This is a genomic window from Rhizobium sp. IBUN, from assembly GCF_000510625.1.
GTDB classification, from domain to species: domain Bacteria; phylum Pseudomonadota; class Alphaproteobacteria; order Rhizobiales; family Rhizobiaceae; genus Rhizobium; species Rhizobium altiplani.
Genome location: NZ_AZNV01000013.1, coordinates 1 through 57,671, shown reverse-complemented (window position 1 = coordinate 57,671; position 57,671 = coordinate 1). Strand labels below are relative to the sequence as shown.

The window sequence follows — 57,671 nt, the reverse complement described above, 5'->3', positions numbered from 1 at the left end:
GGTTGGCATGTTCTCGTTAAGACGACGTGCCGCCTCCGGGCTGAGTGAGAAGGCGGTCGCGGAAGCCATCCTGAGCTTACCGGCATCGAGCAGGTCGAGCATGCCGTCCTGGATGACCTCGGTAAATGCCGTCATGTTCTCGAAAGGGCTGTCGATCAAGCCAGTCAGCACGGCATTGGCGATATTGCCGACGCCGGACTGGATTGGCAGAAGCGAAGCCTGCAAACGCCCCTTGGCAACTTCGTGACCGAAGAATTCCAGCAGGTGGCCGGCAATGGCCTTGGCGGCGTCGTCCGGCGGCGTAAAGGGCAAGTTGCGATCCGGCGCATCGGTCTCGACAATAGCGACGATCTTGTCGGGATCGCAGCGGAACGCCGTTTCGCCGATCCGGTCATCCGGCCGAACCAACGGTATCGGGACCCGGTGCGGCGGCAGTGCCGTGCCATAATAGATGTCGTGCATGCCTTCGAGCGCCGGACTCTGCCAACGATTGACCTCGAGTATGACCTTCTCTGCGCGGTCGAGCCAGGTCTTGTTGTTGCCGACCGAGGAGGACGGAATAAGCGAGCCATCGGCGCGAATGCCGGAGACTTCGACAATCGCGGTATCAAGGGGGCCGAGAAAGCCCTGCCAGGCCATCGGCGCGACCTGAGAAAGATGCATATCGAAGTATTCCATTTCGCCTCGGTTGATCTTTTCGCGGGCGTATGGATCAGAGTTGTAGGGCAGTCGAAACTCGATGCCGTTCACTCGGGCGAGCGCGCCGTCGAGTTCGGGACCGGTGGAGGCGCCGGTCCAGACACGAAGATGGAAAGGATTGCCCGCCGCATGCTCTGCTTCGATCTTGGCCGCAAGTGCAAGCGGTACTGATTTCGGATAACCCGATCCGGTAAAGCCGCTCATCCCCACCGTCGAGCCGCTGGTTATCAGCGATGCCGCGTCCTCGGCCGTCATGATCCGTGAACGCAAATTTTCATTGAACATTCGGGACATACTCGCCTCCTAGCTGTCTGCGTGAACAGGCGGTTTGACCCGCATGAAGCGTTCCGCGCCTTGTCGCGCGCGGCGTCGATCAAGCGCCGGTCTAGTCGGCTCCATCAATGGCTCATAAGTAGAGGAATAGTGGCATGGGACAGCAGGCGATAGGTGACGCGGCCGAGAAGCAGCTCGAGCAGATAACCGTGCTTGAACGCACCGATCAGAATGCAGGTGGCGTTCGTCGACGCGCCAAAGTCGAGGATGGTGTTGCCGACCGAGCGGCCCGATGACGAGGTAACGACAATCTCGGCATCCAGCCCCAGCTGATGGCAGATTTCCCTGGCCGACTTCTCGTAGTGCCTGTTCGGTTTGTCATCGACGCAGAGCACCGTGATGCGCTTGGTGGCGGCAAGCCAGGGCCTTGCGGCGACCATTGTCCGTCGTGCGTGGTCATGCGGCTTCCAGCCAACGAGGACGTGGTCCAGCAGGTGCCCCCGATAGCCACTGGCTGGGGGGACCAGCACCAGCTTGCCTTCATGAAAGAGGACATCGTGAAAGGCATCACGAGCGTCGAGATTGCCTCTGTAGGGCGTTACGACAAGCGATGCATTCCGGCAGACAGTGCTGACACAGCGGCGCAGATCGCCCTGGCAATCGCCGAGCATCAAGTCTTGCCGGTGAGGCGCATGCAATTTCCACTCCTCGAACAGCTGCCTGACGTGTTCGTACCGCTCGTGCGTCGAACCTTCCTCCAGGTCGCGCATCATTTGCAGTTCGATTTCCTCGGCGGATACGAGCATCGACAGCGGATCGGCACCGATGTGCACGGCGGCAATGTTGTCCTGCACGGCATCGGCCGCGTCGTCGGCCAGATCGAGGCAGGTTTGTGCCGAGGCTGGATCGGGCAGCAGCACGACAATATCGGCATGGCTGGTGAGATCACGAACGTTGCGTGGAGCCGCACCTGCGTGAGATGCGCTGAAGCCTTGTGACCAGTTGCGGTCGTCGGTGGTTGTCGTGATCAATCTGGCCCTCCTTCATGGATCGGCCCGCACGGTTGCACTGGAATAATACGCTAATATGACCGGCGTTGAAATCGCCTTGGCAGAGGAAGGCGACCTATTTTAAGCACCGAAGCCGGTGGCTGCCGAATCCCGGTGCCGATTCCGCCGGTCTTGCGCCTTAATCGCGACCTGCTAGAATCTCCGGTGCCAAGCTTTTGTGTCGGCTGCATTTTTTGGTTCCCTCTAGCTATATGCGGGGCGCGATGGAGACGGCAGTTACCTCTAAGCTGACCTATGGCGCGGAGCCGGGATTACGCTTCGCCTTGCTCTTGGACGGGTGTGGCGGCTGCACGCAGTTGGACATTGCCCGGGCGCAAATGTGGAAGCCGGAAGATGGGATCATCTGGCTGCACCTCGAGCGCGACCATGCGGCGGCGGCCAATTGGGTCAACCGGGAAAGCGGTCTCGATAGCTTCGTGACCGAAGCTCTTCTCGAAGAGGAAACACGGCCTCGCGTCGAGCCAGTCAACGATGGCCTGCTGATCATCCTTCGCGGCGTCTGTGCGACTGCGCCGGACGAAGCGTCGGAAAAGCAGACCGACATCGATCTCGTGCCGCTCCATATGTGGGTAGATGCGAACAAGGTGATTTCGCTGCGGGACAGCGGTCACTACATTACCGCCCTTCGCGACATTCGCCAGGCGCTCCAGAAAGGCAAGGGCCCGCTACGCACTGGTGACCTGCTGGCGTTGATCGGCGACAAGCTTGTGCGCGACCTGGAGCCAGTGCTCGACTCCATGGACGAGGAGGTGGACGAGCTTGACGAGATGATCTTTCACGGCGAGGCAGGCCAAGTGCGCGAACGCCTCAAGCTGCTGCGTCGGCGTTCCGTCCAGCTTCGCCGCTATCTGGCGCCGCAGCGCGATGCGTTGAACCGCATCGAGCATGATGATGCGCCATGGCTGCTGGAGCGCGACAAGCTGCGGATGCGCGAGGTGATCGACAAGCTGATGCGCTTCATCGAGTACCTCGATGCCATCCGCGACCGTACGGGTATTCTGCACGACGACCTTTCGACGGTGATCAGCGAGCGCATCGCGCGCAATTCCAACCGGCTGGCGGCGCTGGCGGCGTTGCTACTGCCTCCGAGTGTCGTGGCCGGCTTGTTCGGAATGAATGTCGGAGGCATCCCGGGGGTCAACGACACCTGGGCTTTCATCATCATTGTCGTATTCGTGACGATCACATCCGTTGCGACGCTCTGGGTGCTTCGGCGTATCGGCTGGCTTTAGAGCACGGCATCGTCCCAGACTACGAGCCTTGAATGCGCTGTCCTCTATGCGATCAATTCGCTGCGAAGCAGTAGAACAGGCCGTCGCCACCAGTCCCATTGAAGGCTTTGACGGTGCAGCCGCCGCGTGTCGGGTGCGAGGAGTTCCACGACTTCGCTTGGGCGGAGTCATCAAGGCCTGTTCGGTCGCTGTGGCCGACGATCGCGACACCTTTAGCGCCGCCCATCGTCCAGTTGCCGCATGTCTCCGGCGCCGCAGTGCCATCGGCTTTCGAACCGGTGAGCATGTCGTGCCGGTTCGGCGTGTCGCCTCGGCCGTTGATGATTTCGCCCTTCTCATTGAGCGCGGTCTGCTTGGTCAGGTTGTTCTTGTCGCTGTGCAGAGAGGCCACGTCGTCGGCGATCTTTTCGCCTTTGGCGTTATACCAGGGCCCAGAGCCAATGCGGTCCTTTGCATTTTCGGCGTCGGTGGAAAGATAGGCTTTCCAGGTCTTGCCCGTCGAGCCAGCGGCCGTGGCAAGCGTGTTGCAATAGGCGTCCGCACCGGCGAGACCACCCAGATCGCCACCCTTGCCTGGATTTACACTGGTCACGAAGAAACTCATGGCGGTGTCCTGAGCATGGACCCCGACCGCTGAAAAGGCCAAAGCGGCCGCGATATAGGCAAACCTGCGTCTCATGGCGACTCTCCCCGGTTGAAATTTCTAGCGGGGCGAAGCGTATTGCAGGTACGTCTCGGCGTAAAATCGAAATCACGTGATGGGACCTCGGGAGGAGTCTGAAGGGTGCGGCCCCCGCGGCCCGGCTTTTGGCTCATTTCGCAGTACACATCGTACGGTGGTCGTACACGCGCCTGTCGAGGCTTTAGTCAAGTTGCCGTGATTTCAACCACGCGTTCTTGACAATGAGTTTTAGCGGTAAATATCTGTGCTCTCCGGCTTCCGACGCAAGGCCTCAGCTCAGCATGATCGACACGCGCTTTTCGACCGCTTTACAGATTGTCATTAGCGTTGCCGTCAATGAAGAGGCCAATCTCCGCACCACGAGCCAATCACTTGCACAAGGGCTCGATACAAGTGCAAGCTTTGTCCGCAAGCTGTTGCTTCCGCTCAATGAGAACGGAATTCTTGCTACCTCCCAGGGCGGCAAGGGGGGCATTCGTTTGGCACGACCACGTGACCAGATTTTGCTCAGCCAGATCTATGCCGCCGTGACCGGTGACAAGAAGATCTGGGCGACTCGGCACGATATTCCGCATGAGGGACTCGTGGGTGAGAATATCGGCGACCTTTCGGAGTTTCTGTGTGATCGAGCGGAGCAGGCTGTCGTCGACATGCTTGGTTCGGTGACCATCGAGGACAGTGTGGCGGAGCTGCGTCGGCTCGAGGCCGAGAAATCTGCCGGACATCAGCACTCGGCGGATGCTAGCCTCGTGCGCGATCGCCACCCCGCCGAATAATTTCATCCTCAAACTGGAAAGGGGCGGCCGGGCAGGGAACCCGTGCCACCCCTCCTAACTGATCGGAGGTCAATCTGATCAGAAACTCTTAAAGCGCCGCGCCGCCTTTCCCTGTGACTTTAGCAACGGAGAGAGGCGGAAACGCGGCGCCGCTTTTTCAGTTAGAATGCGCGCTGGAGGCGGAAGAAGCCCGTCGTGACGTCGTCAGCCTTGTCCGAGTCGAAGTAATTGACGGTTGCCTTGGCGTAGAGGTTGTCGACGATCTGATAATCAACCGTGACACCGACCTTCCAGGCGTCGTTGTTGTCGTCGAAGTCGCCCGCGACGATGCCGTAGTTGCCGTAGTACTGAGCGGCCGGCGTGATCTTCAGCTTGTCGGTCGCCTTGATGGCGTACTCAGCCGCGACAACCCATTCGGCGCTCTGATAGTAGGAGTTCGGGCCGCTGGAGTAGATCGCTGCGAGGCCGAGGGTGCCCGGGCCGACGGCAACGGTACCCATGGCGCGAACGGCACCTTCTTCGTTATCGGTGTCGTAGCCGGCCGTGATCTGGTAGCTGAAGATGCCAGCCTTGCCGCCGATACCGACTGCTACGCCGACGTTATTGGGGTTTTCACCGGCGCTGAAGTAGCCGTCTTCCAGCTCGTCAACGCTGATGCCAGCGTAGAAGTTTTCAGCTTCGTACTGATAACGGATGGAGTTGTGCAGCGTGACCTTGCTGCCGATGTCGTCCGTTTCGCCCGAGAGACCATCGTCCCACCAGCTGTAGAACAGACCGGCGCGGAAGCCAGCGATGTCGATGTAAGCGGAGTCAAGCAAAGATGCCTGCGACTTAGAGTTGTCGGCATTCGTCTGCAGGACGATAACACCGGTGAGCGGGCCGTATTCGGTGTCGCTCTTGGCGGTGAACTGGACCTGACCACGGGTGTAGGCGTCCCAGTCAGAGTCATTCGCAACATAGGTACCGTTGCCAGTGGTTGCGCTGGCATTCGGGCCGGCGTTAACCTGGAAACGGATGTAACCGCTGATCTTCAGGCAGGTTTCGGTGCCCGGGATGTAGAAGTAGCCGCTGCCGTAAGCGTCGCAAACGCGGACGTATTCAACTGGTTCCGGCTCAGCAGCAACGATGGCGTCAGCAGCCTGGGCGCTCGTAAAGGCAGCCAGGGCCGCCGCCGAGCTCATAAGGATCATCTTAATGTTCATTCTCAGTCCAATCTTTTGTCGATTGGGCACAGGTCATCACTGCCGAAACCGGCTCTACCTACCCCAAATTGTTTCGTACAAGCCCTTGCGGGAAACGCGGTACGTCCGCAGCGCCAAATTACATTTCCCATTAAATGTATCAATAATAGATACAGTCAAAAATTGGGTTTTGCTGCAAAGCAAAATCGGCGTGTTGCGCAATCGCAACTGTCGCTTTCTGCGCAAGAAGAGGGTTGCCAATTCAACCTGTAACAGTTTGGTATTTAAAGGGTTTTTGATATGGATGCCATCGGATAATATTGTTGCATTGCAGCATTTGTATCGCCCTGCGGCTCATCCTTTTGTCAACGCTGGGCCTGAATCACGATGACGCGCGCGTCGTTTTGGCCACTTCTTTCAGCAGCGCGGCAGCGGTGGGATCGGATGGATCGAGCCTAAGAACACCATCCGTGTCGATCAGGTGTTCCAGCAGGTTTCTCACACCCTCACTGAAATGCCGGCTCGCTTCGGCAGCCTCGTGGCTCGCAAGTGTCGTGGAGCCGATGATCCGCACGCCGAAGACGTTGATGACTTCGTCGGCTCGCGTCAGGGCGCAATTTCCGCCGTTTTCTGCGGCAAGGTCGACAATGACCGTTCCTGGACTCAGCCGCGAAAGCATGTCTTCGTCGAGGAGGAGAGGGGCAGTTTGACCGGGTATCACGGCGTTTGTGGTGATCAATTGCATCTTCGAGAGGGGATCCGAAAGCTCTCGGCGAAGCCGTGCCAGTTGTTGCTCCGGCAATGCGCGGGGGAAGGGCATCGGAGCTAGGGTCGTGCCGAGAAATCTGGCCCCGAGCCGTTCGATCTTGTCCTGCGAATCCTTGGCAAGGCCAAAGCCATGAGTCAGTGCGCCGAGGCGACGGGCGGTCGCCAATGCCTGCAGGCTTGCAGCATCGCCGCCCAAGGCAGCCATTCTCACCGGCCGCACGAAGCTGCCGTCCACCATCAACATTGGGTGCGAAATGCCGAACTGCCTGGCGGCCTCTAGGACGGCGGCGTGGCCGGTGATTGCCGCTTGTCTCGATGAGATGTCTGCGCCCTTGACCCCCTGCACACAGGAGAGGCGGGCGATGTCGAGGTGGAGCGGTCGCGGTCCGCTGGGAAGACGGGTGGCCAGGGGTGCGTGCGAACCAAGGAAAACGAGGGTCGCGGTCGCTGGAAATACCCGCGTGGTTGCCGGCTGCCGCACGCTCACGAAAATGTCCGAGGAGGGCACCATATCAGCGAACTCGGCCGGTTCGCCGCCGGCGACGACATAGGCCTCATCAACGTGGCCCGCGCCGACACCGCAACCGCGCTCGAAACGAACCGACACACGCTTGGAAAGCCGCCGCACGTCCTCCGGCGTCAACGCAACGCGACGCTCACCGGGATGCGTTTCCCGAAGCAGCCCGGCGCGGACGCGGATAAAGTTGGACATTGATCGCTCTGGAAGAGGGTAAATCGAAGTGTGCGCGCGAGCGATATAGGCTGTCTCTTCCATAGTTTTATGACAGTTTGGTAATTTTATTCTGGGCAGTGATGTTGATTTTCACATTGTCACAACTGTCGATAAGTCATTCATTTTAAACGATACTATTTACCGCTTGCATGAGCGATGTCGAATAAGATTGCCGGGTGGGCGAGATCAGGTTTTGCCCGGAGGCATTTGGATGTAATGGTCAGTCATAAGGCGCGTGACTGCTGGAGGCATTGGTGAATTTCTATTCGGTTTACGATCAAGGTTTTGTCCGTGTCGCGGCCTGCACCCCGAATTGCGAGATCGGCGATCCCGATTTCAACGCGCAGGCAACGTTGGAACTGGCGCGGCAGGGACACGCCGAAGGTGTTGGCCTCATGGTGTTCCCCGAACTCGGGATTTCCAGCTACGCGATCGACGACCTTTTGGGGCAGGATGCGCTTCTCAGGGGTGTGGATGCTGCAATCGGCGATATCGTCCGGGCAAGTCGCGACCTGACGCCGGTACTTCTTGTCGGCGCGCCGCTGCAGAGTGGCGGTCGGCTCTATAACTGCGCGGTCGCCATTCACGCTGGTCGTATTCTCGGCGTCGTTCCGAAGATGCATCTCCCGAACTATCGCGAATTCTACGAGAAGCGCTGGTTCGCGTCGGGACGAGACGTACGAGGCGAGAGCATTCGTGCCGCCGGCGAGGTGGTGCCATTCGGCACGGATCTCGTCTTCGCCGCCGAGGACATGGACGATTTCATCTTCCATATCGAGATCTGCGAAGACCTCTGGGCTCCGGCGCCGCCGAGCGATTTCGGCGCGTTGGCCGGCGCATTGATTCTGGCAAATCTCTCGGCCAGCAACATAACGGTCGGAAAGGCTGAGACCCGCAAGCTTTTGTGCTCGGCACAATCGGCGCGCAGCTTGTCGGCTTATGTCTATTCGGCGGCCGGCCCCGGCGAATCGACGACGGACCTCGCCTGGGACGGCCAGGCCTGCATCTATGAGCTCGGCAGCCTGCTCGCCGAAACCGACCGCTTCCCAATTTCGTCGCAGATGTGCGTTGCGGATATCGATGTCGAGAGACTGCGGCTGGAGCGGCTGCGAACGGGCACGTTCAATGATGCGGCGACGCTCACTCTTACCGCCGGTCGCGAATTCCGGCGAGTAGGGTTCCAGTTCAAGAAGCCGAAGGGCGACATTGGCCTCAAACGCCATGTTGCGCGCTTCCCCTTCGTGCCGGCTGACGAAAGCCGCCTCGATCTGGATTGCTACGAGACGTTCAACATCCAGGTGCAGGGACTGATGAAGCGGCTGCGCTCGACCGGCATCAAGCGGCTTTGCATTGGCATTTCGGGCGGGCTCGATTCCACCCATGCGCTACTCGTCGCGGCGCGTGCTTTCGACCAGCTCGGCTGGCCGCGCTCGGATATTCTTTGCTTCACCATGCCGGGATTTGCGACGGGCGAGGCCACCAGGTCGAACGCCTGGGCCTTGATGCGCAGCATGGGCGTCACGGCGGAGGAGGTCGATATCAGGCCGTTGGCGCTACAGTTGCTAAAGGATCTGAAGCATCCCTTCGCAGGCGGCGAGCCGGTCTACGATACGACCTTCGAAAACGTCCAGGCCGGCCTGCGCACGGACTTCCTGTTCCGCGTGGCAAACCAGCGAAACGCGCTGGTGCTGGGAACCGGAGACCTGTCGGAAATCGGCCTCGGCTGGTCGACCTACGGCGTTGGCGACCAGATGAGCCACTACAACGTCAATGCATCGGTGCCCAAGACCTTGATCCAGCACCTGATCCGCTGGGTGATCCGCTCAGGGGATTTCAACGAGGAAGCCAATGCGACATTGGAAAGCGTTCTTGGCACGCTGATTTCGCCGGAACTGGTGCCTGCCGATGAAAATGGCGTCATGCAGAGCACGGAGGACAAGATCGGCCCATACGATCTGCACGACTTCGCACTCTACTACACGACTCGTTTCGGGCTTCGCCCATCGAAAATCGCCTTCCTTGCCTACAATGCCTGGCGGGACGCCGAGGTCGGCGTCTGGCCGCCGCATTTCCCCGCCGACAAGCGCCGCAGTTTCGATCTGCCTGTCATCAAGCACTGGATGGAGGTCTTCCTCTTTCGGTTCTTCACGATCAGCCAGTTCAAGCGGTCGGCATCGCCGAACGGCCCGAAGGTGACGTCGGGTGGTTCCCTGTCTCCCCGCGGAGATTGGCGCGCGCCGTCGGACGGCAACGCCCGGATATGGCTCAAGGAATTGAAAGCGAACGTTCCGGATGTAAAGGCGTAGGCAGAGATGCCTTGCAAAAGCCATGCATCGCGCCAGATGTGGCCCAGGAGCACTCTGAGGTAGCGGTAAGAACGTGACAGATGAAGCTTGTCCATCCGAGGATCTTCCCCGTTACGAAATCCGTCAGGAGCCGCGTGGCAGGTGGACGATCGTCGATACCTTGACGTCCTTGCCGGCGGCAACGGACGGAAGGGATTTCGTCGGCCTTAGCAAGAGGGACGCGGAGGACATCGCCCGCGAACTGAACCTCGCCGCTGCCGAAGGACGGGATCCTCTGATCTGATCTCTTGGAACTTGGCGAACGCCGCCGGCGTTTCGTTGCCAGAGGTGCAATGATGACCGCCAATGACAACAGGCCGGACAATCACTCCAGCGATCGGCAAACTGCTTACGAAGCGCAGGAAACGGCGCTGTCCCGAGAAGGGCGCAGCCTGTCCGCCGTGATTGCCGCGGTCCTCTTGGCGTTCAGCGTTTGGACGGGCGGCGGCAGCAGCCCTGCACCGAGAGCACCGGCAGGGGCAAGCAGCCCCAGCACCGCACCGCCGCCGACGCAGAACACGAACTGACCAAGGCCCTCACGTCATCCATTTCCGGTGCTCCGCGAAGCGCTCCGCGAGGAGGTCGATGAACAGGCGAACTTTCGTCGGCAAGTGGTTGCGGTTCGGATAGATGGCATTGATGCTGAACTCGACGGCGCGATAGTCGCGCATGACCCGGACAAATCGTCCGGAGGCGATGTCATCAAACACAACGAAACTTGGTGCCAGGAATATGCCCTGGCCCGTCGTCGTGAGGTGCCGCAGGGTCTCGGCACTGTTGGATACGACGTTGCCGCCAATCTTCACACTCATCTGGGCGCCATCTGCATCTTCGAAGCGCCATTCGTCTCCGTAGGGGTAATACGTATATTGGAGGCAGTTGTGATTTGCCAAATCCGCCGGGACCTGTGGCGCCGGATGGTTCTCAAGGTAGTTCGGCGAGCAGACCAGGATATGGCGCCATGGCGTCAACTTCCTGACAACAAGGCTCGAATCCGGTGGCGGCACGGTGCGGATCACGAGGTCGTAACCTTCCTCGACCATATCGATCATCCTCTCCCCAACACTCAGGTCGAGCGCGATCGAGGGATATAGCTCAAGATACTCGCTGACGACGGGCAGCAGGAAGCGGACGATGGCCGCGCTGGTATAGACCTTGAGCGTGCCGCGCGGTGTCGAGCTCATTGCACCGGCCGTGCTGTCGGCTTCCTCGAGATCGGCAAGTATCTGAGCCGAGCGTTCGTAGTAGTACTTGCCGGTTTCCGTGAGGCTGACCTTGCGCGTGGTGCGGTTGAGCAACCTGACGCCCAGCCTGTCCTCGAGGGACTGCACGTGGTTGCCGACCATCGTCACCGACATGTTGAGACGGCGCGCGGCCGCTGAAAAGCCGCCGCACTCCACCACGCGACCAAAGACTGTGAGGCTCGTCAGCCGATCCATTGCACCCCCTAGATTATCCGCTCTGAGTTGATGATCCTTCCCGATTTAAGCAGATTATCAGATCGCGCGTAACGACGCATTGTCTGTCTCATCGAATTTAGCCTCGCCTGACGAGGCAAACCAGTGGAGAAGGACAATGGTCGAATTACCCCGCAAGGAAGCCTTCGAGGCGGCCGGCGAGCCCGAGGTTGCAAGGGTCACCGAAGCCCCGGCTGCACCGGCAGCGGACGTTGCCTCTGCCGTCGAAGCCAAAGGCAAGAAGGGTCGCAAGCTCGTTAAGCGGACGATCTTGGCTGCCGCGTTTCTTGCCGGCGTCGCCTTTGTGGCGGACTACGGCCATCACTATTGGACGGTTGGCCGTTTCATCGAATCCACTGATGATGCCTATGTGAAGGCCGACTATACGACCGTTGCACCGAAGGTCTCGGGCTATGTCGCCGCAGTCCTTGTCGGTGATAACGATGCAGTCAAGGCTGGGCAGGTGCTCGCCAAGATCGACGATCGCGACCATCAGGCCGCATTGTCCCAGGTCAAGGCCGACGTCAAGGCCGCAACTGCAGCCATCACAAATCTCGATGCGCAGATCGAACTGCAGCAGTCGATCATCGGCCAGGCCAGGGCGACGATCGATGCATCACTGGCGACGCTGGATTTTGCTCGCTCCGATGCGGCCCGTTCGCAACGGCTGATCACCAATGGTGCCGGCACGCAGTCGCGGGCGGAACAGAGCCAATCACTTCGCGATCAGGCGCAGGCGGCACTTGAACGGGATCGGGCCGCGCTGGTCGCCGCGGAAAAGAAGGTGCCCGTTCTTCAGACACAGCGCGAGCAGGCTGTCGCGCAGCGTGAGCGCGCCGCCGCCGCCCAGCATCAGGCTGAACTCAACCTTTCCTATACACAGATCGTCGCTCCGGTCGACGGCACCGTCGGCGCCCGCACCATTCGAGTTGGACAGTTCGTAACCTCGGGGACGCAGTTGATGGCGGTCGTGCCGCTGCATTCCGTCTATGTCGTTGCCAACTTCAAGGAAACACAGCTCACTCATGTGCGCGCTGGGCAGCCTGTCGAGGTCAAGGTGGACAGTTTCCCCGATGTGGAAATCAAGGGCCATGTCGACAGCATTTCACCGGCGAGCGGGCTGGAGTTCTCACTGCTACCCCCTGACAATGCGACCGGCAACTTCACCAAGATCGTCCAGCGCATCCCGGTAAAGATCGTCATCGACGACGAGAAAGTGAGCGGTTTGCTTCGCGCCGGAATGTCCGTCGAGCCTGAGATCGATACCAAAGCGGCCGTCAGGTAGGTGGTACCGGGAAGGATTATCCAGCCTGACTGGATGATCCTTCCCTCCTTTCCCGAATTATCAGCCGAACCTCGTCATGAGATTGTTTCCGCATAGCCGGAAGGAGAGACGTCATGGCTACACTTCAGATCGTCGCAAACAATTCCAGCCCGCGTCTGGTGGACGCTGCGGCTCCGAAGCCCGCAGCTGCGATGAGCGCCTTTCGCATGTGGAGCGCCGTCGTCGGTTCGACGCTCGGCGCGTTCATGGCCGTCCTCAATATCCAGATCGTCAACGCTTCGCTCGCGGATATCCAGGGTGCGATCGGCGCGGGCAAGGACGACGGTGGCTGGATTTCGACCTCCTACCTGATTGCGGAGATCGTGGTCATCCCTCTCAGCGGTTGGCTTGCTCAGGTCTTTTCCGTCCGCAAGTATCTCCTGACCAACGCCATTTTGTTCCTGCTATTTTCCGTCGCCTGTGCTTTCGCTGCGAACCTCCAGCAGATGATCGTTCTGCGCGCCGTTCAGGGCTTTGCGGGCGGCGTGCTGATCCCCATGGCGTTCACCATCATCATCACGCTTCTGCCAAAGCCCAAGCAGCCGATCGGTCTGGCCCTCTTTGCCCTCTCGGCGACCTTTGCTCCTGCCATCGGGCCTACCATCGGCGGATATCTGACCGAGAACTACGGCTGGGAGTTCATCTTCTACGTCAATCTGGTTCCCGGGTTGCTCATGGTGGGAATGCTCTGGGCGTCGCTCGATCGCGCTCCGATGAAACTCGGTCTGCTCGCCAAGGGCGATTGGCCGGGCATCATCACCATGGCAATCGGCCTTGCCGCCCTGCAGACGGTGTTGGAAGAGGGGAACAAGGAGGACTGGTTCGGGTCTGATTTCATCGTCCGCCTGTCGATCATCGCTGTCGTGTCGTTGACGCTGTTCCTCATTATCGAGCTGAAGACCGCCCATCCGCTGCTAAACCTCAGGCTCCTCGTCCGTCGCAACTTCGGCTTCGGGATTGTGGCGAACGTCCTGCTTGGGATCGCCCTTTATGGCTCTGCCTTCGTTCTTCCAATCTATCTGTCTCGCATCCAGGGCTACAATTCCGAGCAGATCGGCATGGTCCTCGCCTGGACGGGCATTCCGCAGCTGCTGTTGATCCCGCTGGTGCCCCGCCTGATGAAGCGTTTTGACGTTCGCTTACTGATCGCCTTCGGTTTTGCGCTGTTTGCCGCTTCGAATTTCATGAATGTCTACATGACCGCCGACTATGCGAGTGACCAGCTCTTCTGGCCAAACGTCATCCGCGCCGTCGGGCAGGCGCTTGTCTTCGCGCCGCTCTCGGCCGTCGCAACAGCGGGCATCGAACAGGAAAATGCAGGTTCCGCATCCGCGCTCTTCAACATGATGCGTAACCTCGGAGGCGCCGTCGGCATCGCAAGCCTGCAGACCTTTCTGAGCAAGCGCGAGCAATTCCATTCGAATATCCTGACGAATTCGATCTCGGTCTTCGAAGAAGCCACTCGGGATCGTGTCGCGAAACTGACCGCCTACTTCATGAGTCACGGTGTCAGCGATCAGGCTGTTGCCACCAACAAGGCCGTCGTCGCCATCGCGCTCAAGCTGCGCAAGCAGGCCAACATCATGGCCTTCAGCGACACATTCTTCGTGCTCGGTGCCGCATTGCTCGTCGCACTGCTCGCAACGCTGCTGCTGAAGAAGCCGGGTCATCTGTCCGGGGGCGGCGCTCACTAGCGCCTCACTCCGCCACCAGGGAGAAACGCCATGAACCGCATCCTCCAAATCGAAACCGAGACCCGCCCCTCAAAGACAGATCGCGTAGCAGGCAATACAAACTCACTGCTGTCGTTGATCGAGTGGCTCTCCGGCGATGAATGCCATGCGCTCGATGAGCCCGGCCTGATCTCCACCCTCGGCCGCCGCCTACTGGCACTCGGACTGCCTATCGATCGCATGACGCTTCATCTCATGACGCTTCATCCGGAACTGATTGGCCGTACGCTTGCCTGGGCTCCGGGCGATCCGGTCGAGATCCACGATCGCGAACACAGCGCGCGCCAGACCTTTGCCAGCAGTCCTTTGCGCAAGGTCATGGACAGCCGCGAGCCGCTGGTTGTCGGGCTGGGTGACAGCATGCACGGCCGCTGGCAGGATATCGATATCTTTGCAGGCCGTGGCCTCGTGCAATTGATGATCGCGCCTCTTTGCAATGCCGACGGGCCGGTGAGCGCGGCTGCCTTCGGGACCCGGCGGCCCGGCGGCTTTACACCTGCCGAAATCCAGGCTCTCGAGCGGATCCTCCCGGCGTTGCGCAACACCTGCGAATTGCGGGTGATGCGTCAAGTCGAACTCAGCCTGCTCGACACCTATATCGGTCCGCTCACAGCGCAGCGCATCCTCGCCGGGCGAGTCCGGCAGGGCGAGATCGAGTCCATTGAGGCGGCTCTTCTGCTTTGCGATCTGCGCGGGTTCACGGAGATATCCAACAGGCTGCCAAGCAACAGCGTGCTCGAGTTGCTCAACGCCTATTTCGACAAGGTCATTCCCGCCATCACGCGCGAAGGCGGCGAAGTTCTGAAATTTATGGGCGATGCCGTCCTTGCGTTCTTTCCTGGCTATGATCCGGCCCGCAGTAGCGCTTCGGCATTGATCGCCGCCAAGGACATTCTGCGTGAGATCGATAAATTCGAGTTCGGCGATATCGCTCTCAACGTCGGCATCGCCCTGCACCATGGCGAAGTCAGCTACGGCAATATCGGATCCGGTCGCCGCCTCGATTTCACGTTGATCGGTCCCGACGTGAATCTGGTCAGCCGCATCCAAACGGCATGCGGAGATCTTCGCGTCCCGCTCCTGATGTCCGATGCACTCCGGTGCGAGGCTCAGGCCGAGGCCGTCTCGGTGGGCTGGCACGCGCTCAAGGGCTTCTCGGAGAAGGTCGAGCTCTTTCGCCTTCCGGAGTCGTTCCCGGGGCGAGCAGAAGGCGAATATAAACTATATAAATAATAGCTATTTGTTGTGTGTTCACGGTTTTGGCGTTATTTGCTGAATAATGGGGATGGAGAGTACGGGGGCGTAAGGCAACAAGAAATGCTGACGAAAAAGGGAAAGTATGGGCTGAAGGCGCTGGTTGACTTGGCGCGGCTTGCGCCGGGGGAAACCGCCTTCATCAATGACGTTGCTTCGCGCAACAACATTCCGAAGAAATTCCTGGATACGATTCTTCTCGAATTGCGAAATGTCGGCATTCTTCGGTCGAAAAAGGGCCCCGGTGGCGGGTACTCGCTGTCGCGTCCGGCGTCTGAAATTCGCATTGGCCACGTCATCCGCACGCTTGACGGGCCTTTGGCGCCTATTCGCTGTGCGAGCCGTACAGCTTACGAAGCCTGCGACGACTGTTCCGATCCCGAAAACTGTCAGGTGCGGCGCTCCATGACCGAGGTCCGCGATGCGATCGCAGACATTCTTGACAATATGACGCTTGAGCAGTTCGTCGCGTCGGGCAGCAAGCTGGACGATGCGGACGAGGAAGTCGCTATCTCGGTTGCCAACTAAGCAGCATCAGCTACCGCCAAAATAATGCTCTGCTGCCGCCCGGTAAAGATCGTCGTCGGCCGCATCATTCGCGCGAATTCGCCCATTTCTCCAATGTCGATCGAGATTCCGGCCGATGCTTGTCGCGCCGGAGCCCGACAGCTCGAACAGTGCGTTGGCGACTTCCAGGGCCGTCCTGCTTGCCATGATCTTGGCAGCTGAAGCGGAGAAGAACGCGAGTTCGACCGCGCCGGTCGATGGGCCGACCTGGGAAAAATCGAGTTTGTTGCCGGCGCTTTCCAGGAGCGCTGCAGTCGCCTGCACGGAAAGGGCAAGCTTGCCGATGCTGGCTGAGAGCGGCGCCTCCCGGAGGTTGGCGAGCGCGGCCCGGGCAATGCCGAGGTCCGTGCCTGCATGGAGTAGGGCGGCCAGCGCCGAACTGGTCGAGTGGCGTTGCCGTTGATTGTCCGTCTCTTCGGCGTTCCCGGTGACACCTTGGGCGACAGCGGTTCCGGCGCCATTCGTCCGTTGCCCGAAACCATCCCAGTCATCGATGATCTGCAGGCCCGCGGCTTCGCGGGGAAGGTAGAAGCGAACCGATTGCCCTTGCGTGTCAGTCGCTTCGACAGCGATCCAATCGGCAAAGAGGATGCCGGGCGCACGCAAGCTCCGGCCGCTTAATTGATAATGGAGGCCGGAGGGAACAGCCGCACCGGCTTCGGGAAAAGCTGCTGCGACGAAATGATCGCCGGCAAGGACGTGAGCGAAGAAGAGTGCCTTTCGCTCTTCATTCTGTTCACTCCGGAGTTCCTCGAGCACCGTGAAATGGCGTTCGAGGCACTCCCCGATGGAAGAATCGCCTTCAGCGATTATGGCAACGATCTCGCCGAGAAGCGCATTGCCGACGTCCAGCCCCTCGTTCTCAGGCGGCACGGTCACGGCCGTCAGTCCCGACTGGAAAAGGGCGTCGAGCTCCGCGCGAGGAAACACCCGGTTGATGTCACGCTCGCTCGCCTGCAGCGCAAAGTCCGCGGCAAGGCGGCGCGCGGTGGCTATCGCCTCTTCCTCGCTTTCGATACGGTGCGCGGCTGGTCTTGTCCGGTCTTGAAACCGCGATACGGTTCCCATCGCTTCTCCTATCAGTTGCGCCTCTAGGATTGCTGGATCGCGGGTGCAATGATAAGGCGCGTTTTTCTACGAATGCACGAGCGATTGAATTTTATTGTCGCTTGATTGCACTAATGCGAAGCGTGCGACGCTTCGCTGTCCGCAATGAGAGGTTCAACATGCCTTCAACAGTCCATGAGCGGCTGAAACTGGATCCCGGCGACATTCCGATCTACGCCATCGGTGACATTCATGGCAGGTACGACCTGCTGCTGAAGGCGGAGCAGGCCATCATTGACGACGCTGCCGTGATCCCGGGGCGCAAGCTTATCATCACGCTCGGTGACTACATTGATCGCGGCCCCTCATCGGCACAGGTGATCTCGCACCTGATGATGCCTCCAGCGGCGAATTTCGACCGCATCTGCCTGACCGGGAACCACGAGACCACGATGCTCGACTATCTCGACGGTCTGGTTTCCTTCTCGGATTGGATGCGGATGGGGTCGGATGCGCTGCTACGCTCCTACGGGCTCGATCCGGAACAACTGCCGCTGGTTTTTCCGAACGCCGCCAAGCTCGTGGGCTACATCAAGCAGTCAATACCGAAGCCGCACATAGATTTCCTGCGATCCCTGCCGATCTTCGTCGACACGCCGAATGTTCTGTTCGTTCATGCCGGCATCGATCCGATGCTGCCGATCGATGCGCAAAGCGACGAGGATCTCGTTTTCATCCGCCATCGCTTTTTCGAGAGCAGCCGGCCGCTGCCGAAAGTGATCGTTCATGGCCATACGCCGAACGATGAGCCCGAGGTCCTGCCGATGAGGCTCAACCTTGATACAGGCGCCTTCCACAGCGGCAGACTTACGGTTGCTAGACTGTGGAGAGGGCGCGTGCATCTCTTCCAGACGTGATCAGGCGCCGGCTTCTGCGGGCTCCCGCTTCCTTGACGTCTCTTCGGTGTAGTAGCTCACATATTTGTGGCGGTAGCGTTCAGTGCCGCCGAAGTTGGTGAACTTGCCGAGTTCCGTCATGTCGGTCTTGTTGAGGATCACACCCAGAATCTTCGACTTGATCTGCGGCTCGGAATTCAGAAGGTCGCGCACGACTGATGTCGGTGTCGAGCCCCATTCGGTCACAAACAGGAAGCCGTCTACCTGCGGAGCAAACGCCTTGGCGTCGATAACAGGGCCGAGCGGTGCAAGGTCGACCACGATGTAGTCGAACATCTTGCGGGCATTTTCCATCAGATTGAACATGCCCTGCGAAGCAAGCAGTTCGCTCGTGTGCATAAGGTGATCGTTCGGCAGAACCGGCAGGATCGCGAGCTTCGTTATCGGATCGATCTTGACGGCACTCGCCCACGGAACCTCACCGAGGACTGCTTCGACAAGACCCTGTTGCGGTGGGTTCCGCAGCATACGGGTCAGGCCCGGATTGCGCAGGTCGGCGTCAATCAGCAGCGTGCGCTTGCCGCTGGAGGCGAGAAGTGCTGCGAAATTGGCCGCCGTGGTCGACTTGCCTTCTCCCGGCATCGCCGAGACGACTCCGATGACGCGGTCCGACTTGCCCAGGAACATGACGTCGCTTGCAAGCTTCGCGTTGCGCAGCGTTTCGGCGAAGACCGAGCGTGGCGCCTCGAGGACGACGCGCATGATGCGTTCGAAGGTTGCATCCGACTCTGCTTCGGCGGCTTCGACCGGCGGATTGGTGCGCGGCCGGAAGATCTTACCCTCCCGCGGCGCCTTGCCGATGAGCGGCAGGTAGCCGAGGAACTTGAGGCCAAGGATCGTCCTGACATCGCCTTCGACACGGAAGAACCGTTCACGGAATTCCTGGAACGCCGTAAGTCCACCCCCGGCCATCAGGCCGAGAACGATGGCGAGGCCAAGCGTCATGGTCTTTTTCGGGCTGGACGGCGATGCCGGCACGCCGGCTTCAGAGATGACGCGAGCCTTGGCGATCGGGAAGGACTGTTGCTGCGAGGCTTCCTCGTATTTGCCGAGGTAGGATTCATAAAGGGTCTTCAGGGCGGTCGCGCGCTGCTCGAGATCGTTGAGTTGGACGAGCGACCTGTCGGCCTCCGAATTCTTGCCAGTCAGGTGTTCGATGTTCTGGCGGAGCGAGGCCTCGCGTACGCGCGCGACTTCGGATTCGTTGTGGTAGCTAGCCGTCAGTTGCTGCAGTTCCTGATAGATCTGGCGGGTCAGGTCCTGCTTTTCGGCACGCAAAGCGACGGCCTGCGGATGGTCTTCCCCGAAGTTGGTTGTAACCTCCTGCTCGCGCTTGTTCACCGCGGCGTAACGCGTGCGCAAATCCTTGATCACGGTATTATCCGCTTGGCCTGACGAGATCGCGGCGTTGTTCACAGCGCTCTCCGGACCAAGGTCGATGATCGATTTGAACTGGCTGTAGCGGGCCGACGCGCTGGCACTGTCTGCCTGGGCGACGATCAGTTGCTTGTTCAGGTCGGCAAGCTGCTGTTCCGACATCAGTTCGCCATTGGCCGACGTGAGGCCGTTGTCGGACTTGAACTTCGCGACATCGAGGGCAGCCTGCTGCGACCGCTCGCGAAGATCCGCAAGGCGCTGCTGCAGCCACACCGAGGCGCTTTCCGTGGCGTCGAAGTTGGCGTTCAGCTGATCGTTCAGGTAGGCGGTGGCGTACGCCTTGGTGATCCGTTGTGCCAGAAGCTTGTCGGTCGAACGGAAGGAAACCGCGAGAACGGAGCTGCGATTGACCCGCGATACCGCCACGGCCTCCTGCAGCAGGGCGGCCGCCTTCTGGCGGCGGCCGTTGCGCGCATCGTCTTCCGTTACCGGCGGACCGCCGGGCGCCAAGGCGCTGACGATCAGCTTCACGCCGGACTTGACTAGCTCAACTGGCGACTTCGAAGGGTCAAGGATTGTCGAATTGTCCTGAAGTTTCTCGGCATCGACGACGCGAAGCGCAAGTTCGTTCGACTTGAGAATTTCGACGGCGCTGGCGATCTGCATATCGACCTGCTGCGAGCTGGCGGCCGGCGTCGGATCCTGCGCGTATTTCGCGATGTCGTCATCGAGCAGGATCTGCGTCATCGACGTATATTGCGGGGTCGCAAGGAGCAGAAAGATGACGGCGAGCGTCACGGTTGCGGCAACGCAGAGCGCGATTGATCCGGCGCGCCGGATCAGGATGGCAATCAGGCGATCGATGTCGATGAAGGAATCGGAATCGTCGGCCGCTTTGGGCAGAGTGCTGTGCAAGGTCAGGTTCCGTTGGTTCATGGCTCTATCCTTTGCGGGAGCGGGTCACGCCATCGATGGCTGTAAGGTCGGTCCGAGGGCTTACCAAGTGGCGAAGCGGCGCGAGTGCGCGATTGATCCGAATGGCGATTGGCATCCTGAGATGGGCCAACGCCGCCGGATTGCTCCAGGCCGTCTTGATCGCTCCGGAGATCGACCGGTCTTTGATGTTCTGTACGAGGATGAGGAATGCGCGGCCCCGGCGGAGGCTTTGTTCGCGAAACTCCTGTGCGGCCGCCGCCTCCGCATCCAGCGTGTGATCTCGAAGGAAGGCCTTATCACCCTCGATCATGGCATCGATGTGATGAAGGGCAAGAACGCGTGAAATCGATCCCTCACGGATCTGATAGTCGTAGCCAGGGATCGGCTCGATCACGCAGCGCCCACCAAGCGCCATGGCCGAGGCGAGAAACAGATAGTCCTCACCGACCTTGAGGGCTTCATTGAAGCGAAGTCCTTGCTGTTCGATGAAGTCGCGCTGAAAGATCGGCTTGAGATAACCAAAGTTATGCGATGTCTGAAACAGGGCATTCGATCGTATGAATACCGGAAGCGTCAGCTCAGGCGTCTCGGCCAACGATTGCTGAGTAAACATCGTCTCCGGTGGCGTGCCGTCGGCGCGAATGACACGGAGATTGTCGACGGCAATCTGGGCACCGGCATTCTCTGCGCGCTTGATCATGCGCTGCAAACGCTGCGGCTCGACCGTGTCGTCGGAGTCGAGCACTGCAAGCCACCGGCCGGTTGCAGCCGACAACGCGGCATTGCGCGCTGCCGCCGGCCCACCATTGCGCCTAAGCGCCAGGAGCTTCACGCCCCTGTTCGCGTAACTTTCCGCAATGGTTCTCGTCTCGTCCGTTGAGCAGTCATCGGCGACGATCACCTCAACCGACACGCCCTCTTGTGCAAGAGCGCTGTCGATCGCCTTGGCGATCGTCTCCTCTGCATTGTAGGCAGCGACGATGAAGCTGACGTCGGGCTGGGTTTGCGTCATGCAGCCTCCGCTGTTCCATACTGACGAATCTCACGAACGCCGAGAAGGCCACTCACCACGCCGGTATGCATGAGGCCGCGAAGGGCGTAGCGATACCGCGGAACCGGAGAAAAGACGCAGGCAAGCGCCGCGCCGTAGCAGAAGGCCGCCTTGGCTGCAGCCAGGCCGATCTGCTTTAGCCGCTGCAGGCCAGCGTTCTTTTCCTGGAGCAGCCGCCCATGCGTCTGGCCGAAGCGGAAGCGGCGCTTGGCAAGCCAGGACACGCCAGCGCGGCTTTCGGTCACCGGTTCATAAACATAGGCCTCGGGTGCAAAGGCAATCCCGCCGCCATCGGCATGCATATGGCTGAAGAACTCCGTGTCCTCGCCGCCGGTGCGCCCAAGTGCAAGGTTGAAGCGGCGCCCGACCACATGGGGCGAATCGAGGCGAAGAAGGACATTGCAGGTGTAACCGGTGCGGATTTCACCGCCGACCCATACGGGCAGCGTCGAGTGGAAGTCGCCCTCGCGCATCCAGTTCGGCGCCGTGGATAAGTAGACGCTGCGGACGGGGCCAAGCACCGCATCCGCCTTGGTCTTCTTGGCAACGGCAAGCAATTCCACCAGCCATTCCTCACTGGCATCCTCATCATCGTCGATGAAGGCAAGGAAATCGCCCGTCGCATTTTCCAGGCATGCATTGCGGGCAATCGAAATGTTCGATGCCGGGCAGTGCACATAGGCAATTTCATGCGGAATGGTCGGACGAAGCGCATCGACCCGTTCCTTGGCGCTCGGAACCTTGTCGTTGTCGGCGACGATGATCCGCAGCGTTGCTCCATCGGGCACGGCGAGGACCGCAAGCGAAAGCAGCGCTTCGTCAAGCGAAGCTCTGCGGTAAGTGCAAATGCCGATATCGATCTGCAGGGGGGGCATGTCGTTCATGAAGAGACCTTTCTGCCGCGGAAGCTCAGAAGCTCCATCCAGAAACCGGCAGACCAGGCGAAGTGCATCACCATTGCCGAAACAGCGGCAAGCGGGCCGTATGGATTCTTGTGGCCGATGGCCATCCAGAAGCCGTAGCCGACGCATGCGACGGCCCAGAGGCTGAATGGGATAACGGCCGCCCAGTTCAGAACGGCAAGAAATGCGCCGATAAAGACCGGAACGACGAGAAGCGGGAGCATCTGCCGAAGATTAGGCATGCTGCCGTGCTTCAGGATGTTCTTCGCGCGACCTCTGCCATAGCCAAGATATTGGCGGAACAACGTCGAAATGGTCGAGCGCGGATAGTAGGTCATTCGCGTCTTGTCGGTCATCCAGATGCCGAAGCCCGCCTGCTTCAGGCGATAGTCGAGCTCCGCATCCTCGTTGTGGCTGAAGGTTTCATCGTAGCCGCCGACCGCGTCGAAGGCCGCGATGCGCATCAGCGCGTGATGGCCGTGATTGGTCCAATGCCCCTTGGCGCCCTCGCGATGCTTGGAACCGCCATTCCCGAGTTTGGAATTCTGAGCAAAGGCAGTTGCCTTCTGGAAGACGCCGAAGCCGACCGTTTCCATGGCGACCACGACGGAGTCCGCCTGGGTGAGCACGGCCTCCTGAACGAGGCGTCGGCAGTAATCGGCGGGGTAATCGCCGTGTGCGTCGATCCGGATCAGGTAGTCGTAGTCACGGCCAAAGGTCTGAACCGCGAGATTGACCGCCGCACTCTGGATCCGTCGGGGATTGTGCAAGAGCACGATCCGCGGATCGGCAGCGCTGATGCGGGCGACGATGTCGCGTGTCGCATCCGTGCTGCCGCCGTCGGCGACGACGATCCGGGCATCCATGTGATCGATTTCGAGGCTCAATTTGGCGAGCAACGCCTCGATATGCTTCTCTTCGTTCAGGCAGGGAATTATGATCAGACTGGAGACGCTGGCACCGACATCAGGCTTCATGGTTGTCCACCCTTCTGGAGACACGCTTGTTGGAATGATTGCGCCGGCACCGCCCCTCTCTGCGTTTGCCGGGACAAGGCGGGAAAGGCTTGTGACGAGGGCCGCGCAATCGCTGCGGTCGGCAAGCCAGGTCTTGCGATCCTTGGCGGCGACGGCCTCGCTCAATGCGCGGTGCCGCTCGCCTGTCATGGTTTCGAACAACTCTGCGAGCTGCGAAACGTTGGCTTCGGAAAGCTCAAGGCCGATGTCGCGGGACTGGAGGAAGCGTGCGGTCTCCGTGCCTTCGAGGGCGATCGGCACGGCGCCATACAGGCATCCCTCATAGAGCCGGTTCGGCAGGAGCCAGCTCGAATTGAGGCCTTCCTCGAAGAAATCGATCGCCCAGGAGAAATGGACGTCGTCGTAGATCGCCCGCAAATCCTCGGGATTGCGATAGGGGCCTTCGAAACGAAGATAGGGCTCGTCGCGCACGAAGGCATCGAAATCCTCGAACTCCGAGTAGGCGGGGCGACCACGCAGAACGATCTCGAGCTTGCCTTCCATGCGGCGCGAGAATTCGGCAAGAAGGCCGAGCGACTTGCGGCAGCGAAGCGCACCGAACCAGCCGATCTTCCACGGCTCGCCCGGTTGCTTCAGGGGACGGCCAAATGCCGGCTCGATAGCGGCTTCGTCAAGGGCGATGACCTTGTTCTCGATCAGAAGCATCTCGGCTTTGACGCCGGAGCGAGGATTGAAATAGTTCTCGATGAAAGCCGGAGAGCTGGTCAGAATGAGCTTGGCATTCCTGCCGAAATGCGCCTCTGCGCGGCGGATCGCCTTGCCGACCACGTCGTCGCGCAGCAGAAGGCGATGGATATCCAGGCATTCGTAGACAACGGGAACGCTGCCACCGAAAAGCGTGTTGGCTTTGTGCGCGACGGCCAGTGCCTCCAGATTGCGGCCGATGATGAGATCGGGCTTCTCTACGTTCTTCAACAGAGCCTTGAGGCCGGTCATCGCCTTTGCGACGGCGCTCATGCGCTGCGCAAATTTGGCATCGGCCGTGCGTCCAAGCTCGATCGGCGTGACGCCATGCACTTCCGCAAGCCGGTTCTCGCCGCGGCGGAAACCGGCAAGCACGACCTCGGCGCCGCCCTCGCGCAGCATCAGCACCCGCCGTCTGACGGCCGGATCTGCCAGGTCGTGCACGAGGTAGAGCACTTTGAGCATCGACGTTCCTTTTGCTGTATGGGCTTGGCCCGCGCTGGTCAGTTGAGCGTGCATGCGATCGATTCAGGGAACTGGCACTTGTCGCCGAGCGCGGTGAAGGCCACGCGGTCAACGCTGAGAGTGGTTGGCTTCGTGTAGTTGAAGCGCCCCATCCAGTTCGAAAGTGTGTCGGAACCCCATAGGCTGAAGAAGATCTTCTGCGGGTTGGACGGTATCTTCGACGGATCAGTAACGTCCTGAACAAGCTTGCCGTTCAGGTAGTAACGCAGTCGATCCTTTTCCCAGATAAAGGCATAGTCATTGAAGCCCTCATCGGCTTTGTTGCCAACCGGAACGAGTTTCTCGTTGCCACCCTTGGCCTGCACATACTGGTTCACCTGCACCTCGCCGGTGTTCTTGCCCAGCACTTCGAAGTCGATCTCATCGTGCTTCTGCTTGTCGGCTGGACCGATATAGGTGAAGAAAGCGGAGTTCAGCCCCGAGCCTGTTCCAGCCTTGATGCGGGCTTCGTAGGTGCCGTAGCTGTAACGCTTGGTCGTCTGGATCTCACCACACAAGTAGTTGCGGTCGTTCGATTTTCCGTCGGCGAACGAAAGCTGAAGGGCGCCGTCCTCGGCCTTCGCGTTGTTCTTCGACCAGGTGCAATTCTGGTGGGCGCCGTTGTTCCAGCCGTCAGAAACGTACCAGAAGCCATGGTTGATCTTGTCGAAATCGTCGATGAAGGACTTTCCGGATGCCTGCTGTGCTGAAGCCGGCAGCGCTGAAGCGCAGGCTGCCGTAATGGCGATCAGGCCGAGGCAAAGTTTTCGCGCATGGGCGATTTGGGTCGTCATGTGTCACCTTTGCTGTGTAGCAAGTTCGGGGGAGACGTCGTGCGGCGACGTCGGTTTTGCGGACCGTTTGGTTCTGCCACCCGTCAGGATTGCGTAGAGCCGCGGAAAATTCTTCCGGCAGAGCCCGTTCGAGAACGTGAGAAACGGAAACAGCAGCGCGAAAGACAGAACGAAGAAGAGCGGGTAGAAGCTCAGGTCCGACTTGCCCCATAGGATCCAGAAAAAGACGAGTAGCGGATAGTGGGCGCAGAAGATCCAGAAGCTCAGGCTTCCCGTTTTCGCGAGCCGTTGGCCGAGTTGCGTCTTGATCAGCGGCGCCGATAGCAGCCAGAAGCCAAGAGCGCCGACGATCGCTAGCGCGTTGCGAAACAATTGCACCCAGTCCGGCAAGGACGGGCCCGTGAAGAAGATCGCCGTTGCGAGGAGCGCCGAGGCAGCGAGCAAGAGAAAGACGCCAACCGGCGCAAAGCGATCGAGAGCCTTCAAGTCGAACTGCTGCAGGGCAATGAAGATGCCGAGACTGAAGCTGAAGAGGATCGAGCGCTTGAGAACGATGTAGATCGACAGCTCCGGAATCAGCGCGATCACCAGCAAGGCGGTCAACGTCAAAATCGGCGCACGGCTGATCAGCCACGCGAGGATCGGTGACAGCAGGATGCAGACGAAGAGATCGCGGAGGAAGTAGAGCGGCACATTGTCAGGAAAATTCTCCACTGCCAGCACTTGCGTCATGAGATCGCGGCCGGACGCGTTCAGCGGATCAGGCAGATAGCCGTCACCGATGCCGACACTGGTCGCAAGAATGATCGCTGCAATGAACGCGCAGTTCCAGAGCAGGAATGGCAGGAACACCGTCTGCACTTTCGTGCGCACGGTTTTCCTGTAGCTGAAGTTTTCCTGTCCGCCGCGAAACAGCAGATAGCCCGAGATCGCGCTCAGGCAGGGAACGCCGACGCGAAAGAGCGCCTCCGTCAGGAAAACCCGAATCCAGTCAAATGCGCCGTAGGTCCCGTCGTAGGGACTGCTGGCGGCATCGAACGGTATGTGAACAAACACAATGCCCGAAATGAGCACGATGCGCATCAGATTGATCCGCGACGATACATTCGCATCAACATTCACGTTATCAGTCACCCCTTTTGGGCCGCACCTCCCCTTGCGACCGTTTTCAATCAGAGCAGACTCGAGCCCGCGCCGAGAAAGCTAGGGCGGATTCCCGGAAGAAAATATGGCACTGCAGCAAAAAGTGATCGGCGGTCCCACTTCGTAACAGTCGTTCTGTCCTGGCTCAGTATGGGAAAACGCCTACGCAGGGGTCTGCCGAATCGAGCTCAACGTCAACGTGAGCAGTGCATTTCATAACATGATGATATTCATCGATTTCTGGGTTCTTTATGCGCCGCGGGGCCTGAAAGTTTTTGTTGACTAGTGAACGATTGTTACAACGCGAGGCTGACGAATTGCTCCGATCGTGGCCGAATTGCGGCTTGGGACTGAACGGCCGTTTCGTTGCGATACAGTTTGGGACGACCCGCTCAGATCACCCGCTTTGACAAACTTCGGCCGAAATGAACGTCATCATTTTGCAGTGCAGCAGACTTGCTGCGCTTTCATTCACCCCTAGATGCGTCAGGGGCGGAAAACATCACTTCGCGTATCTCAAGGAGAGCGTATGGCGACCTTCACGATCATCATCCCCTTCTACCAGCGTCAGGACGGCATTCTCAGCCGCGCCCTGGCGTCGGTCTTCTCGCAAAGCTTCAAGGATGTTGATGTCATCGTCGTCGACGACCAGTCGCCACGCTCTCCTCATGCGGACCTAGCGTCGCTGTCGGAGGAGGATAGGGCGCGTGTCACGGTGATCGCCCAGCCGAATGCCGGACCGGGCGGTGCCCGGAACACGGGACTCGATCATGTGCCGGAGGCGACGCGATATGTTGCCTTTCTCGACTCCGACGATGTCTGGACGCCCGATCATTTGGTCAATGCAGCCAAGGCGATGGAGGCTTTCGGTGGCGACTGCTACTGGGCGTCCATCGAAGGGGGCGAGGAGTTCGACTACCATTTTGGTATCGCCGCTCTCGAGAAAGAGGAGGGGGCGCGGCGTCTCCTGAGCAAGCCGCTAATCCTCGACGTGCCTGACCTCGCGGGCGTCATGCTGAAGAACTGGGCCTTCCTGCACATGTCCTGCATGGTCATCGGCCAGCCGCTGTTCGAGAAGGTTCGTTTCGACGCGGCCCTGCGCTTGGCGGCCGAGGACGTTCTGTTCTTTTGCGATTGCATCATCGCCGCGAAACAGGTGCTGCTCTGCGGCGAGCCTGGGGCGCTGCGCGGCGAGGGCATCAACATCTTCCACGGTGTCGACAACGCCTCGCCGGAGTTTCTCAAGCAGCAGTTCATCACCTGGATGGCGCTCGACCAGCTGGAGAGCCGCTTCTCTCGCCGACCGCGGGAGGTGGAGACGATCAAGGAGCACAAGAACACCGCCCGAAAGCAGGCGATCTGGAGCCAGATCGGCCTTCTGCGTCGCCGCAAGAAGCCGGATTTCCGGCTGCTCGCACGCTGGGCGGCACGCGATCCCCGATTGCTTCAGAGCGCGCTGCAGCTGGCGGCGGCCAAGTTTTCCAGATAGTCGAACCCGGCTACTTGGCTGGGGCGCTCAGAAGATATCGCAAGCCATCGCCTTGCGCGGTGACGGAAACGCCACCCGGATTTCGCAGGCGCTCGGTCTTGTCCATCAGGATGCCCGTCGCAATGGGCGGGAAGGCGGTTGGATGCGTTGCGATATAGGCGATGGCCGCCAGCGGGCCCGATTGTGATTTGATGTCGAGGAACCGCCGCAGCTCATATTTGCCGCGCACGTGCCGCTCGTGCCGACGCACAGCCTCGGCGGCCTCAGGCGGCAATCTTGACGATGCCAGCAGCACGCGATCGGCCTCGTAGAGGCGACGAAGATCTTCGGTGCGGTGTCGACCGCTGAGCGAATTTCCGCGCACGACCGCCCCGTAGCCGCAGCTGTGGATCACCTTGTAGCGCGCGCCGAGCGCCAGCGCCCTGATGTAGAGGTCGTAATCCTCTCCAAGCCGCATCTCCTCACGGTAACGCAGGCCATGCTTGTCCAGGAAGGCGCGTCGCATGATCGGCTTAAGGAAGCCAATCTCGCCGCGCCGAACGCCACGCTTGGAAATGTTGCCGTCGACAAAGGTGGGCAGGTCGAGGAAGAGCGGGCTTGCGGCAAATTGCTGTAGGCGCTGGGGCGCCTGGCTTGCTGTATCGGCATCGACAAAGGCGATGTTGTCGGCAACGAACTCCCAGTCGTCCTCCACAAGCATCTGGCGAAAGCGGCCCTCGAAGAAGAAGTCGTCCGCATCGAGGATTGCGATCAGGGGTGCCGAAGAGATGTCGATGGCGTGGTTGCGGGCGGCAGAGGGGCCCTTGTTCTGATCGAATCTGACGACATTCAGCCTTCCGCTGGTGTCGTCCGCACGTCTCGCGGCCCCTGCCGTGCCGTCGCTGGAGCCGTCATCGACGACCACCACTTCGGTCACTTCGGGCTCCCGAAGCGCCGATCTCACGGCGGTTTCTATCGTGTCCGCCGCGTTCTTGGCTGCGATGATGACGCAAATGCTTGCCGTTTCTGCCACGCGTAGCCTCCGTTGTTTTCGCTCAACAACTAGGACGTCAAAATGTGGCGGACAACGGGCGGCCGTTCAAATGATGTTACGGGGCGAGGATGCCTTCCATGCCGGACAGGCACGGCCGCAGTACGAATTGCGATGCTTAGCGATTGAACGGCTCAGAGCCCTTGAAGGGCGACACAGGCATTTTTTCCGCTTCTTCGCGCTTTACGGCGGGGCGAATCGTGCGGCTCCTGGATTCCTTCCAGACAAGGTAAAGCACGCCGCCAAAGTAGCCGGCCTGAAGCAGGACGGCGCAAATTGCGGTCTTGATCGCGGTGCCAGCGAGGGAACCGCTCAGCCAATACGTCGCCACAGCAAATACGGCCAATGCGCCGAGCATGCTGAAGATAACGCGAGGTGCATACATCTGTTGCCTCCTCCATCGGAGCTTCTTCAACGAACAATTATCGAAGACGAAAGCGCCACCAGGATCCTTCCTAGGATAATGTTTTACAGGACTTCCTGTTTCAACTGAAGGTCTGGAGACGTTTTTTGCGCCTGCGAGATGCGTAGTACAGCGACGATCTTAAAGGTTTCTTCCGGCTATTGGTAAAAATGCCACGCGCTGTCACCCTTCGCGGGCTTTTGCGAAAGATGATTAAAGAAGATTACATCGATCTTTGGTTGCGCCTAATTTGGCAATGCACGTAAGCATTAGTGCCACAATGTCGGTCACAACGGGTGCGTTGGAGGGGTTGTGCGTTCAACTTTTATTACAAAGTTTTTAATTTTAATCGGTTTGCTAGTGCAGTGCAAAACTGATGGTGCAATGCAATAGAGAACTCTTTCGACAAATAGAATCCATTGCTTTGCGAGAAGCCGCCAGTGCAAACCACCAATTGCTCCCACCATGCCGGAACGACCTAGACTTCAGTATCTTTGGCTCCGATAGCAATGGCCCAGACTTTTATTGGTACACGCATAGATTATTTCGAGATCGCCAGAGAATTGTATGACTATTTCAGCGGATTCTTAAAAACAAAAAATCTGAACGGCGGCCGGAAAAACACGTCGTAAAGCGTCAGTCGTAAAATTGTGGCTTAAAAAAACAAAATCACCTCATACACTTCGAATTCGTCAGGGCCAGCTAAGCGGCCTGAGCCTACCCGACCAAACGGCAAACATAAGTGGAGTTACCTCTATGAAGTCTGCGACGAGATCGGACAGTTCGCCATTTTATGGCGCAGTTCATCAGAGCGTGTTTCCGCCGACTGGCGGGATCGCAAAACGGGCATTCGATGTGTCCGCCGCCTGCCTCGGGCTCATCTTTCTGAGCCCGCTTTTTTTGATGGTGATGTTGCTTGTGAAGCTCTCCGACAGGGGGCCGATCTTCTACGGACATCGCCGCATCGGCCACAATGGCCAGGAGTTCCGTTGCCTGAAGTTTCGGACAATGGTCACCAATGGTGACAAGGTTCTGCAGGAGCACCTGCGAAACAATCCGAAGGCCATGGAAGAGTGGCGTGAAACGCGCAAGCTGCAGGATGACCCCCGGGTTACTGCCGTTGGTGCCGTTCTACGCAAATTGAGCCTTGATGAGCTGCCCCAGCTCTTCAATATCATCCGCGGCGAAATGAGCGTCGTCGGTCCGCGTCCCGTTGTTCGAGACGAACTCGAAAAATACGAGAATGCGGCCGTCTATTATCTGCAAGCTCGCCCTGGCCTGACAGGCCTCTGGCAGATCAGCGGACGCAATGACGTTTCTTACGCCACCCGCGTCGCCTTCGACACGCACTATGTCGAAAACTGGTCGCTGGTTCGGGATGTCGTGATCATCGCACGCACAATCCCGGCGGTATGCGCTCAACGCGGCAGCTACTAAGCCGCATCTCAAAACCCAAAACAGTACTGCGCGGCGACGCCTTGCGGCTTGTCGTGCTGAGACACGGGGAAGGTTCATGGAAAGACGCTTTCTTGACGGCAAGGCCGGACGATTTCGTTCGCCAAGATCCGGTATTGTTGTCGCAGCCGGACTTGCTGCTTTATTGGCGTCCTCATCGCTTGCCAGTGCAGACGACTACCGTCTCGGAATGATGGACAAGCTGAGGATTCGGGTGGCCGAGTGGCAGACCGCGGATGGCAGCATCCGCGACTGGTCGGTTATCAGTGGGGACTATACGGTCGGGCCTTCAGGAAGCATTTCCCTGCCTTTCGTCGGTGACATGCCCGCATCAGGCAAGACGACGGATGCGATCGCCCAGGAGATCGGTTCGGCGCTGCAGAAGCAATTTGCTCTGAAAGACCGACCTTCTGCCTCGGTGGAACTGTCGGAATTCCGGCCGGTCTATCTCTCCGGTGACGTTGAAAAGCCCGGTGAATATCCGTTCGCGCCCAATCTCACGATCGTCAAGGCCGTGAGCCTCGCGGGTGGCCTGCGCCGCGCGGACGCCGGGCAACGCTTCGCCCGCGACTTCATCAACGCCAAGGGTGACGCGGTCGTCTACATGGCCGACCGGGCACGCCTGCTGGTGAAGCAGGCGCGGTTGCGCGCGGAGATCGCGAACCAGGATACGATCGAAATGCCGAAGGAGCTGCAAGACAAGCCGGAGGCGAAGCCCCTGCTTGACAGCGAAACGGCTCTCATGAACACGCGCAAGAAGCGGCTGACGCTGCAGCTTCAGGCTCTTGCTGACCTCAAGCAACTGCTGCAAAGCGAGGTCGAGACCCTCGCCAAAAAGAGCGAAACGCAGACTCGGCAATTGCAGCTTGCGACCGCGGACCGCGACAAGGTCGAGGATCTTGCGGAGAAGGGTCTGGCACTCAGCGCCCGCAAGATGGCCGCCGAGCAGCGCGCTGCCGATACCGAGGCGACGCTTCTCGATATCGACACCAATTCGCTGAAGGCCAAGCAGGATATCAGCAAGGCCGATCAGGACGAGATCACGCTTCGGAACGACTGGGATGCGCAGCTTGCCCAGGAACTTCAGAATGCCGAAGCTCAACTAGACGAACTCCATCTTAAGCTCGAAACCAGCAATTCGCTGATGGCGGAGGCATTGACGCAATCCACCGATGCCGCCCGTTTTGACACCAGCACCGGGGCTGCGAGCATCGCCTACTCGATCGTCCGCGATGTCGACGGCAAGGCGAAGGAGATTCCGGTTCAGGAAAATACGGCACTGCAGCCCGGCGACCTGATCAAGGTCACCGCCGGATTGGCAATGAGATAACGAGGCCGCAATGCGGATCGCAAAATCTGTGCTCATTCAGCCAGGCAGGAATGCGAATTTCGCCATCCCTGCCGTGGCGCTGTCACTTTTTTGCTTCGCCTACTCGATTAAGTTCGGGCAGGTGGCGATCCTGCTTTACTATGCGCTCTGGTTGCCGCTGATTGCCGTGGACTACAAGAAGGTGCTCGGCAGCCATGGTCGCTATCTCTGGATCTATGCCTTCGCAGCACTTGCCTTCCTGTCGGTCTTCTGGTCGGCGGTTCCGAGCATTTCGCTGCGTGCCAGCATCCAGTACCTGACTCAGGTCATCTGTGCCCTGATTGCAGTCCGCGTGGTGGACGTCAGAAGCCTGACGGTGGGCATGATCGCCGGTGTGGGGATCGTTCTCGTCTATTCGCTGCTGTTCGGCTACTACGAGTACGACCCGCTGGACGGCACCTTCAGTTTCGTTGGGGCCTTCGCCTCGAAGAACCAGCTTGGCTTCTATGCGTCGCTTGGGTTGATCGTTTCCTTCGCGGCCGTCTTTATCTTCGGTGAGAGACGCCTCTGGATGGCGGCGTCGGGAATAGTCGGGCTGCTATCGGCCTACTGCCTCATCGCCTGCCAGTCTGCGACGTCCGTTTTGACGACTGCCGTCGTGATTGCCCTCATGATGGGGCTGCGTGTCGTGCTCGCACTGACCCCCGACCACCGCAAGCTGCTGGTCGTCGGCGGTGGCGTCGCCGTCATCATTCTCGCCGTTGCTGGCGTCTATCTCGGCGCGGTCGATGCCGTTCTCGGCATCTTCGGCAAGGATTCCACGCTGACCGGGCGTACCTATCTCTGGCAGCAGGGGATCGAGGCGGCAAAGCAGAATCCGGTCTTCGGCATCGGCTACCAGGCCTATTGGGTTCAGGGCTTCTCGGAGCCGGAGCGCCTGTGGGAAGAGTTCTTCATCGGATCGCGGAGCGGCTTCCACTTCCACAACACCTACATCGAAACGGCCGTCGAGCTGGGCCTCGCGGGCGTGGTCGTTCTTGCAGGAATGCTGTTGCGAATTTTGTGGGGGCACTTGCGCCGCGTCATCGAGGATTTCAGGAACGACGAATCCTATCTGCTGTTCTCGATAGCCGTGCTGCTGACGATCCGCTCCTTCGTCGAGATCGATATTCTGACACCGTACAACGTCGGGACGTTTCTTTTCTATTTCGCCGCCGGAAAGCTGGCGACAGCGCGCCGCCAGCCAGCGGTGAGCTCATGGCAACACCACGCGTCGCCTGAGCCTGTCACTCAATAACGTCATTGCATTTTCGACCGGGCTTGGACCGGTTCTCCGAGGAAACGGATGAAGACACTTTACGGCATCCAATATCTGCGCGCCTTCGCGGCACTTGCCGTCGTGGTCTTCCACGCGGCCGAAAGAACCGGTGAGCATTTCGCCATTGGTGCCGCCGGCGTCGATGTTTTCTTCGTCATCAGCGGTTTCATCATGTGGGTCATCAGCGACCGCCGCCCAATGACGCCACAGGGGTTCCTGCTTGATCGCATTCGCCGCATTGCGCCTTCCTACTGGCTGGTCACGAGCGTGATGATCGCCGGCGCCCTCGTCGGTCTGTTTCCAAACCTGAAGCTGACCGGCGCCCATATCTTGTCCTCGCTTTTCTTCATTCCTGCCCACTCGCCGAGCACTGGCGAGATCTGGCCGGTCCTCGTCCAAGGCTGGACGCTGAATTTCGAGATGTTCTTCTACATACTGTTTGCCGGCGCGCTCTTCCTGCCGCGTCGCTGGAGACTGGTCTATCTGACGGCCATTTTCGGGAGCTTCTTCCTGATCGGCCTGGTGTTCAAGCCTGCATCGCCCGTGCTGAACACCTATACCCGGTCGATCATCCTCGAATTCCTCGGGGGAGTGCTGCTCGCCGAATTGTGGATCCGGCGCTGGATTGCAGGCACCAGTCTCGGCCTTGCATTCGTTGGCGCATCACTCGTCGGCTTCGCCATGATCTTTCTGATCGGAGCCGATTTCAATGAAACGATCTGTGGGCCGCTGGCCATCGCTTTGGTCTACGGCATGGTGTCGCTCGAGGCGGACGGCAGCATTGGCCGCGTACCGCTTCTCACCTATCTCGGCGATGCATCCTATTCGATATACCTCTGGCACACGCTGGCAATCTCCGTGATCGTCAAGGCTGCCGGCGCGGCCGGGCTGTCGGCAACGCCGACGATCGTAATTGCCGTCATTGGCGGCACGATCCTCGGAACGGCAGCCTACGAGTTTGTCGAGAAGCCGCTCCGGAAGATCTTTTCGTCAGACCTGTTCAAACCGAGCGCGGTCGAGCGGCGCCCTTCATGAAGAAGTCTCAGTGGCAGCCTCCTCGGAGGGCGGGGCGGGCTCGGCCTGCGCAACAGGCTTTCGCCGGCGCCCGCGCAACACGACGTAAAAGACGGGCGTCAGGAACAGGCCGAAAATCGTTACGCCGAGCATCCCTGAGAAAACGGCCGTTCCGAGCGATTGGCGCATTTCGGCGCCGGGGCCGGTGGCGATCATTAGCGGCACGACACCGAAGATGAACGCGAAGGCCGTCATCAGAATCGGCCGCAGCCGCAGGTGACTGGCCTCGATGGCGGCCTCGGTTGCCGACTTGCCTTCGTCCTGTGCCTGTCTCGCGAATTCCACGATCAGGATGGCGTTCTTGGCCGCCAGCCCGATCAGAACGATCAAGCCGATCTGCGTCAGGATGTTGTTGTCCATTCCGCGCAGATGGACCCCAAGCAAGGCTCCCAGGATCGCAAGGGGGACGATGAGGATGATGGCTAGCGGCAGAACCCAGCTTTCATATTGCGCCGACAGGGCCAGGAACACGAAGACCACCGACAGGGCGAAGATGTAGATTGCGGTATTGCCGGTGTTCCTCTCCTGGAAGGCGATTTCCGTCCACTCGAAGGTCGTTCCTGCCGGCAGGATCTGCTTGGCGAGGCCTTCCATCTTGTCGAGTGCGGTGCCCGTCGAAACGCCAGGGGCGGCATTACCCTGCACGGGGACGGACACATACATATTGTAATGCTGGACGAGGGATGGGCCGCTGGTATCACGGATGTCGACCAGCGTGCCAAGCGGGACGAGTGCACCCGTCGCAGATCTTACCTTGAGGGCGAGGATGTCGTCACGCTCGACGCGATACTGCTGGTCGGCTTGCGCGCGCACTTGGTAGACACGCCCGAAGGCATTGAAATCGTTGACATAGGATGTGCCGAGATTGATCGACAGCGTGTCGAATATGTTGGTGATCGGCACGTTCAGCGTGCGCGCCTTGTCGCGGTCGATTTCGAGGAAATATTGTGGACTGTTGGCGGAAAACGTCGTGAAGACACCCGTCAGACCCTCGGTCTGGTTCGCCATGCCCATCAGCTGATAGGCAACGCCGAGGACGCGGCGCATATCGGAGCTCTCGCGATCCATCAGCTGGATCTTGAAGCCGCCGGCATTGCCGATGCCCGAGATCGGCGGCGGCGGAATGGCGATGATGAAGGCTTCCTGGATCGCCTGCAGGCTCCCATAGAGCTGGCCGATGATCTTCGTGGCCGTCTCGCCATGCTCCAAACGGTTTTCGAAGGTGTCGAAGGCGGCAAAGACCACGCCGGCGTTGGAAGCGTTGGTAAACGTTGCGCCGCTGAAGCCCGAGAAGGCAACAGCATTCTTGACGCCAGGCGTGTTGCGGATGATCTCCGAAGCGCGCTCGACGACCGCGTCGGTGCGTGAAAGCGCTGCACCGTCAGGGAGTTGCACGACGACGATGGCGTACCCCTGGTCCATGACCGGGACGAAGCCGCCGGGAACGATCCTGCTCATATAATATGTGGCGCCGAGCAGGCCGATAAAGATCAGCAGTGCGACGCAGAGTGCTGCGACTGTCTGCACCGTATGACGGACGATCCATGAATAGCCGGCACTGAGCCTGTCGAACCCATTGTTGAATCCATTCGCAAGCGCGCTTCCGAAACGCGCGATCGGATTGCGCCGCTTCTCGTGCTCCTCGTGTGGCTTGAGCACCAGTGCGGCGAGCGCTGGCGAGAGGGTCAGGGAATTCAATGCCGAGATCGCGGTTGCGACCGCGATCGTCACGGCGAACTGACGATAAAACTGGCCTGATATGCCGGGGATAAAGGCCGTTGGGACAAACACGGCAATCAGCACGAGAGAGATGGCGACGACTGCCGTTCCGACCTCGTTCATCGTCACATGCGCCGCCTCTCGCGGCGTCATTCCCTTTGCCAGGTTGCGCTCGACATTTTCGACCACGACGATGGCGTCGTCGACGACGATGCCGATCGCCAGTACGAGGCCAAACAGCGTCAACATGTTGAGCGAAAACCCGAAGGCAAGCAGAAACGCGAAGGTGCCGATCAGCGAGACCGGGATGGCAACGATGGGGATGATTGCCGTTCGCCACGACTGTAGGAAGATGAGAACCACGATGGCGACGAGGAGGGCGGCTTCAGCGATCGTCTTGTAGACCTCGTTGATCGACTCCGCGATGAATTCGGTCGGGTTGTAGACGATGTCGTAGCTAAGGCCCTGCGGGAAATCCTGGGCGACTGTGTCCATCGTCTTCTTGATTTCGGCCGCGGCTGCAAGCGCGTTGGTGCCGGGACGCGCGAAAATGCCGAGCGCGACCGCCGGCTTGCCGTTCAGATAGCTATTGGTGACATAGTCCTTGGCGCCGAGTTCGATGCGGGCGATATCCTGCAACTGGACGAGACGCCCCTCGGAGGTCGCTTTGACGATGACGTATCGGAACTGTCGGGCATCCGAAAAACGTCCTTGCGTCGTCACCGTATATTGGAAGGCGTTGGTGCCGGCGGCCGGCGGCCCGCCGATCGAGCCGCCGGAGACCTGCACGTTTTGTTCGCGCAGCGCGTCGACGACATCGCTGGCGGTCATGCCATAAGCCGACAGTTTCTGCGGGTCGAGCCAGATGCGCAGCGAATACTCGCGTTCACCGAACAGGATGACGTCGCCAACGCCGTCAAGACGAACCAGCGTGTCGCGGATACGGGTGCGTGCGTAGTTGGAGACATAAAGCTGGTCGTATCGGGAATTCGGCGACAGCAGATGCACCACCATCATCAGGTCGGGCGAGCTTTTTGCCGTCGTGATGCCAATGCGCCGCACTTCTTCGGGAAGGCGTGGCTCGGCGATGGCAACGCGATTCTGGACAAGCACTTGCGCCTTGTCGAGGTCCGTGCCGAGCTTGAAAGTCACGGTCAGCGCCATGGAGCCATCGGCCGTCGAGTAGGAAGACATGTAGAGCATGTCCTCGACGCCGTTGACCTCTTGCTCGATCGGCGTCGCCACGGTGTTGGCGATCGTCTCGGCGTCAGCGCCGGGATAGGAGGTGCGGATGACGATGGTCGGCGGTGCAATCTCCGGGTATTGCGCCACGGGCAACTGGAAATAGGCAATGCCGCCGACAATCAGCAGCACAATAGAGAGCACCGACGCGAAGATCGGGCGGTCGACGAAGAAGTGTGCAAATCTCATCGGCTGAGCTCCAGGCCGGCGGCTTCTGGCGCAATCTCCTCGCGGCTTTGCGGTAGCTCGACGACCTGCGGCGTGACCTTGGAGCCGGGGCGGGCTCGCAGCAGGCCATTGATGACGATCGTCTCGTTGCCGTCCATGCCCTCGCGGATGACGCGATAGCCGTAGAGGCGCGGGCCCGGGCGGACGGGCTTTGCAGTGACCGTCCCATCCTCTCCAACGACATAGACGACGCGCTGGTTCTGGTCGGACCCGATTGCTTCGTCGGGGACAAGGATCGCCTTGTAAACATTTGATGCCTCGACAGAAACGCGACCGAACAGCCCCGGCTGGAGCACGTAGTTCGGATTGTCGAAGCGCGCGCGTATGCGCTTCGTGCCGGTCTCGCTGTCGATCCTGTTTTCAGCGAAGTCCAGCTTGCCCTTGAATGGCTTCTCGGTCGAATCCGTGATCCTGACCTCGACCTCCACGCCGCCACCGCCTTGCTGCAGATCGACCCCGCGGTCGCGGGCAGTCTGCGCGAAGTTGAGAAGGCGGCGTTCATCGACGTCGAAATAGAAGTCGATGGGATCCACCGAGACAATGGTCGTCAGAATCGATTGGTCAGCCTGAACAAGGTTGCCGACGGAGATCAGCCGGCGGTCGATGCGGCCGCTGATCGGCGCTGTGATCTTAGTATATTCGAGGTCGAGTGCCGCGCGATCGGCCGTTGCTTGCGCTCCACGGACGTTTGCCTGTGCCGAAACCCATTCGCGCCGGCGGTCGTCAAGGATCGATATCGACTGGCTACCACTCGTCGCAAGGCTCTCGGCCCGCTTGAATTGCGCTTCGGCATAGACGAGCGTCGACTTGGCCACCTCCAGTGCCGCATTCGCCTCGTTCAGGGCAGTGACGAATGGCCTCTGGTCGATGACGAAGAGCAGGTCACCCTGCTTGACGAGCGCGCCGTCGGTGAAGTGAACCTCCTGAAGGTAGCCGCCAATGCGCGAGCGCACCGATACCTGATCGACCGGCTCGAAGCGTCCAATGAACTCATCGTTGTCGACGACATCGCGCACGACAGGTTTGGCGACAGAGACGGGAGGGGGAGAGCCTGGCTGCTGCGCCACCGCCGAAGCGAACGGCAGGAAAGTCAGGGTGCCAATAGTCAGCAGTCGTCGAAGGGAGGAAGGCATGGCGGTTTCCTTATCCGGACGGCCGCAAACGCTGCCGTCGCTTATGCTGATGTGATGCGATTCATGTCTTGATGTCTCTGAACAAAGGCTCTGCCCTCATTCACCTATGCCATTGTAAATTCACGATCACGGCGTTCGGCCGCGTTCCGGCCCTACCATCGAGAAAAATGGGTCGGCCGCCGGTAACCCTCTGGATTTCTACTTTAAACGGCTGCCGCTCGAAATTGCAAATGCCACACGGTTGCAATTTGCGAAAGCCCTCAGAAATCTCTGCGCGTATTCTCATGCGGCATTTTGGCCGCAGATGCGGAATCTGGAGAAGCGCCTATTGTGCTATGCACACGCTTAATATATCTGAGCGTATTATAAGTGTGCTTATGAATTATCGGCACTGGTTCCCATGAACAGCAATCCTACCCTCGGCTTCCTATTGCACGACGTCGCACGGTTGCTTCGCAAGCGGTTTGAGCAGCGTGCGCGCTGCCTTGGGCTGACGCGGTCGCAGTGGCAGACCATAGCTTATCTGCGCAGCAATGAGGGGATCCACCGGAGCGGATTAGCCGAGATCCTGGAAATCGAGCCAATCACGCTTGTCCGCATTCTCGACAAACTCGCCGATCGCGGTCTCATCGAGCGCCGGCAGCATCCGACCGATCGCCGTATCTGGCTTCTCTATGTGCGCGAGGAAGCCCATCCGCTTCTGGCCGAGATGCGCGAGCTTGGTGATCTGACACGCGGCGAGGCATTCGCCGGCATCCCTTCCGAGCAGCGCGATCAGCTGTTCGACATTCTAACCGAAATGAAGACGAACCTGGTGCAGGCCTGCCGATCCCCGGTAGCCGAGAATGAGACAAAACATGGCTGAGAAGTCCTCCCTGCGCGTCGTTACAGACGCAAATGCCAAGAACCCAGTTGAAGAAAACGATGTTTCTCCTCGTGAGGAAACGGTAGCCGAGGCGCCTTCATCCAATTCAGCGCCCGCTACTGCTGTGGCTGCGCCTGGCGGCACTCAGGTCCGCCGCCGGCGCAGTCTCACGCGCCCCGTTCTGTTCACGCTGCTGCCCGTCGCGCTCGTCGTTGGCGGCTACTACTACGTCAATGGCGGACAGATCATGTCGACCGACAATGCCTATGTCCAGGCTGACATGGTGGGGCTGACGACAGACGTTTCCGGTATCGTCGACCAGATTAACGTGCATGAGAACGAAGCCGTGAAGAAGGGCCAGGTGCTCTTCAGCCTGCGGCAGGATTCCTTCAAGATTGCTCTCGACGGTGCGGAGGCGCAGCTCGGCGCCGTCCGAAACCAGATCCTCAATCTGAAGGCCAGCTATCAGCAGTCGCTTGCCGAGATCACGCAGGCCGAAGCTGATATTCCGTACTATCAGACCGAGTTCGACCGTCAGCAGAACCTGCTGAACAGCTCGGCCGCGACGCGCACTGCTTATGATCAGGCCAAGCACAATCTCGATGCGGGCCATCAGAAGGTCGCCGTCGCAAAGGCCGAAGCGGCAGCAACATTGGCCCAGCTCGGCGGCAATGCCGATCAGCCGGTTGAGCAGAACCCGCTCTATCTCGAAGCCAAGGCGAAGGTGGACGACGCACAGCGCGAACTCGACCACAGCGTCGTCAAGGCGCCGTTCGATGGTATCGTGACGAACGTCAACTCGCTGCAGCCGGGCTCCTACCTGCAGGCGTCCACGCAGGCCTTCTCGCTGGTTTCGGACAATAACCTCTGGATTTCCGCGAGCCCGAAGGAAACGGAACTGACCTATGTGAAGCCGGGCCAGCCGGTGACGATCTATGTCGACACCTATCCGGGCGTGGAGTGGAAGGGCAAGGTCGAGAGCATCAGCCCGGCCTCCGGCTCCAGCTTCTCGCTGCTGCCGGCGCAGAACACGACGGGCAACTGGGTCAAGGTCGTGCAGCGCATTCCGATGCGCGTCAGCATCGATCACGCGGCAGGCAAGCCGCCGCTTCGCGTCGGCATGAGCACCGTCGTCGATGTCGATACGGGCCGCGCCCGTGGCCTTCCGGATTTCGTTTCCAAGCTTTTGGGCCGCTCTGGCGGCAAGGACCATGAGTAACGCTGCATCATCACCGGCCACCCTGGTTGCCAACAGGGGCGCGATCACGGCTTGCGTCATCCTGGCAGTGATCATGCAGGCGCTGGACACGACGATCGCCAACGTCGCGCTGCCCTATATCCAGGGCAGCGTCTCGGCGAGCGCCGACCAGATCAACTGGGTCCTGACCTCCTACATCGTGGCGGCCGCGATCATGACGCCGCCATCAGGCTTTCTGGCCGCCAAGTTCGGTCGCAAGCGGGTGCTTTTGGCGGCAATCGCCGGCTTCGTCGCGGCTTCCGTTCTTTGCGGCCTTGCGCAATCGCTGAACCAGATTGTTGCCTTCCGCCTGTTGCAGGGCCTGTTCGGCGCGTCTCTGGTTCCCCTCTCTCAGGGCATCCTCCTCGACATCTACACTGCCGAGGAGCGAGGCTCGGCCATGGCCTTATTTGGCGTCTCGGTCATGGTCGGGCCGGTCCTGGGACCCGTCATCGGCGGCTGGCTGACCGATAATATCAGCTGGCGTTGGGTGTTCTACATCAACGTGCCGATCGGCGCGCTGGCGTTTGCCGGCATCGTGATCTACGTCACGGAGACGAAGCTCGATGCGCTGGCGAAGCTCGACTTGTTCGGGTTCGGGATGATGAGTCTCGGCATCGCGTCGCTGCAGCTCTTTCTCGATCGCGGCGAACAGCTGAACTGGTTCGCATCCGGCGAGATCATGATCGAGGCGATCGTCTGTGCCGCTGCCTTCTATCTGTTGATCGTGCATACGCTGACGGCCGAAAAGTCGTTCGTGAATCCGAAGCTGTTCCTCGATCGGAACTTCTCGGTGAGCATGCTCTTCATCTTCGTTATCGGCATCACCTACCTCGCCTCGCTGGCGCTGATGACGCCCTATCTGCAGACGCTGATGGGATATCCCGTCATCACCGCGGGCATCGTCATGGGGCCGCGTGGGCTCGGCACGATGCTTTGCATGTTTATCGTCGGCAAGCTGATCGGGAAAGTTGACTCGCGGCTGCTCTTGGTGACCGGACTCGGGCTGACGGCCTGGGCGATGTATGACATGACCGGTTGGACGCCCGATGTCTCGCAGTGGACGATCGTGTCCGTCGGCTTCATTCAGGGCGCCGGGCTCGGCTTCCTGTTCGTGCCGCTGACGACGATCGCCTTTTCGACGCTGCCCGCCCACATGCGCGGCGACGGCACCGGCCTCTACAACCTGTCGCGCAACATCGGCTCGAGCGTCGGCATTTCGATCGTTTCGGCGCTTCTCGTCGAGAACGCCCAGGTGAACCACGAGAGCATCGCTGCCTATGTGACGCCGTTCAACCGGGCCTTCGAGGCGACGGCGGCACAGGGGCTGAATCCGCTGACTGCGGCCGGTCGTGCGGCTCTCAACGAAGTGATCACCCTGCAGTCGACGATCATCGCCTATATAGACGACTTCAAGCTGCTGATGCTCATGTCGCTGGCGGTCATTCCGCTCGCGCTGCTGCTGCGCAAGCCGAAAGTGGCACCTGCCATGGATCACAGCGCCGTCATGGAATGAGCCTCAGCGGAACGGTTTGCTGAGATAGCGAGATCCTGAGATGCCGAAGCGCCATGGCGCTTCGGCATTTTTCGTTATGCCGATCCGCTGGCCGGCGACAATTTCGACGGGAGCCGAAGGAGCGATCGAGAAGGGCGACCGGTCGAGCAACCTGTCGTTCAGGGAGAGATCGACGCCGAGCGCTTGGCAGAGCTTGCCGGGGCCGCTGCAGAGCTGCGTCAGCGCATGGTTGCTGCGGCGTTCGATCATCGTCGCGATGCCGGCTTCCGGCTCGATTGCGCGGATCAGCACGGCCGAGCCGGGGGTGCACACGAAATTCAGGCACCAGTGTATCCCGTAGATGCGATAAATGTAGACATTGCCAGGTCGACCGAACATGGCGCGGTTGCGCGGCGTGGGGCCGCGGAAGGCGTGCGAGGCTTCGTCGTCAGGGAAGTAGGCTTCAGTCTCGGTTATGCGGCCGCCGACATCGCCGACGCGCAGATGGGAGCCCAGCAGATCCCGGGCGACGGCAATCGCATCGCGCTCGAAAAAGCGCGTGAGATCAGGGCCGGCGAGGGGAGTGGCGCCGATCGCACCGACGCCATGTGTCATCTGTTTCAGGCTTCCGGTCCATGAGGCACTAATGACCGACCTTTGGGTCATGAGCAGAAATGGAGGATCCGGTCACCGAGACGGGATCGCTTGCCGGAAAGGTATCCTCGAGGCCTTCTTCCAGTTCTTCTTCGAGAAGCGCGGCATCCTTGCCGCGTGTGCCATCGGCTTGCGAACTCTGCAGTGTTGTTGCGAGCAATGCCCTCGCGCGGGTAATCGCATTATCGCTCGTTAGCCCGGGAGAGGCGGCGGCATAGAGCGTGACCGATATGTTGTTGCCGGACTGATCCGTGAAGATGACGACAAAACAGCCGTCCTTCGGATGCACGGTGACGTCTGTGATGGTCATGAAAATTCTCCAGCTCTGACAGTCACTGTAAGTGAAACGCTTTTCGCTAGGATTGTCGAGCAAAGACCTTCACCAGCCAGTCGATGAAAACGCGAACGCGGGGCGAGAGCTGCCGGTTGCGCGGATAGAGCAGGGAGACCGGTGTTTCGGTCAGCGGGAAATCCGGCAGGACTTGAATGAGCGTGCCGGCCGCGAGATCCGCTTCGGCGTGATAACGTGGCACCTGTATCAAGCCGATGCCGAGCCTGGCAGCCGACATGAAGCTCTCGGCGGCGTTCACCGTCACCGTCGCGGGTAGGGTGACATTACGGATGCTGCCGCCGACGATGAATTCCAGTGGTAGCACGCCGCCCGTCGCCGTCGAGCGGAAACCGACCATGCGGTGGCCATCGAGCCTGTCCGGATGTTCGGGGAGGCCATGTTTCTCGACATAGGCGGGAGCTGCAAGGGTAACTTCCTCCAACATGGCGACGCGTCTTGCTACCATGTCGCTGTCCTGGGGCGTGCCGACGCGTAACACGCAATCGATGCCCTCGCGAACGAGGTCGACCAGCCGGTCGCCTTCGCTCATGTAGAACTCGATATCAGGATAAGTTTCGAGGAAATGCGGAAGGCTCGGCAGCACAAAATGCCGGGCAAGCGTGCCATGCACATCCACACGCAGCATGCCTTTCGGCATGGCGTCGGCAAAGGCGCCTTCCGCGTCTTCGATGTCGGCGAGGATCGAAAGACAGCGTTGGTAATAGGCTTCGCCGTCCAGCGTCGGGCTGACATGGCGCGTGGTTCGCTGCAGCAGCCGCACGCCGAGGCGTGCTTCGAGTTGTTTGACGGCATCCGTCACCGTGGAGCGCGGCAGGCCGGTGTCCTCTGCGGCAAGTGTGAAGCTCCGGCGCTCCACGACGCGGGAGAAGACCCGCATAGCATCGAATCTGTCCATCTTATTTGTTCGCGTTATTCGGATAGTGATGCCAGATAATCATTGATTATCCGCAAACTGAAAAGCGGCATCTTCTCCCCATCAGAAACGTGCTGAGCACAACGAAAGAAGGAGAGAGGCAATGGGCAATGAGAACAAGGTTGCGCTGGTTACTGGTGCATCGAGAGGCATCGGCGCCGCAATCGCGGAGCGTCTGGCCAGAGACGGTTTACCGTCATCGTCAACTACTCAGGAAACGTCGCACTCGCCGAGGAGCTTGTGCAGAAGATCGAGCGCGACGGCGGCAAGGCTCTGACGGCGCAGGCCGACGTCAGCAATGCCGAGGCTGTCAGCCGGATGTTCGATGCGGCAGAAGCAGCCTTCGGCGGCATCGATGTGCTCGTCAACAATGCCGGTATCATGCAGCTTTCGTCGATTGCCGATGCTGACGATGCCCATTTCGATCGCCATGTCAGCGTGAACCTGAAGGGCACGTTCAATACATTGCGCGAAGCCGCAAAGCGCCTCCGCAACGGTGGTCGCATCATCAATCTGTCAACGAGTATCATCGGCCTGAAGCTGGAAACTTACGGCGTCTACGCCGCGACCAAGGCCGCCGTCGAAGCCCTGACGGCGATCATGTCGAAGGAAATGCGCGGCCGTAACATCACCGTCAACGCCGTGGCTCCCGGGCCGACAGCAACCGACCTTTTCCTTGATGGGAAATCGGAGGAACTGATCGCCCGCATGGCCAAGATGAACCCGCTGGAGCGCCTGGGCACGCCCGAAGATATCGCCGCCTCCGTCTCGTTCCTTGCAGGTCCCGACGGCGCCTGGATCAACGGCCAGGTGTTGCGTGCCAACGGTGGCATCATCTGACCTCCGGCTCCCCGCGGCGGGTTTGGCCCGCCGCCGCCGATGCCGATGCGGGCACGGNTGCGATGGCAATGCCAAGGCTATCCTCATGCCGTTCGGCACGCGTCCGTTCCGCACGCATATCGATCCGTCAGAGGACGGTGCCGAGATCGTCGTTGGCGTCGCTGATCGGGTTGGCGCCGAAATGTTCCGGCGGATCGGCTTGGAGGATCTTCTCAAACCGGCCGTTCACTAAACCGTGATACCGGCCATTGTTCCGGTTTTGCGAACCTGCTGTGCATAAATCAGTACTTAACAAACGGCAAAAAGCAGGCTTATATTTTGCGTAAAGGCGACTGGGAAGACCTCCAACTCGGGCGCCACCTCAGATACCGGCCGAGCCATTTCCCTGGTGACGCGGCAGGGTCTGAAAGGAATTCGATGATCGACTGTTGCGGCCCGTCGAAGGGACACCTTCCGGGCCGCAATTGCGTCAGGCATCATTCAGCTTGGCATCCGAGAGCAATTTCACCAGCCAGTCGACGAAGACACGGACCTTGTTGCTGAGGTGGCGGTTCGGCGGATAGACGATATAGAGCGGCAGCGGTTCGCGGCTCCATTCCGGCAAGATCTCCACCAGGTCGCCCTTGGCCAGCGCATCGCGGATCATGAAGCGCGGCAGTTGGGCAATACCGAGCCCGTTCAGCGCCGCATTGACGAAGGTTCGGCTGTCATTGACCGACAGCAGGTAGCGCGGATTGATCTCCAGTTCCTCATTGTCCTTGCGGAATTCGAAGGGAAGTGTCCGGTTCGTCTGAGCGCGGAAGTAACTCACTGAATAATGGTCGTTTTCCAGCTCCTCGGGGCGAGTCGGAATGCCGAATTTCTCGATGTAGAGCGGTGCCGCGCAGGTGAGCATTTCGACCTCCGAGACACGTCTTGCGATCAGCGACTGGTCGGCCGGCGTGCCGGCGCGAAGCGCGCAGTCGACGTTCTCCGCGAGGTAGTCGACGGTGCGGTCGCCCACACCCAGGTCTACCCTGATGTCCGGATACTTCTGGTAAAAATCGCAAAGCGCCGGGACGACAATCCAGTCGGCGAAAGCGCCGGCCATTTCGACGCGCAAGCGGCCGGTCGGCAGGCCTTGCGAGTTCGAAAGGCTGCCGTCGAGTTCCTCGAGCTCGGAGACGATCTGCGCCGCCCGCTCGTAGTAGAGCGCGCCGTCGGTCGTCACCATGACGCGTCGTGTGGTGCGGTTGAGAAGCTTGGTATGCAGATGTGCTTCAAGCCCCTGAATGAGATTGGTCACCGTCGCCTTGGGCATGGCGAGCGTGTCGGCGGCCCGTGTGAAATTGCCCGTCTCTACGACGCGGATGAAGGCGCGCATTGCCGAGAGCTGGTCCATCGGAAAATCACCTAAGCAGATTGCACTGCGGTATTGTTCGAAATTCGGAACAGTGTAATCGCTCTATGGCTTCTTATTCCGACAATGGAATAACAATATCTTTTCTTCACAAATTGCAAGCCATCTCGGCTCGCAATACGTTATGTGGGTCAAACGCGAGCCGGAGCTATGGCGGTGCAAGTGAAAGACATAGTGTTGGAGAAGGTGGCCACCGGGCCCGTTTCCGCGCGCGTCTATCAGGGTGCCGAGTTCGGCAAGGGTTCACCCATCGTACTGTTTTTCCACGGCGGCGCATTTCTGCAGTCGGGCGTCAAGGACAGCGTGGTTGCCGAAAGCCTGGCGAAGGCTGGCGCGATTGTCGCTGTACCTGACTATAATGCGCCGCTTGGCAACGTCTTTCCTAAGCCGCTCGAAGTGGGTTACTCGATCTTTTCCTATCTCGCCAACAAGCGTGCGTCCGGTATTGGCGACCGCAATTCGCTGCTGATCGTGGCTGGCGAAGAGGCGGGCGGCAATATTGCTGCCGGCGTCGCCTTCAAGGCGCGCGACCATTATGCGGATGCGCTCAATGGCCAGGTTCTGATTTCGCCGCTGCTTGATCCTTTCATGGGCACGTCGTCGATCCGCAAGGCGGATGGCATAGGCATGCGTCAGCGCTGGGCCGAGGGCTGGAGCCATTATCTCAGCGGCGGCGGCTGTCATCCCTATGCCGCGCCGTGTCTGTGTTCCCGCATTTCGGGGGTCGCGCCGGCACTCGTTCTGACGGCGGAGGATGATCCGCTTCGCGACGAGACGCTCGGTTATGCCGATCGCCTCAAACAGGCTGGTGTGCCAGTTCGCCGGAATGTCCTTCCCGCCGGGGCAGGCTGGCCGATGCTTTATGGCGGGAAATGCGAACAGGCACCGAATTGGCAACAGACGATCACGGACCAATTCGAAAGCTTCGTTCGGGATATTAGCAGCCAATCTATTGCATTGAAGACGAACTGATTGAATTCGGCCACTGAGAGACGGCCGTAAGGAGAGTACCAATGACGTCCAGTAAGAAGCGCTGGGCCCTTGTGGGCGCCGGCTTGGGACTTGTTGCGTCCGTTTCGGCCGCAGCCATGTTTTTCGAACTGCCGATGAGCACGACTGCCACGGCGGCTTCCGCACCTGCGCAGGCTCCCGCTGTGCCGGTGACGGTGGCCGTCGTCGCCAGCCGCGACGTCACGACATGGCAGGAGTTCTCGGGACGGCTTGAAGCCGTCGACCGCGTGCAGGTCCGTTCACGTGTGGCCGGCGCTGTCCAGTCCGTGCACTTCCGCGAAGGCGCGCTGGTAAAGGCCGGCGATCTGCTCTTCACCATCGATCCGGAGCCCTACCAGGCGGCGGTTTCGCAGGCTGAAGGACAGACTGCCTCTGCCGAGGCCAAGGTCAATCTTGCTCAGATCGAGCTGGAGCGTGGCCGCAGGCTCTCCGACAACAAGACGATTTCGCAGAGCGATTTCGACCAACGGCAGAATGCCTTCACCGAGGCTCAGGCCGGTCTTCGCACCGCTCAGGCTGCTCTTCGTTCCGCACAGCTTGAGCTCGGCTACACCGAGGTCCGCGCACCGGTCGCCGGCCGCGTCGGCAAGATCGAGATTACCGTCGGTAATCTTGTTGCCGAAGGCAGTTCATCTCCCGCCCTGACGACGCTGGTGTCGGTCGATCCGATCTACGCAAGCTTCAACGCCAGCGAGGAGATGGTCACCAAGGCGCTTTCCGAGTTGCCGGCTGGCGATGGCGCCGTTCCCGCTGTCGAGCAGATCCCGGTCGAGGTTGGTACGCTCGCCGATCAGGGCACGCCGATCAAGGGCAAGCTGCAGCTGATCGACAACCAGGTCGACGCGGCCAGCGGTACGATCGGCGTTCGCGCCGTCTTCGACAATCCCGGCGGCAAGCTGATCCCAGGCCAGTTCGTTCGCGTCCGCATGGGCGAGCCGAAAGCCGAAAACAAGATCCTGGTCAGCGACCGTGCAATCGGCACCGACCAGGACAAGAAGTTCGTGTTCGTCGTCGATGCCGAAAACAAGGTCAGCTATCGGCCGGTGCAGCTCGGCCCGTCTGCGGATGGCCAGCGCATCGTCGAAAGCGGTCTTGTTGTCGGCGACAAGATCGTCGTCAACGGCCTGCAGCGTATCCGTCCCGGCGCAGTGGTTGCGCCGCAGGCGGAAGAGAAAGTGGCGACGGCTCAGTAAGCCGAAGCATGCGGAGCGTCTCGGCGCTCCGCGTTAATTCCGAAACGACCTGACCCACCGGCGGTCTCCCAACCGCCGGAGAGGGTCGTTGCATCCGATTTCATCCCGGAGAGGGCTTTGAAATGAATTTCTCCAGATTCTTTGTCGACCGTCCGGTGTTTGCCGGAGTCCTGTCGGTCCTCATCGTGGTCGCCGGTCTGCTTGGCCTGCGTGCACTGCCGATTTCCGAATATCCGGAAGTCGTTCCGCCATCGATCGTCGTGCGCGCCACCTATCCGGGCGCCAACCCTGAGGTCATCGCCCAGACGGTCGCCACTCCGCTCGAAGAGCAGATCAACGGCGTCGAGGGCATGCTCTACATGTCGAGCCAGGCGACATCGGACGGCGTCATGACGCTGACGGTCACCTTCAAGCTCGGCACCGACCCCGACAAGGCACAGCAGCTGGTTCAGAACCGCGTGTCGCAGGCCGAGCCGCGCCTGCCGGAAGAGGTGAAGACCATCGGCATCACGACGGTCAAGAGCTCTCCCGATCTGATGATGGTCGTCAACCTGATCTCGCCTGACAACCGCTACGACATCACCTATCTGCGCAACTACGGCGTCCTCAACATCAAGGACCGGCTGGCGCGCATCGACGGCGTCGGCCAGGTGCAGGTGTTTGGTTCCGGCGACTATTCCATGCGCGTCTGGATCGACCCGCAGAAGGCGGCCGAGCACGGCCTTGCCGCCAGCGACGTCACCAATGCGATCCGTGGCCAGAACGTCCAGGCCGCAGCCGGCACCATCGGCGCGTCGCCGAGCCTGTCGGGTGTAGACCTGCAGCTCAACGTCAATGCGCAGGGCCGTCTGCAGACGCCTGAGCAGTTCGGCAACATCATCGTCAAGACCGGCACGAACGGCGAGATCACCCGCCTGCGCGACGTCGCCCGCATCGAGCTCGGTGCGGCCGATTACTCGCTGCGCTCGATCCTCGATGGCAAGCCGGCAGTCGCCATCCCGGTCTTCCAGTCTCCGGGGTCCAATGCCATCACCATCTCGGACGAAGTCCAGAAGACGATGGAAGAGCTGAAGACCGCCATGCCTGACGGTGTCAGCTACGAGATCGTCTATGACACGACGAAGTTCGTCCGTTCATCGATCGAGAAGGTCGTCGACACGCTGCTCGAAGCCATCGCGCTCGTCGTCATCGTCGTCATTCTGTTCCTGCAGACATGGCGCGCCTCGATCATTCCGCTGATTGCCGTTCCGGTCTCGATCATCGGCACCTTCGCGGTGATGTATGTCTTCGGCTTCTCGATCAACGCGCTCAGCCTGTTCGGCCTTGTACTGGCGATCGGTATCGTGGTGGACGACGCGATCGTCGTTGTCGAAAACGTCGAACGAAACATCGAGAACGGTCTCAGCCCGCGGGCTGCCACCTACAAGGCGATGAAGGAAGTCTCGGGCCCGATCATCGCGATCGCGCTGGTGCTCGTCGCGGTCTTCGTGCCGCTCGCCTTCATCACCGGTCTGTCCGGACAGTTCTATCGCCAGTTCGCGCTGACGATCGCGATCTCGACTGTCATTTCGGCCTTCAACTCGCTGACGTTGTCTCCGGCCCTGGCCTCGCTCTTGCTGCAGGATCACCACGCCAAGCGTGACTGGCTGACGCGCGCCATGGATGCGGCCTTCGGCTGGTTCTTCCGTGGCTTCAACAGGGCGTTCGGTGCCGCCTCGCGGGGTTATGGCAAGGGCGTCGGCGGTCTCGTGTCGCGCAAGAGCATCGTCATGCTGGTGTATCTGGTGCTGGCCGGCGCCACCTACGGCCTCTTCAATGCGGTGCCGGGCGGTTTCGTGCCGGCGCAGGACAAGCAGTATCTGATCGGCTTTGCCCAGCTGCCGGATGCCGCGAGCCTCGACCGCACCGAAGACGTCATCAAGCGGATGAGCGACATCGCCATGGCAGAGCCTGGCGTTGCGCATGCGATCGCCTTCCCGGGCCTGTCGATCAACGGCTTCACCAATTCCTCGAACGCTGGCATCGTCTTCGTGACGCTGAAGGACTTCGAGGAACGCAAGTCGCCGGCGCTTTCGGGCGGCGCGATCGCCATGTCCCTGAACCAGAAGTTCGGGGCGATCCAGGATGCCTTCATCGCGATGTTCCCGCCGCCGCCGGTCAATGGTCTCGGCACGACGGGCGGCTTCAAGATGCAGCTCGAAGACCGCGCCGGTCTCGGCTATCAGGTGCTCGACGAAGCCAACAAGGCGATAATCGCCAAGGCCTACCAGACGCCTGAGCTGACGGGCATTTTCTCCGCCTATCAGATCAATGTTCCGCAGCTCTATGCCGATCTCGACCGTGAGAAGGCGGAACAGCTTGGCGTCCCGGTAACCGACGTGTTCGAGACGCTGCAGATCTATCTCGGTTCGCTCTATGTCAACGACTTCAACGCCTTCGGCCGTACCTACAGCGTGCGCGTCCAGGCCGATGCCAAGTTCCGGGCGCAGCCCGAGGATATTGGCAAGCTGAAGGTTCGTTCGGCATCGGGCCAGATGATCCCGCTGTCTGCGCTCCTGAAGGTGAACGCGACAACCGGGCCGGAGCGGACCAACCGTTATAACGGTTTCCTCTCCGCCGATATCAACGGCGGTCCTGCTCCGGGCTTCTCCTCCGGCCAGGCTCAGGCAGCGATCGAAAAGATCGCCGACGAGACCTTGCCGAAGGGCATCAGCTTCGAATGGACGGATCTGACCTATCAGCAGATCCTGGCGGGCAACTCCGGCGTGATCGTCTTCCCGCTGGCGCTGCTGCTCGTGTTCCTGGTGCTCGCTGCCCAGTATGAGAGCCTGGCGCTGCCGATCGCGATCATCATGATCGTGCCGATGGGCGTGCTGGCGGCGTTGACGGGCGTCTGGCTGACCGGTGGAGACAACAACATCTTCACGCAGATCGGTCTGGTCGTCCTTGTCGGCCTCTCGGCGAAGAACGCGATCCTGATCGTGGAATTCGCCCGCGAGCTGGAATTCGAAGGGCGGACTCCGGTCCAGGCTGCCATCGAGGCAAGCCGCCTGCGTCTGCGCCCGATCCTGATGACCTCGATGGCCTTCATCATGGGTGTCGTGCCGCTCGTCGTCTCGACCGGTGCCGGTGCCGAGATGCGCGCCGCCATGGGTGTGGCGGTGTTCTCAGGCATGATCGGCGTCACCTTCTTCGGCATCTTCATGACGCCCGTCTTCTACGTGCTGGTCCGCAAGCTCTCGGGCAATCGCCCGCTGATCCAGCACAAGGAGCACGAGCACGACGCGGAGGAAGCCGAAATCATCCGGCTCGCTGCCGAATAACCCCCACTCAGCGGCGAGACGTGGAAAGGCGGAGCATTGCTCCGCCTTTCCTGTTTTCATGAGCCGGCCAGACGGTTATGTCTCGAAGGGCATGCACGGGCGAGGGGAGTCGCACGCTGCAAGCTTTGATGGAGGCGGCCAATGCATATCGCGATTATCGGCGCAGCGGGAATGATCGGGCGCAAGTTGACCGCGCGGCTCGTTGCGGACGGGCGGCTGGCGGGTCAGGCCATCAATCGTCTATCGCTTGTCGACGTCATCACGCCGGCTGCCCCTGAAGGCTTTACAAGGCGTGTGGAGACGAGCGCGGTCGACGTTTCCGCTCCAGGGCAGGCCGCACGGATTGTCGCCTCGCGCCCGGATGTCGTGTTTCATCTGGCCGCGATCGTATCCGGCGAGGCTGAGCTGGATTTCGAAAAAGGCTACGGCATCAATCTCGAAGGCACGCGCGCGCTTCTTGAGGCGATCCGCGCCGCTCATCTGCAAGACGGGTACCGGCCTTGTGTCGTCTTCACCTCGTCCATTGCGGTCTTTGGAGCGCCTTTCCCCGAGGTCATTCCTGATGATTTCAATCTCACGCCCCTGACAAGCTACGGCACGCAAAAGGCGATGGGTGAATTGCTGTTGGCGGATTACACGCGCCGCGGCTTCATCGACGGCATCGGAATCCGGTTGCCGACGATCTGCATCCGTCCCGGCAAGCCGAACAAGGCTGCTTCCGGCTTCTTCTCCGGCATCGTTCGTGAGCCGTTGGCCGGGCAGGAGGCGACCCTGCCGGTGCCGGAAACTGTCCGCCATTGGCACGCGTCGCCGCGTTCGGCCGTCGGGTTTCTGGTCCATGCCGCCAGCATCGACCTGCAGCCGCTCGGCGCGCGCCGCAGCCTGACGATGCCCGGTGTCAGCGCTACCGTCGGAGAGCAGATCGAGGCGTTGCGCAAGATCGCAGGGGAGAAGGTCGTCAGCCTGATCCGACGCGAACCCGACGAGCTGGTCATGAAGATCGTATCGGGTTGGCCACAGGCATTCGAGGCCGAGCGCGCGAAGGAGCTGGGTTTTGTCGCCGATGCTTCGTTCGAGGACATTATTCGAGTGCACATCGAGGATGAATTGGGAGGACAGCTATGACTATCGGCAAATCACGCAGCATTGCGTTTCTGGGAACCGGGCTGATGGGCGCGCCGATGGCTCGCATGCTGTTGCAGTCCGGCTTTGCCGTCACGGTCTGGAACCGCAATCGCGAGAAGGCGGAAGGCCTCGTTCCGGATGGCGCGGTCCTGGCGGATACGCCCGCTGCCGCCGTCAAAGGGGCATCGGTCGTGTTCACCATGCTGACCGACGGAAAGGCAGTGGAGGACGTGCTGTTCACGCAAGGTGCTGCGGAGGCGCTTGATGCCGGCGCGGTGGTCATCGATTCCAGTTCCATTACCCCTGACGCGGCCCGGCAGCATGCGTTAAAGCTCGCCGGGCGTGGCATCCGCCATCTCGATGCGCCGGTCTCCGGCGGTGTGTTGGGGGCGGCTGCTGGTACACTTGCGATCATGGCAGGCGGCGATGGCGCTTTGGTCGAAGAACTGGCCGACGTCTTTGCACCACTTGGCCGCGTGACGCATGTTGGACCAAGCGGTTGCGGTCAGCTCGCGAAGCTCGGGAACCAGCAGATCGTCGCCATCACGATCGGCGCCGTTGCCGAAGCGATGCTGCTCTTCGAGGCGGGGGGCGGTTCACGCGAGGCGTTCCGCCGGGCGATCCGGGGAGGCTTCGCCGAAAGCCGCATTCTCGACGTTCACGGCCAGCGGATGGTCAATCGCGATTTTGGGACCGCCGGCCCTTCGAAATTGCAGCTCAAGGACCTAAACAATATCGTCGCAACGGCGGAAGGTCTCGCTTTGGCGCTGCCTCTGACGGAGGCGGTCCGTGCCGAGTTCGCCGAGTTTGTCGAACATGGTGGCGGTGAGACCGATCACAGTGGCCTGCTGCTGCAGCTTGAAGAAAAGAACCGCCGTTCGTCGAAAGGCTGAATTGCCTAGACACTCGAGTCTCTGAGAAGATCGATGACGCATTCGGCTTGCAATTGTTGATGGATTTTTAGTGCATCCTAATTAATCTCTCGCCAAAAGGTTGGTTCTGCACCCATAATGGGCTTCCTCCTTGGAGGCCTGACACCATACTGTTACTCGAAGCTGCATGAGGCTTGAACGGCGTTGGCATCGAGCAGTCCCACACGGTCCGAACGAGAGTTTCAGGACATCCTGCGGCGCCTTGAGCTTGCACTCGACGCGTCACAGATCGGTGTTTGGGAGCACAACCTCGATCGGCATGAAATCTCCTGGGACGTTCAGATGCACCGGATCTACCAGACCGGAAGAGGCAGCGGGCCGGTGGCCGCTGCAATCTGGTCGGATGCGATTCACCCCGACGACCGCGAGCGTGCCGAACTGGAGTTCGAGGACGCCATTGCCAGACGCGGGCAGTATAATTCGGAGTTTCGGATCGTCTGGCCGAACGGCGAGATACGGCACATCCGCTCGCGGGCTCATTTCTATGTCAGCGAGGAAGGGTCACCCTCTTTCATCGGCGCGGAGTGGGACGTCACTTCGGACGTGCTTCTTGCCAACGAAGCGGCGCGTCAGCGCGCCGTCGCGGAGGCACGGGCCCTCGCTTTGGAGGAGAGCAGTGCCCACATCGAGTATGCTGCGGAACACGATTATTTGACGGGCCTTCCCAACCGCCGGCTTTTCGACAAGCGCCTGGCGGAACTGGCCGAGGATGCCTCAGTCTCGACGCTCGCAGTCCTGCATCTCGACCTTGACGAGTTCAAGCAGATCAACGACAGCCATGGCCATGCGGCGGGCGACACCGTATTGCGTGCCGCAGCTTTGCGGATCGAGGCCGCCATTCCGAAAGCTACGATGGTGGCACGCATCGGTGGCGACGAATTCGTTATCCTGCTCGTCAATTTCGGAGGGCTGACGGAACTGAACCGCATGGCGCGTGAGGTGCAGCGGCGCTTGAAGAAGAAGGTCCGTTTCGGCCACGAAATGCTGCAAAGTGGAGCGTCGATTGGCATTTCCTGGTCGGCAGATCGCTCCGGCTCCAATCTGCTCGCCGAGTCCGATATCGCGGTCTATCAGGCAAAGACATCGGGCCGCGATCGTATCGAGTTCTTCTCGCAGCAGCTCAAGGACGATCTGATGGGCAAGCGGCGTCTTGCCGAAGAGCTGAAGCTTGCACTGGAGCAGGGTGATATCATTCCATTCTACCAATTGCAGCTCGATGCCCACACCCGCGACATCGTTGGCATCGAGGCCCTGGCGCGCTGGCATCACAGCGAGCGCGGCACCCTCTCGCCTGGCATATTCCTGAAGATCGCCGATGAGTTCGGCTTGTCTTCGGAGATCGATGCTTCGATCCTGCGACGCGTGCTCGCCGACCGTGTGACATGGGAGCAGCACGGCACAACCCTGCCACGGGTCTCGGTCAACATTTCGGGGCAGCGCCTTTACGATCCGCAGTTGATTGATGATCTGGAGACACTCGAGATACCGCGTGGCGCCCTGGTTTTCGAATTGGTCGAGACGATCTTTCTGGACGACTGCGACGACGAGCTTCTGCAGACGGTTGACCGCATCAAGCAGATGGGTATCGAAATCGAGATCGATGATTTCGGCTCGGGCCACGCGTCGCTGATCGGTCTCGTGCGGTTGCGCCCGGCTCGGCTGAAAATCGATCGGCAACTGGTAAGCGAGGTGGATACCTCCTCCGAGCAGCGCCGTGTCGTCAAATCGATTGTCGAGATTGGCAAGGCCCTCGGCGTCGATGTGATCGCAGAGGGCGTCGAGACGGAAAACCATGCCGTGGCGCTTGCCAAGCTCGGCTGTCATACGCTGCAAGGTTTTGCGCTCGGCCATCCGCTGCCGGCATCAGAGATCGATGATATTTTCGCTTCGAAGAAGGCGACGCAGGCGGCCCACCTCCGACGCTAGCCTAACGGTGGGGCCTCCTAAGGCTCGAGTTCGCCGCGTGCTTCCAGATACCAGTCGACGAAAGCCTTCACACCGACATCCAGTGTCGTCTCCGGCTTGTAGCCTGTCAAAGCCGCCAGCAGATCGGGGCTCGCGAAGGTGCGTGGCACATCGCCCTTCTGCATCGGCAGCATCTTGCGCTTTGCCGGCTGGCCGAGGGCCTTTTCGACCGTCTCGACGAAGGTCATCAGGTTCTCCGGCTGGCCGCCGCCGATATTGACGACGCGGAATGGCGCCTGATGCGAGAGCGTCTCTACCCGTTCGTCGGCTACGCGGTTGGCCTCCGACGGGGCGACGGACGACAGGCGGACGATCGCCTCCACGAGGTCATCGATATAGGTGAAGTCGCGGCTCATCCGGCCTTCGCCGTAGATCTCGATCGGTTGATCCTCCAGCATGTTCTTGACGAACTTGAAGAGGGCCATGTCGGGACGGCCCCAGGGGCCGTAGACGGTGAAGAAACGGAAGGCGGTTGTCGGGATCTTGTGGAGATGCGCGTAGCTGTGCGCCATCAGTTCCATTGACTTCTTCGTCGCCGCATAAAAGGTCAGCGGCTCGTCGGCCCGGTCTGTCTCACGGAAGGGAATGGACGGATTGGCGCCGTAGATCGACGATGTCGAGGCCAGCATGAGATGGTTGACGCCAACATCCTTGGCGATATCGAGGATGTTCCAGGAGCCTTCGAGGTTCGACGTGAGATAGGCTTTCGGGTTTTCCAGGCTGTAGCGGACGCCGGCCTGTGCTGCGAGATGCACCATCACATCAGGCGCCGCGCTGGCCACGGCCTCTTCCAGGGCTTTGCGATCTTCGAGCATCGCTGTCACCGGGCGGAAGGCCGGAAACTGCGCCAGCGCCGCATTGCGCATGTGCTTGAGCTTGATGTTGTAGTAGTGCGTCATGCCGTCGAAGCCGACGACTTCGTGGCCATCCTGCAGCAAGCGGCGGGCAAGATGAAAGCCGATGAAGCCAGCAGTGCCGGTGATGAAATAGCGCATCTCTACTTCTTCTCGTTCTTCTTTCCGATGGCGAAATAGCTGAAGCCATGCTTGGTGACTTCGGCGACGGGATAGATGTTGCGCAGGTCAACGATGGTCGGGGTCTTCACCAGCGACTTCATCCGCTTGAGATCAAGCGCTCGGAACTCGTCCCATTCCGTGACGATGACGATGGCATCCGCGCCTTCTGCAATCTCGTACGGGTCGCGGCCGTAGGTGATGGGGCCGATAACCTCCTTCGCCATTTCCATGCCTTCTGGATCATAGGCNTGAACGTTGGCGCCGCCATCCAGCAAGGCCTGGATGATGGTGATCGATGGCGCGTCGCGCATGTCGTCGGTGTTCGGCTTGAAGGTCAGGCCGAGGACTGCAATCTTCTTGCCGCGGACATTGCCGTCGCAGGCGGCGATGACCTTGCGGCCCATGGCGCGCTTGCGGTTGTCGTTG

Annotated in this window: 47 protein-coding genes and 2 pseudogenes (1 of these 49 running past the window's edge); 26 read left to right on the top strand and 23 right to left on the bottom strand. The window is 60.2% G+C overall.

What is annotated here, in order from left to right:
• Positions 1-993, bottom strand: partial view of an acetyl-CoA hydrolase/transferase family protein gene (locus RHIBUN_RS0114180; RefSeq protein ID WP_025660038.1) — the 5' portion only. 513 nt of this gene lie to the left of the window's left edge; the window shows 993 of its 1,506 coding nt (coding positions 1-993); its start codon is at positions 991-993; the stop codon falls past the left edge of the window.
• A 104-nt stretch (positions 994-1,097) separates the two neighbouring features.
• The gene (locus RHIBUN_RS0114175) at positions 1,098-2,003 is read right to left on the bottom strand and encodes a universal stress protein (RefSeq protein WP_025660037.1); all 906 of its coding nucleotides are present in this window, start codon (positions 2,001-2,003) and stop codon (positions 1,098-1,100) included.
• A 242-nt stretch (positions 2,004-2,245) separates the two neighbouring features.
• Here RHIBUN_RS0114175 and RHIBUN_RS0114170 point away from each other — a divergent pair, with 242 nt between their 5' ends.
• A complete protein-coding gene (locus RHIBUN_RS0114170) occupies positions 2,246-3,274 on the top strand; it encodes a CorA family divalent cation transporter (RefSeq protein ID WP_025660036.1) in 1,029 nt (342 codons plus the stop codon).
• Between the two features lie 52 nt (positions 3,275-3,326).
• On the opposite strand, the gene RHIBUN_RS0114165 is transcribed toward RHIBUN_RS0114170, so the two are convergent.
• The gene (locus tag RHIBUN_RS0114165; protein ID WP_025660035.1) at positions 3,327-3,953 is read right to left on the bottom strand and encodes a hypothetical protein; all 627 of its coding nucleotides are present in this window, start codon (positions 3,951-3,953) and stop codon (positions 3,327-3,329) included.
• 284 nt (positions 3,954-4,237) lie between these two features.
• Here RHIBUN_RS0114165 and RHIBUN_RS0114160 point away from each other — a divergent pair, with 284 nt between their 5' ends.
• Complete coding sequence (locus RHIBUN_RS0114160; protein ID WP_018117220.1) at positions 4,238-4,732, top strand: Rrf2 family transcriptional regulator; 495 nt, start codon at positions 4,238-4,240, stop codon at positions 4,730-4,732.
• Between the two features lie 161 nt (positions 4,733-4,893).
• On the opposite strand, the gene RHIBUN_RS0114155 is transcribed toward RHIBUN_RS0114160, so the two are convergent.
• Positions 4,894-5,934: a porin gene (locus RHIBUN_RS0114155; protein WP_025660034.1), complete on the bottom strand. Its 1,041-nt coding sequence runs from the start codon at positions 5,932-5,934 to the stop codon at positions 4,894-4,896.
• A gap of 361 nt (positions 5,935-6,295) precedes the next feature.
• Positions 6,296-7,393: an NAD/NADP transhydrogenase subunit alpha gene (locus RHIBUN_RS0114150; RefSeq protein WP_025660033.1), complete on the bottom strand. Its 1,098-nt coding sequence runs from the start codon at positions 7,391-7,393 to the stop codon at positions 6,296-6,298.
• Between the two features lie 275 nt (positions 7,394-7,668).
• Here RHIBUN_RS0114150 and RHIBUN_RS0114145 point away from each other — a divergent pair, with 275 nt between their 5' ends.
• The 3 genes from RHIBUN_RS0114145 to RHIBUN_RS0114135 all read left to right on the top strand — a co-directional run bounded on the left by RHIBUN_RS0114145 (position 7,669) and on the right by RHIBUN_RS0114135 (position 10,286).
• The gene (locus RHIBUN_RS0114145) at positions 7,669-9,720 is read left to right on the top strand and encodes an NAD(+) synthase (protein ID WP_025660032.1); all 2,052 of its coding nucleotides are present in this window, start codon (positions 7,669-7,671) and stop codon (positions 9,718-9,720) included.
• A 73-nt stretch (positions 9,721-9,793) separates the two neighbouring features.
• Positions 9,794-10,003: a hypothetical protein gene (locus tag RHIBUN_RS0114140; protein ID WP_018117224.1), complete on the top strand. Its 210-nt coding sequence runs from the start codon at positions 9,794-9,796 to the stop codon at positions 10,001-10,003.
• Positions 10,004-10,055: 52 nt separating this feature from the next.
• Entirely contained in the window at positions 10,056-10,286 is a 231-nt protein-coding gene (locus RHIBUN_RS0114135; RefSeq protein ID WP_245271667.1) for a hypothetical protein, read from the top strand.
• 9 nt (positions 10,287-10,295) lie between these two features.
• Here the strand turns inward: RHIBUN_RS0114135 and RHIBUN_RS0114130 are convergent, their stop codons facing one another.
• A complete protein-coding gene (locus tag RHIBUN_RS0114130) occupies positions 10,296-11,198 on the bottom strand; it encodes a LysR family transcriptional regulator (RefSeq protein WP_025660030.1) in 903 nt (300 codons plus the stop codon).
• 136 nt (positions 11,199-11,334) lie between these two features.
• Between RHIBUN_RS0114130 and RHIBUN_RS0114125 the strand changes: the two genes are divergently transcribed.
• The 4 genes from RHIBUN_RS0114125 to RHIBUN_RS0114110 all read left to right on the top strand — a co-directional run bounded on the left by RHIBUN_RS0114125 (position 11,335) and on the right by RHIBUN_RS0114110 (position 16,055).
• Entirely contained in the window at positions 11,335-12,501 is a 1,167-nt protein-coding gene (locus tag RHIBUN_RS0114125; RefSeq protein WP_025660029.1) for an HlyD family secretion protein, read from the top strand.
• Between the two features lie 113 nt (positions 12,502-12,614).
• Entirely contained in the window at positions 12,615-14,234 is a 1,620-nt protein-coding gene (locus RHIBUN_RS0114120; protein WP_018117228.1) for an MDR family MFS transporter, read from the top strand.
• Positions 14,235-14,264: 30 nt separating this feature from the next.
• Complete coding sequence (locus RHIBUN_RS0114115; RefSeq protein WP_025660028.1) at positions 14,265-15,506, top strand: adenylate/guanylate cyclase domain-containing protein; 1,242 nt, start codon at positions 14,265-14,267, stop codon at positions 15,504-15,506.
• Between the two features lie 84 nt (positions 15,507-15,590).
• Entirely contained in the window at positions 15,591-16,055 is a 465-nt protein-coding gene (locus tag RHIBUN_RS0114110; protein WP_018117230.1) for an Rrf2 family transcriptional regulator, read from the top strand.
• A gap of 6 nt (positions 16,056-16,061) precedes the next feature.
• Here the strand turns inward: RHIBUN_RS0114110 and RHIBUN_RS0114105 are convergent, their stop codons facing one another.
• Positions 16,062-17,162 (bottom strand): monooxygenase, encoded by a 1,101-nt coding sequence (locus RHIBUN_RS0114105; protein WP_025660027.1) that lies wholly within the window; start codon positions 17,160-17,162, stop codon positions 16,062-16,064.
• Positions 17,163-17,320: 158 nt separating this feature from the next.
• On the opposite strand from RHIBUN_RS0114105, the gene RHIBUN_RS0114100 reads away from it, so the two are divergent.
• Positions 17,321-18,058 (top strand): metallophosphoesterase, encoded by a 738-nt coding sequence (locus RHIBUN_RS0114100; RefSeq protein ID WP_018857328.1) that lies wholly within the window; start codon positions 17,321-17,323, stop codon positions 18,056-18,058.
• On the opposite strand, the gene RHIBUN_RS0114095 is transcribed toward RHIBUN_RS0114100, so the two are convergent.
• The 6 genes from RHIBUN_RS0114095 to RHIBUN_RS0114065 all read right to left on the bottom strand — a co-directional run bounded on the left by RHIBUN_RS0114095 (position 18,059) and on the right by RHIBUN_RS0114065 (position 26,465).
• Positions 18,059-20,410: a polysaccharide biosynthesis tyrosine autokinase gene (locus RHIBUN_RS0114095; RefSeq protein WP_018857329.1), complete on the bottom strand. Its 2,352-nt coding sequence runs from the start codon at positions 20,408-20,410 to the stop codon at positions 18,059-18,061.
• Between the two features lie 4 nt (positions 20,411-20,414).
• Complete coding sequence (locus RHIBUN_RS0114090; RefSeq protein WP_025660026.1) at positions 20,415-21,422, bottom strand: glycosyltransferase family 2 protein; 1,008 nt, start codon at positions 21,420-21,422, stop codon at positions 20,415-20,417.
• On the bottom strand, positions 21,419-22,345 hold the full coding sequence (locus RHIBUN_RS0114085) for a glycosyltransferase family 2 protein (RefSeq protein ID WP_025660025.1): 927 nt from the start codon (positions 22,343-22,345) through the stop codon (positions 21,419-21,421). The genes RHIBUN_RS0114090 and RHIBUN_RS0114085 overlap by 4 nt, the downstream gene beginning before the upstream one ends.
• On the bottom strand, positions 22,342-23,340 hold the full coding sequence (locus tag RHIBUN_RS36845; protein WP_026371804.1) for a glycosyltransferase family 2 protein: 999 nt from the start codon (positions 23,338-23,340) through the stop codon (positions 22,342-22,344). The genes RHIBUN_RS0114085 and RHIBUN_RS36845 overlap by 4 nt, the downstream gene beginning before the upstream one ends.
• 1,247 nt (positions 23,341-24,587) lie before the next feature.
• Positions 24,588-25,382, bottom strand: a complete 795-nt coding sequence (locus tag RHIBUN_RS0114070) for a glycoside hydrolase family 16 protein (RefSeq protein ID WP_025660024.1) — start codon at positions 25,380-25,382, stop codon at positions 24,588-24,590.
• Between the two features lie 3 nt (positions 25,383-25,385).
• A complete protein-coding gene (locus RHIBUN_RS0114065) occupies positions 25,386-26,465 on the bottom strand; it encodes an acyltransferase (RefSeq protein WP_210258301.1) in 1,080 nt (359 codons plus the stop codon).
• Positions 26,466-27,054: 589 nt separating this feature from the next.
• Between RHIBUN_RS0114065 and RHIBUN_RS0114060 the strand changes: the two genes are divergently transcribed.
• On the top strand, positions 27,055-28,014 hold the full coding sequence (locus RHIBUN_RS0114060) for a glycosyltransferase (RefSeq protein WP_025660023.1): 960 nt from the start codon (positions 27,055-27,057) through the stop codon (positions 28,012-28,014).
• A 10-nt stretch (positions 28,015-28,024) separates the two neighbouring features.
• On the opposite strand, the gene RHIBUN_RS0114055 is transcribed toward RHIBUN_RS0114060, so the two are convergent.
• A complete protein-coding gene (locus RHIBUN_RS0114055) occupies positions 28,025-29,026 on the bottom strand; it encodes a glycosyltransferase family 2 protein (RefSeq protein ID WP_018117240.1) in 1,002 nt (333 codons plus the stop codon).
• 136 nt (positions 29,027-29,162) lie between these two features.
• Entirely contained in the window at positions 29,163-29,429 is a 267-nt protein-coding gene (locus RHIBUN_RS0114050; protein ID WP_018117241.1) for an exopolysaccharide production repressor protein, read from the bottom strand.
• Between the two features lie 774 nt (positions 29,430-30,203).
• Here RHIBUN_RS0114050 and RHIBUN_RS0114045 point away from each other — a divergent pair.
• From RHIBUN_RS0114045 to RHIBUN_RS0114030, 4 genes are all read left to right on the top strand, one after another.
• Complete coding sequence (locus RHIBUN_RS0114045; protein ID WP_025660022.1) at positions 30,204-30,884, top strand: sugar transferase; 681 nt, start codon at positions 30,204-30,206, stop codon at positions 30,882-30,884.
• Between the two features lie 76 nt (positions 30,885-30,960).
• Positions 30,961-32,232, top strand: coding sequence for a polysaccharide biosynthesis/export family protein (locus RHIBUN_RS0114040; RefSeq protein WP_018117244.1), 1,272 nt, complete (start codon positions 30,961-30,963; stop codon positions 32,230-32,232).
• Between the two features lie 10 nt (positions 32,233-32,242).
• Positions 32,243-33,508, top strand: coding sequence for an O-antigen ligase (locus RHIBUN_RS0114035; protein ID WP_025660021.1), 1,266 nt, complete (start codon positions 32,243-32,245; stop codon positions 33,506-33,508).
• A 48-nt stretch (positions 33,509-33,556) separates the two neighbouring features.
• Positions 33,557-34,564, top strand: coding sequence for an acyltransferase (locus RHIBUN_RS0114030; protein WP_025660020.1), 1,008 nt, complete (start codon positions 33,557-33,559; stop codon positions 34,562-34,564).
• On the opposite strand, the gene RHIBUN_RS0114025 is transcribed toward RHIBUN_RS0114030, so the two are convergent.
• Both RHIBUN_RS0114025 and RHIBUN_RS0114020 read right to left on the bottom strand, forming a co-directional pair.
• Entirely contained in the window at positions 34,559-37,753 is a 3,195-nt protein-coding gene (locus RHIBUN_RS0114025) for a multidrug efflux RND transporter permease subunit (protein ID WP_025660019.1), read from the bottom strand. The genes RHIBUN_RS0114030 and RHIBUN_RS0114025 overlap by 6 nt on opposite strands.
• Complete coding sequence (locus RHIBUN_RS0114020; protein ID WP_025660018.1) at positions 37,750-38,925, bottom strand: efflux RND transporter periplasmic adaptor subunit; 1,176 nt, start codon at positions 38,923-38,925, stop codon at positions 37,750-37,752. The genes RHIBUN_RS0114025 and RHIBUN_RS0114020 overlap by 4 nt, the downstream gene beginning before the upstream one ends.
• Before the next feature lie 400 nt (positions 38,926-39,325).
• Between RHIBUN_RS0114020 and RHIBUN_RS0114015 the strand changes: the two genes are divergently transcribed.
• The 3 genes from RHIBUN_RS0114015 to RHIBUN_RS0114005 are packed head-to-tail and all read left to right on the top strand — an operon-like array spanning position 39,326 to position 42,543.
• Positions 39,326-39,790, top strand: coding sequence for a MarR family transcriptional regulator (locus RHIBUN_RS0114015; RefSeq protein WP_025660017.1), 465 nt, complete (start codon positions 39,326-39,328; stop codon positions 39,788-39,790).
• Positions 39,783-41,009 (top strand): HlyD family secretion protein, encoded by a 1,227-nt coding sequence (locus tag RHIBUN_RS0114010; RefSeq protein WP_025660016.1) that lies wholly within the window; start codon positions 39,783-39,785, stop codon positions 41,007-41,009. The genes RHIBUN_RS0114015 and RHIBUN_RS0114010 overlap by 8 nt, the downstream gene beginning before the upstream one ends.
• The gene (locus tag RHIBUN_RS0114005; RefSeq protein WP_025660015.1) at positions 41,002-42,543 is read left to right on the top strand and encodes a DHA2 family efflux MFS transporter permease subunit; all 1,542 of its coding nucleotides are present in this window, start codon (positions 41,002-41,004) and stop codon (positions 42,541-42,543) included. Before RHIBUN_RS0114010 ends, RHIBUN_RS0114005 begins: the two co-directional genes overlap by 8 nt.
• Before the next feature lie 3 nt (positions 42,544-42,546).
• On the opposite strand, the gene RHIBUN_RS0114000 is transcribed toward RHIBUN_RS0114005, so the two are convergent.
• The 3 genes from RHIBUN_RS0114000 to RHIBUN_RS0113990 are packed head-to-tail and all read right to left on the bottom strand — an operon-like array spanning position 42,547 to position 44,423.
• Positions 42,547-43,137, bottom strand: a complete 591-nt coding sequence (locus tag RHIBUN_RS0114000) for a DNA-3-methyladenine glycosylase (protein ID WP_018117252.1) — start codon at positions 43,135-43,137, stop codon at positions 42,547-42,549.
• 28 nt (positions 43,138-43,165) lie between these two features.
• Positions 43,166-43,486: a hypothetical protein gene (locus RHIBUN_RS0113995; RefSeq protein WP_025660014.1), complete on the bottom strand. Its 321-nt coding sequence runs from the start codon at positions 43,484-43,486 to the stop codon at positions 43,166-43,168.
• Positions 43,487-43,532: 46 nt separating this feature from the next.
• On the bottom strand, positions 43,533-44,423 hold the full coding sequence (locus tag RHIBUN_RS0113990; protein WP_025660013.1) for a LysR family transcriptional regulator: 891 nt from the start codon (positions 44,421-44,423) through the stop codon (positions 43,533-43,535).
• Between the two features lie 121 nt (positions 44,424-44,544).
• Here RHIBUN_RS0113990 and RHIBUN_RS33445 point away from each other — a divergent pair.
• Both RHIBUN_RS33445 and RHIBUN_RS35345 read left to right on the top strand, forming a co-directional pair.
• Positions 44,545-45,281 (top strand): annotated as a pseudogene (locus RHIBUN_RS33445) (SDR family oxidoreductase).
• A 35-nt stretch (positions 45,282-45,316) separates the two neighbouring features.
• Positions 45,317-45,513 (top strand): annotated as a pseudogene (locus tag RHIBUN_RS35345) (oxidoreductase); the annotation flags it as partial.
• 237 nt (positions 45,514-45,750) lie between these two features.
• Here the strand turns inward: RHIBUN_RS35345 and RHIBUN_RS0113975 are convergent.
• Positions 45,751-46,662, bottom strand: coding sequence for a LysR family transcriptional regulator (locus RHIBUN_RS0113975; protein WP_018117257.1), 912 nt, complete (start codon positions 46,660-46,662; stop codon positions 45,751-45,753).
• A gap of 168 nt (positions 46,663-46,830) precedes the next feature.
• On the opposite strand from RHIBUN_RS0113975, the gene RHIBUN_RS0113970 reads away from it, so the two are divergent.
• From RHIBUN_RS0113970 to RHIBUN_RS0113945, 6 genes are all read left to right on the top strand, one after another.
• Positions 46,831-47,652: an alpha/beta hydrolase gene (locus RHIBUN_RS0113970; RefSeq protein WP_025660012.1), complete on the top strand. Its 822-nt coding sequence runs from the start codon at positions 46,831-46,833 to the stop codon at positions 47,650-47,652.
• Positions 47,653-47,693: 41 nt separating this feature from the next.
• On the top strand, positions 47,694-48,884 hold the full coding sequence (locus RHIBUN_RS0113965; RefSeq protein ID WP_025660011.1) for an efflux RND transporter periplasmic adaptor subunit: 1,191 nt from the start codon (positions 47,694-47,696) through the stop codon (positions 48,882-48,884).
• 122 nt (positions 48,885-49,006) lie between these two features.
• On the top strand, positions 49,007-52,207 hold the full coding sequence (locus RHIBUN_RS0113960; RefSeq protein WP_025660010.1) for an efflux RND transporter permease subunit: 3,201 nt from the start codon (positions 49,007-49,009) through the stop codon (positions 52,205-52,207).
• A 141-nt stretch (positions 52,208-52,348) separates the two neighbouring features.
• Positions 52,349-53,332 (top strand): D-erythronate dehydrogenase, encoded by a 984-nt coding sequence (gene denD / locus RHIBUN_RS0113955; RefSeq protein ID WP_025660009.1) that lies wholly within the window; start codon positions 52,349-52,351, stop codon positions 53,330-53,332.
• The gene (locus tag RHIBUN_RS0113950; RefSeq protein WP_025660008.1) at positions 53,329-54,225 is read left to right on the top strand and encodes an NAD(P)-dependent oxidoreductase; all 897 of its coding nucleotides are present in this window, start codon (positions 53,329-53,331) and stop codon (positions 54,223-54,225) included. Before denD ends, RHIBUN_RS0113950 begins: the two co-directional genes overlap by 4 nt.
• A gap of 183 nt (positions 54,226-54,408) precedes the next feature.
• Positions 54,409-56,190 carry a GGDEF domain-containing phosphodiesterase gene (locus RHIBUN_RS0113945; protein ID WP_025660007.1) on the top strand — a complete coding sequence of 594 codons (1,782 nt, stop codon included), beginning with the start codon at positions 54,409-54,411 and terminating at the stop codon, positions 56,188-56,190.
• 17 nt (positions 56,191-56,207) lie between these two features.
• Here RHIBUN_RS0113945 and RHIBUN_RS0113940 read toward each other — a convergent pair whose 3' ends face one another.
• A complete protein-coding gene (locus RHIBUN_RS0113940; RefSeq protein ID WP_018117264.1) occupies positions 56,208-57,224 on the bottom strand; it encodes an NAD-dependent epimerase/dehydratase family protein in 1,017 nt (338 codons plus the stop codon).
• Positions 57,225-57,226: 2 nt separating this feature from the next.
• A partial coding sequence (locus RHIBUN_RS0113935) for a UDP binding domain-containing protein (RefSeq protein ID WP_025660006.1) occupies positions 57,227-57,671 on the bottom strand: 445 nt, incomplete at its 5' end.

Coding starts and splice junctions, on each gene's coding strand:
- RHIBUN_RS0114150 (WP_025660033.1), bottom strand. CDS start 7,393: ATGTCCAACTTTATCCGCGTCCGCGCCGGGCTGCTTCGGGAAACGCAT.
- RHIBUN_RS0114130 (WP_025660030.1), bottom strand. CDS start 11,198: ATGGATCGGCTGACGAGCCTCACAGTCTTTGGTCGCGTGGTGGAGTGC.
- RHIBUN_RS0114155 (WP_025660034.1), bottom strand. CDS start 5,934: ATGAACATTAAGATGATCCTTATGAGCTCGGCGGCGGCCCTGGCTGCC.
- RHIBUN_RS0114045 (WP_025660022.1), top strand. CDS start 30,204: ATGAAGTCTGCGACGAGATCGGACAGTTCGCCATTTTATGGCGCAGTT.
- RHIBUN_RS0114025 (WP_025660019.1), bottom strand. CDS start 37,753: ATGAGATTTGCACACTTCTTCGTCGACCGCCCGATCTTCGCGTCGGTG.
- RHIBUN_RS0114030 (WP_025660020.1), top strand. CDS start 33,557: ATGAAGACACTTTACGGCATCCAATATCTGCGCGCCTTCGCGGCACTT.
- RHIBUN_RS0114105 (WP_025660027.1), bottom strand. CDS start 17,162: ATGGGAACCGTATCGCGGTTTCAAGACCGGACAAGACCAGCCGCGCAC.
- RHIBUN_RS0114165 (WP_025660035.1), bottom strand. CDS start 3,953: ATGAGACGCAGGTTTGCCTATATCGCGGCCGCTTTGGCCTTTTCAGCG.
- RHIBUN_RS0113965 (WP_025660011.1), top strand. CDS start 47,694: ATGACGTCCAGTAAGAAGCGCTGGGCCCTTGTGGGCGCCGGCTTGGGA.
- RHIBUN_RS0114170 (WP_025660036.1), top strand. CDS start 2,246: ATGGAGACGGCAGTTACCTCTAAGCTGACCTATGGCGCGGAGCCGGGA.
- RHIBUN_RS0113990 (WP_025660013.1), bottom strand. CDS start 44,423: ATGGACAGATTCGATGCTATGCGGGTCTTCTCCCGCGTCGTGGAGCGC.
- RHIBUN_RS0113995 (WP_025660014.1), bottom strand. CDS start 43,486: ATGACCATCACAGACGTCACCGTGCATCCGAAGGACGGCTGTTTTGTC.
- RHIBUN_RS0113975 (WP_018117257.1), bottom strand. CDS start 46,662: ATGGACCAGCTCTCGGCAATGCGCGCCTTCATCCGCGTCGTAGAGACG.
- RHIBUN_RS0114115 (WP_025660028.1), top strand. CDS start 14,265: ATGAACCGCATCCTCCAAATCGAAACCGAGACCCGCCCCTCAAAGACA.
- RHIBUN_RS0114100 (WP_018857328.1), top strand. CDS start 17,321: ATGCCTTCAACAGTCCATGAGCGGCTGAAACTGGATCCCGGCGACATT.
- RHIBUN_RS0114065 (WP_210258301.1), bottom strand. CDS start 26,465: ATGCGCATCGTGCTCATTTCGGGCATTGTGTTTGTTCACATACCGTTC.
- RHIBUN_RS0114020 (WP_025660018.1), bottom strand. CDS start 38,925: ATGCCTTCCTCCCTTCGACGACTGCTGACTATTGGCACCCTGACTTTC.
- RHIBUN_RS0113950 (WP_025660008.1), top strand. CDS start 53,329: ATGACTATCGGCAAATCACGCAGCATTGCGTTTCTGGGAACCGGGCTG.
- RHIBUN_RS0114095 (WP_018857329.1), bottom strand. CDS start 20,410: ATGAACCAACGGAACCTGACCTTGCACAGCACTCTGCCCAAAGCGGCC.
- RHIBUN_RS0114125 (WP_025660029.1), top strand. CDS start 11,335: ATGGTCGAATTACCCCGCAAGGAAGCCTTCGAGGCGGCCGGCGAGCCC.
- RHIBUN_RS0114120 (WP_018117228.1), top strand. CDS start 12,615: ATGGCTACACTTCAGATCGTCGCAAACAATTCCAGCCCGCGTCTGGTG.
- RHIBUN_RS0114135 (WP_245271667.1), top strand. CDS start 10,056: ATGACCGCCAATGACAACAGGCCGGACAATCACTCCAGCGATCGGCAA.
- RHIBUN_RS0113970 (WP_025660012.1), top strand. CDS start 46,831: ATGGCGGTGCAAGTGAAAGACATAGTGTTGGAGAAGGTGGCCACCGGG.
- RHIBUN_RS0114040 (WP_018117244.1), top strand. CDS start 30,961: ATGGAAAGACGCTTTCTTGACGGCAAGGCCGGACGATTTCGTTCGCCA.
- denD (WP_025660009.1), top strand. CDS start 52,349: ATGCATATCGCGATTATCGGCGCAGCGGGAATGATCGGGCGCAAGTTG.
- RHIBUN_RS0114090 (WP_025660026.1), bottom strand. CDS start 21,422: ATGACGCAAACCCAGCCCGACGTCAGCTTCATCGTCGCTGCCTACAAT.
- RHIBUN_RS0114060 (WP_025660023.1), top strand. CDS start 27,055: ATGGCGACCTTCACGATCATCATCCCCTTCTACCAGCGTCAGGACGGC.
- RHIBUN_RS0114000 (WP_018117252.1), bottom strand. CDS start 43,137: ATGACACATGGCGTCGGTGCGATCGGCGCCACTCCCCTCGCCGGCCCT.
- RHIBUN_RS0114160 (WP_018117220.1), top strand. CDS start 4,238: ATGATCGACACGCGCTTTTCGACCGCTTTACAGATTGTCATTAGCGTT.
- RHIBUN_RS0114005 (WP_025660015.1), top strand. CDS start 41,002: ATGAGTAACGCTGCATCATCACCGGCCACCCTGGTTGCCAACAGGGGC.
- RHIBUN_RS0114010 (WP_025660016.1), top strand. CDS start 39,783: ATGGCTGAGAAGTCCTCCCTGCGCGTCGTTACAGACGCAAATGCCAAG.
- RHIBUN_RS0114085 (WP_025660025.1), bottom strand. CDS start 22,345: ATGAACGACATGCCCCCCCTGCAGATCGATATCGGCATTTGCACTTAC.
- RHIBUN_RS0114015 (WP_025660017.1), top strand. CDS start 39,326: ATGAACAGCAATCCTACCCTCGGCTTCCTATTGCACGACGTCGCACGG.
- RHIBUN_RS0113940 (WP_018117264.1), bottom strand. CDS start 57,224: ATGCGCTATTTCATCACCGGCACTGCTGGCTTCATCGGCTTTCATCTT.
- RHIBUN_RS0114110 (WP_018117230.1), top strand. CDS start 15,591: ATGCTGACGAAAAAGGGAAAGTATGGGCTGAAGGCGCTGGTTGACTTG.
- RHIBUN_RS0114035 (WP_025660021.1), top strand. CDS start 32,243: ATGCGGATCGCAAAATCTGTGCTCATTCAGCCAGGCAGGAATGCGAAT.
- RHIBUN_RS0114050 (WP_018117241.1), bottom strand. CDS start 29,429: ATGTATGCACCTCGCGTTATCTTCAGCATGCTCGGCGCATTGGCCGTA.
- RHIBUN_RS36845 (WP_026371804.1), bottom strand. CDS start 23,340: ATGAAGCCTGATGTCGGTGCCAGCGTCTCCAGTCTGATCATAATTCCC.
- RHIBUN_RS0114070 (WP_025660024.1), bottom strand. CDS start 25,382: ATGACGACCCAAATCGCCCATGCGCGAAAACTTTGCCTCGGCCTGATC.
- RHIBUN_RS0113960 (WP_025660010.1), top strand. CDS start 49,007: ATGAATTTCTCCAGATTCTTTGTCGACCGTCCGGTGTTTGCCGGAGTC.